Raw genomic sequence first — 57671 nt, forward strand, 5'->3', positions numbered from 1 at the left:
CCCAGACCGCTGGGCGCGGTCGCCGGGGCCGGACCTGGGTCAGCCCGGCGGGCAATCTCCACGCCTCGCTGCTGATCCGCCAGACGGGTCCGCTGGCACGGTCGGCCGAACTGGGCTTTGCCGCCGCCGCCGCCCTGGCTGGAGCGCTGGCCGATCTGGTTCCTACCGCCGATTTTCGCTGCAAATGGCCGAATGACGTGATGGTCGCAGGCGGCCCCGACGCTCCCAACGCTAAAATCTGCGGGATGCTGCTCGACAGCGCGAGCGATGGCTGGCTGGTGCTGGGGCTGGGCGTCAACGTCGCCGCCGCGCCGCCGCCCGAGCAGGTGATGCAGCCCGCGACGGCGCTGGCCGATCTCGGTTGGAGCGGTGGACCGGAGGCAGTGCTGACCGAATTCTGCCGCCGCTTCGGGCCGCTGTTGGCGGCTTGGCGCGCCGAGGGGTTCGCCCCGGTGCGCCGGGCCTGGCTGGAACGGGCATTGGGGTTAGGCGAAACGGCGGTGGTCCGCTTGGAAACCGAGACCCTGACCGGGCGGTTCGACGCCCTTGACGACGACGGCGCCCTGGTGCTGGACCAAGGTCCAGCCGGACGACGCCGCATTCTGGCGGGAGACGTGTTCTTCCCCGCTTCGTGATCCCAGGAGACTGTTATCATGTTGTTGGCCATCGATTCGGGCAACACCAACATCGTTTTCGCGGTGTTCGACGGCGACCGTCTGCGCGGCGAGTGGCGCACTTCGACCAATACCGAGCGCACCGCCGACGAGTTGGGCGTCTGGCTGACCCAATTGCTGACGATCGAAGGATTACGACGCCAGGATATCGGCGCGACGATCATCGCCAGCGTCGTCCCGGCGATGGTGTTCCATCTGAAGACCCTGTGCCGCCGCTACTTCAATTGCGAGCCGCTGGTGGTCGGTGACGAAGGGGTTGATCTCGGTCTGTCGATCCTGCTCGACCGCCCCGAAGAAGTCGGAGCCGATCGTCTGGTCAACGCCGTCGCCGCCCATCGCCGCTATGAGGGGCCGCTGATCGTGATCGATTTCGGCACTGCCACCACCTTCGATGTGATTGATGCGGTCGGTAATTATTGTGGTGGCGCGATCGCGCCCGGGATCAACCTGTCGCTGGAAGCGCTGCACATGGCTGCGGCCAAGCTGCCGCGCGTCGCAATCGGACGGCCGCGCCATGTAATCGGCAAGGCGACGGTGCCTGCGATGCAATCTGGAATTTTTTGGGGCTATGTCAGCCTGATTGAGGGATTGGTGCGGAGAATTAAGGACGAGTTTGGAACCGAGATGATGGTGGTGGCCACCGGCGGGCTGGCCCCGCTGTTCGCCGACGCCACCCCGGTGATCGGGGCGCTGGACGCCGATCTGACCCTGCGGGGATTGTTGGAAATTCATCGCCGCAATGCCACGCCGGTTGCCCGATGACCTATTTCCCCGAGGGCAACGAGCTGTATTACCTGCCGCTGGGTGGCGCGGGCGAAATCGGGATGAACCTGTCGCTGTACGGCTATGACGGGCAGTGGCTGATGGTCGATCTCGGCGTCACCTTCGGCGACGATTCGATGCCGATGGTCGATGTGGTGATGCCCGATCCAGCCTGGATCGAGGAGCGGCGCGATCATCTGGTCGGGCTGGTGCTGACCCACGGCCACGAGGATCACCTGGGGGCGGTTCAGTATCTGTGGCCGCGCCTGCGCTGTCCGGTCTATGCCACCCCGTTCGCGGCGGCGATCCTGAAGGGCAAGCTGCACGAGGTCGGCTTGCAGGACATCGTGCCGATCCATGTGATTCCGCCGGGCGGACGCTTTACCGCCGGACCGTTCGCGGTCGAGATGATCCCGGTCACCCACTCGATCCCCGAGGCGCAATCGCTGGCGATCCGCACCCCGGCGGGGACGGTGGTCCATACCGGCGACTGGAAGTTCGACCCCGATCCCCAGGTCGGCCCGCCGACCGATTTCGACGCGCTGCGCCGGGTTGGACGCGAGGGGGTTCTGGCCCTGGTCGGCGATTCGACCAACGTCTTTACCAAGGGCCATTCCGGCTCGGAATCCGAGGTGCGCGGCAGCCTGATCGAACTGTTCGGCCGCTATGACGGGCGGATTGCGGTGTCGTGCTTTGCCACCAACGTCGCCCGGTTGGAAAGCATCGCGATTGCCGCCGCCGCCAACGACCGCCACGTCGCACTGGTCGGGCGTTCGCTGTGGCGGATCGAACGGGCCGCGCGCGAGACCGGCCACCTGACCGATCTGCCGCCGTTCCTGACCGAGCACGACGCCGGATACCTGCCCAAGGACAAGGTGCTCTATCTCTGCACCGGCAGTCAGGGTGAGCCGCGTGCCGCGCTGGCCCGGATTGCCGCCGGGGACCATCCCCACGTCGTGCTGGGCAAGGGCGACGTCGCGATCTTCTCGTCGCGGATCATCCCCGGCAATGAAAAGGGCATCTTCCGGCTTCAAAACGACCTGATCCGCCTCGGCGTCGAGGTGGTGACCGACAAGGAAGCCTTTGTCCACGTCTCGGGCCATCCCGGCCGCGAGGAGGTCGAGGAGATGTACCGGCTGGTGCGTCCGCGCATCGCCGTCCCGGTCCATGGCGAAGCCCGCCACCAGCAGGAGCACGCCCGCCTCGCCACCGAGATGGGAGCGGAACAGACGGTCGAACTGTCCGACGGCGCGCTGGTCCGGCTGGCTCCCGGCCCGGCCGAGGTGATCGACCACATCCCCACCGGCCGTCTGTGCCTGGACGGGCCGCGTCTGGTCTCGCTCGATTCGGAAATCCTGCGCAACCGCCGCCGGATGGTGTTCAACGGATCGGCGGTAGTGACGGTGGTGATCGACAAGACCGGGCGTCTGTTGGGCGATCCCCAACTGACCGCACTCGGCCTGCTCGACGCCGCTCACGAGGCCGAGGAACACGCCGCCGTGATCGAGGCGGTGATCTCCGCGATCGAGGCTTTGCCGATCAAGGCCCGCCGCGACGACGCGGTGGTGCGCGAAACGGCACGGCTGGGGGTGCGGCGCTCGTTGCGCGACAGCCACGGCAAAAAGCCGATCACCGAGGTCCATCTGGTCCGGGTGTAGGGGTAGCACCAAGCGGCGGTGAGTGAAACTCATCGCCGCGCAGGTCTAGAGCCTTTTCCATTCAAATGGAATCGGCTCTAGGATTTTGCCTAAGGCCGCAGCCCCTCCGGTGCTGGCGTGGCTCAAGCGCCGCTCGGGCTTGTCGCGCATTCCACTCTGACATCGTTTGAGTGGAATGCACTCTAGGCCCGAAGGGCCGCGCGCCCCGTGGCGCGTAGGCAAGGGGTGCGGAGGCACCGCGCCCGCCGCCTGAGGGCAGATGATCAATCAGGGCAATCGCAATTTGCGATGGCCTGAAGCGGCGGGTCTTGATGATCTTTCGGACCCGCCGCCCGCGTGCTAAACAGGCAGGCGCGCAAGACGTGACGGTGCCCCGACCTTGGCGGAGACTTCTTTCGATGATTCGTGCCGGATATGCCCTGCCCCGCCGCTGGGCCGCCGCTTTGCTGGCCCTCTCCGCCCTGGCCGGATTGTCCGCCTGCGCCGAGGTCACTCGCTTCGAGCGCAGCGACGGCGCCACCCTCTATTACATCAATTGCCGGGACGGGCTGAATTGGTTTGAAAGCTGCCGGAGCGCCGCGATGCGGGTCTGCCCGAATGGCTATGCCAAGGCCGACGCCGAGCTGACCCTGCCGGAAAGGCAGGAGATGATGCGCAAGACCCACAAGAACGACAGCTTCTTCGTCTGCAAGTAAGCGCCTGGGGGGGCCTTAGCCCCCCGCTTCGCCGGGATCACCCCAGAGATTTCAGCCCCAACAGCAGCTTGTCGACGCCCCGGAAGGCGGCGGCAAGTTCGACATGGGCTTCACGCATCGCCCCGGCGTCGGGGCAAGGATGGCCGCCGATCCGGTTGGCCTGAAGCATCCTGAGCGCAGCGGCGAACGACTGCCCCTTGACGAAGGCGGCGACGTGATGGACCGCGCCATAATGGACCGACAGATGACCGGCCAGTTTGTCGGGCAGCAGGTACAGCGAGCCTTGCGCCGAGCGCCAGCCGCAATCGAAATCGGCCAGGGCCGCGACCGCCGAAACGAACGACACTCCGGCTTCGGCGTTGGGCGGAGACGGCACCGCCGCGAAAGCCTGACGCCGTGCCTCCAGCTCAATCGCCAGGGTCGCGGCGATGGCGCGGCGGCGGCGTGACAGATCGCGCCCCTGAAGCGTCACCGCAACCGCCATCCCGATCAGACCGGCGATCAATGCCCCCACCAGCAGCATCAGAGCCTGAAGCCATCCTGCCGGGGGCGGCAAGGACTCGACGGCAGAAACCACCGGCTCGGCCGTCGGAGCAACCGGCGAGACCGATACGGCGGGAGCGGCGGACGGGACAACCGGGGCAGGCTTGACCGCCTGCGGAGCAGGACCGGACGCCTCGAGCGCGGGAGGAGCGATCGTTACCGCCGGACGAGATGGCGCAACCGGGGCTGCACTATCCTCGGGCGGCGGAGCGGCAGCAGGAGAGGTCAGCGGCTGAGACAGCACCGGCCCGCCCCCCTCTTCCGCCAACGCGGCGAAGGACAGCAGAGAGAAGGCCAGAACGAGGACAGCCACATTGCGCATTGGGACACCATCTAGCAGACTGGAATGGACAGCCGGACCAGCACCATAGACGATGGCGGCACGGGCGGGAAGGCCGGAAGGAAAGGGTTTTCAGGACATGAGCATACGCAATTTGTCCCACCTGTTCGAGCCCTCCTCGGTAGCGGTGGTCGGGGCCTCCGACCGACCGCTTTCGGCCGGGGCAGTGGTGATGCGCAATCTGCTGACCGGCGGGTTCAAAGGCCCGATCATGCCGGTCCATCCCCGCCAGCAGGCGGTGGCCGGGGTGCTGGCCTATCCCACGGTCGAGGCTCTGCCGATCGTCCCCGATCTTGCCGTGCTGTGCACGCCGGGAGCGGGCGTGCCGGAGCAGATCGAGCATCTGGGGCGGATCGGCACCCGCGCCGCGATCGTGATCGCCACCGATGTCGATCGCGTGGCGATGCTGGCCGCCGCCCGGCAACACGGCGTCCGCGTTCTCGGCACCGGCAGTCTGGGGATTCTGGTACCCCGGATCGGGTTGATGGCCAGCTTCTCCCACCTTCAGGCCTTGCCGGGTAAGGTGGCACTGGTCTCGCAATCGGGCGAATTGTGCGGCGCGGTGCTGGATTGGGCGCGGCCGCACGGAATCGGCTTTTCCCACTTCATCAGCCTGGGCAATGGCGACGATATCGATTTTGCCGACGTGCTCGATTATCTCGCCAATGACGACCAGACCCGGGCGATCCTGCTCTATATCGAACAGATTCGCCGTCGCGGCGATCTGGTTGCCGCCGCCCGTGCCGCCGCCCGCAACAAGCCGCTGTTGCTGGTCCGGGTACCGGGACATCTGGACATCCGCCGCCCCGGCGCGTTCCTGTCCGAAGCGCTGGCCACCTCCGAGGAATGTTTCGACGCTACCGTTCGCCGTTCGGGCGCGCTGCGGGTCGGCGATGTCGATGAATTGTTCGGCGCGGTCGAGACCCTGGCGCGGGCGCGGACGGTACCGGGCCACCGGCTGGCGGTGGTATCGAACGGTGGCGGCATGGCCCGGATGGCCGAGGCCGAAATGGACGAACCCGGTGGCCCCCGGCTGGCCGATTTGTCCGAAGCGACCCGAGCCAAGCTGGCGGCGCTGCTGCCACCCGGCACTACGATCGCCAATCCGCTTGACCTTGGCCTCGACGCTGACGGCAAACGCTATGGCGAGGCGGTCCGCGCCCTGATCGAATCCGAAGAGGTCAATGCGGTGCTGGCGGTCCACGCCCCCAACGCGATGACCGAACCGGTCGCCCCCGCCCAGGCGGTGATCGAGGCGCAGAAGCGTCAGCATGGTGCGATACTGACCGCCTGGGTCGGCGAGGAAGCGGTGGCTCCGGCGCGGCGGCTGTTCGCCGAGGCCGGATTGCCGACCTATGCTACCCCCGGTCAGGCGGTGCGGGCCTTCCGCCATCTGGTCCATTACCGCCGCAATCAGACAATGCTGATGGAGACGCCGCCGTCGCAATGGGAGGGCTTTGCCGAGGCGCGGATCGCCGCCCGCCCAATCGTCGAACGCGGCCTGTCGGCGCCTGAGGGGATGTTGAGCGATTCCGAGGCGCGCGCCCTGCTCGCCGCCTATGGCATCCCGATCCAGGCGGCGGACCGCGCCGCCACCCCCGAAGAAGCCGCCGCCGCCGCCGAACGGCTGGGCTTCCCGGTGTCCCTGACCCTCGATCGCCCCGATCTGGCCCGCAAGACCGAGGCGGGCGCGATCGCGCTGGGGCTGGATTCCTCCGAAGCGGTGCGCACCGCCGCCTTGGCGATCCGCCGCCGCGTCGCGATCGACAATCCCGAGGCCGAAAGCGCCGGTTTTACCGTCCAGCGTTCGCTTTACCGCCCCGAGGCCCGGTTGCTGATCGCCGGGATCGCCTGTGATCCGTTGTTCGGGCCGGTGATCGTGTTCGGCGAGGGCGGCCGCGCCGTCGAGGTGCCGCGCGACCACACCGTAGGCCTGCCGCCGCTGAACCTGCCCCTGGCGCGCAGCATGATCGGACGGACCCGGATCGCCCGGCTGTTGAAGGCGAGCGACACCCGCCCCGCCGCCGACCGCGACGCCGTTGCCGAGGTTCTGGTCCGGCTGTCGCGGATGCTGGCCGACAATCCCGAGATCGTCGCCTGCGACATCAACCCGCTGTTCGCCGATGACGAAGGGGTGGTGGCGCTCGACGCCCGGGTCCGGGTGCGGCCGTGGGAAGACAGTGATCTCCGCCGCTTTGCCATTCTGCCCTACCCGGCCGAGTTGGAGGAAAGCGCGGTGATGCGGGACGGCACCCCGATCCAGTTGCGGCCGATCCGCCCCGAGGACGAACCGGCCCATGCCGACCTGATCGCGAAAATGACGCCGCAGGATTTGCGGATGCGCTTCTTCGGGCTGGTGCGCGAGGTGCAGCATTTCCAATTGGCCCGGATGACCCAGATCGATTACGAGCGCGAAATGGCCTTTATCGCCACCCGCGTCAATGACGAGGGACACCAGGAAACCCTGGGCGTTGTCCGCACCGTCGCCGATCCCGACAACCAGCGGGCCGAATTGGGCATCCTGGTCCGCTCGGACCTGAAGGGAACCGGGCTGGGCCACACCCTGCTCGACAAGATCATCCGCTATCAGCGGGCGCGTGGCACCGGCCAGATTTTCGCGCAGATCATGAGCGAAAACATGGCGATGCTGAAACTGTCCCGCCGCGCCGGATTCCGGCCCCACCCGTCCGGGGAGCATGAGGTGATCGAGCTGGTTCTCGACCTTCAGACCGGCCCGCCCGAGGCGAAATGAACGCGATGCCGTCCTGCTCTCATTCCGCTTCCGGTTGGAAGGGCGGCGGTGTACGCTCCGGCCCTTCCGGCTCTGGCCTTAACGCCCGGACCGGACTTCAGGGGACGTCTCGAAGGAGCTTTTTGCATGTCCGCCGCCGTCCAGGCACAGCCGCATACCCGCCTTCTTCTGTCGGGGAACGACGCCATCGCCCGGGGCGTTTGGGAAGCCGGAGCCAAGGTCGCTTCCGCTTATCCCGGCACCCCCTCGACCGAGATTCTTGAGAGTCTGGCGCTTTATCCCGATCTCTACGCCGAATGGTCGGTCAACGAGAAAGTCGCGCTGGAAGTCGCCATCGGCGGCTCAATGTCCGGGGCGCGGTCGTTCTGCGCGATGAAGCATGTCGGGCTGAACGTCGCTTCGGACGCGCTGATGACGATCACCGTCGCCGGTGTCGTCGGCGGTCTGGTGATCGCCGTTGCCGACGATGTCGGGATGAGCTCGTCGCAGAACGAGCAGGATTCCCGCTATTGGGGCCGCTTCGCCCACATGCCGATCCTGGAGCCCGCGGATTCCCAGGAAGCCTATGAGATGGTCAAGTACGCCTTCGAGCTGTCCGAGGCGTGCAACACCCCGGTCCTGCTCCGTCTGACCACCCGCGTCTGTCACGTCAAGGCGGTGGTCGAGGTCGGCGAGCGGGTCGCCCACGACATCACCGGCTTTGCCTCCGATCCGCGCCGCTGGGTGATGACTCCGGCCAATGCCAAGGGGCAGATTCCCGCCCAGATCGCCCGCGAGACCAAGTTGCTGGCCCTGGCCGAATCCTCGCCGCTGAACCGGATGGAAGATGGCAAGGACCGCCGCATCGGGTTCGTGACCTCGGGTCCGGCCTATATGCATGTGCGCGAGTGTTTCCCGGATTCGCCGGTGCTGAAGCTGGGCTTCACCTATCCGGTGCCGGTCGGACTGGTCGAAAAGATGGCGTCGGGCGTGGCCCATCTGGTGGTGGTCGAAGAGACCGAGCCGCTGATGGAAAACGATCTGAAGGCCGCCGGTCTGTCGCGCATCCACGGTAAGGATCTGCTGCCCCGTCTCGGCGAACTGACCCCCAACGTGCTGATCCCGGCGATTCATGGCCTGGTCGGCGAGCCGTTGCCCAAGGGCAGCGTCTATCCCAAGATCGATCCGTTCCCCCGTCCGCCGACGATGTGCCCGGCCTGTCCGCACATGGGCGTCTATTACTCGCTGTCCCGGCTGCGCAAGCAGGTGCAGATTTCCGGCGATATCGGCTGCTACACCCTGGGTGCCGGGCATCCGTGGAACGCACTCGACACCACCATCTCGATGGGTGCCTCGATGGGCATCGCCCTTGGCATGGACAAGGCGCGGTCCGAGGCGACCAAGGATAAGGGCGTCGTTGCGGTGATCGGCGATTCGACCTTCCTGCACATGGGAATGCCGGGCCTGCTCGACATCGTCTATAACCGTGGCAACGTCACCGCGATCATCCTCGACAACCGCACCACCGGAATGACCGGCGGCCAGAACCATCCCGGCACCGGCAAGAGCCTGACCGGCGAGGATGCGCCCCGGATCGATTTCGCCAAGCTGGTCGAGGCGCTGGGCGTCGCCCCCGAACGCATCCGCACCGTCGATCCCTATCTCCTCCCCGTCGTCTATAAGACCATCAAGGAAGAGATCGCGGTCCCGGCGCCGTCGGTGATCATCACCACCCGCCCCTGCGTGCTGTCGGAATTCTATGACCGCCTGTCGCCGCTGAAGGTGATCGACGAGACCTGTACCGGCTGCGCCAATTGCATCAAGGTCGGCTGTCCGGCGATCACGGTCAAACGCACCGAGACGCGGACCCGCGCCGACGGCACGACCCACGAACTGAAATTCACCACCATCGATACCGCGATGTGCACCGGTTGCCGGATGTGCGTCGAGTCGTGCGGGCCAAAGGCAATCGTGCCGGCTCAACCGACCGCGGTCGCGCAGTAAAAGGGCGCTTCAGGCATGAATGACGTGATCACCAATATCCTGATCTGCGGCATCGGCGGCCAGGGCGTGATGACCGCCGCCGAGATTTTGGCTCAGGCGGCGATGGCCCAGGGATTCGACTGCAAGAAATCCGAAATCGCCGGAATGGCCCAGCGTGGCGGCGTCGTCACCAGCCATGTCCGCTTTGGCCGCAAGGTGTGGTCGCCGGTCATCACCCCCGGCAGCGCCGATCTGCTGGTGGCGTTCGAGGTGGCGGAAGGCTCGCGCTGGGCCGACCATCTTCGTCCCGGCGGGACCGCGATGGTCAACACCATCCGGCTGGCGCCGCCGATCGTCTCGTCCGGGCTTTATAAATATCCGGCCGATCCGGTGGCGCAGATGCGCGCCGCCGGGGTGCCGGTGATCGAGGTCGATGCCGGAACCATCGCCCGCGATCTCGGCAATCTGCGCCTCGTCAACACGATCATGCTGGGCGCGATCGCCGACCACCTGCCCTTCCCCGCCAGCGAACTGGAGGAGCAGATCGTCGGCCGCTTCCGCGAGCGCAAGCCCGCGATGGTCGAGGTCAACCAGCGCGCGTTCGAAGCGGGGCGACAGGCGTCGCAGCGCGGCAATGCCGACGTGTCGGCGCGGGCGGTCAATTCCTGACCACCCGATTTGGCGTTCGGGAACGGTTTCTGCTAGGCTCTGGCGATTGCCCGTTCCCGACCGCGAGAATAACGCGATGCCCGCCGATCTCACTCGACTGAAAGTCCTGATCATCGACGATCAGGACTTCGTTCGCACCATCATCCGCAAGATGTTGGGCCAGATCGGTATCGTCACCGTCGTTGAAGCCCGGGATGGCACCTCGGGCCTGGACGTCGTTGACCGCGAACGCCCGGATCTGGTGATCTGTGATGTGCGGATGCGTCCGCTTGACGGGTTCGGCTTTGTCCGCGCCGTGCGGGCCCAGCCCGAGACGACGGCACTGCCGGTGATCCTGCTGACCGCCCACACCGACGACGCCACCCTGGCCCTGGCCGAGGACATCGGCGTCGATGCCTTCCTGGCCAAACCGGTATTGGCCCCCTGCCCTCAAGGACAAGATCGTCGAGGTCGTCGCCGCGCGGGGCTGACCGCCGCCAGAACATACGGTCTCGGCCGAGGGCCATGGAGCCACCTGAAACCATTGTTCCAGCCGATCTACTTGATCAAATGATGGTCGATCTCGACAGTATGGCCCGGCCCGACGTCGAACAAGACGTAGAAATCCCGATCGGGACGCGGGAACGTCAGGGTTGAGTCCGAGCCCAACCGCCCTTTGAGCAACACCTCTTCGTCAGAGGAAATCACGTCCAGCACCAGTCCGGGGGCCTTGGACCCGTCAGAAAAGCCGCCGGTACAGGTCACCCTCACGGCATCGATCATTTCGCATTTGCAGACGGGGTAATGAGCCTCGGCGGCGGTCGCGAACAGAACGCCGACGACGGTCAGCACCATGACAGGGCGGTTCATTGGCCGGAGCCTCCCAAAATCTCTCTTAACGGAACGGTGGCCTGATGCAGTGTTCCATCCCATGTCTCAACCGTCAGCCATATCTCCTCGGAACCGGATAGTTTGTCCGGCAGGATGAGGTCGGCATATTGTCGATAGGCACCGCCTTCGGCCAATGCCCCCAGAGTCCGCACAGTGCGCGGCTTGCCCACCCGCACAAACACGCCGCGGATCATATCTATGTCGCCGGGACGAAACGTCACGGCGTACTCCTTCACCCGCTCGCCCCAGATGCCCCGCTCGGGCGGTTGGTCCTCGGTAACCAGCTCCAGCCTGAACGGACCGGCGACCACTTGGCGGTGAAGTTCCGGGACACTCGGCTCCGGCTGATCGGCGAAATAGCCGGGCAGGAACGGGAGCGGCACCAGCACCACCAGGGCGCTGAGATGGAACTTGCCCCGCTGCCAAAGATTACGCATGGGTCGCCTCCCTGACGACCCGCTGCCGCCGCCATTCTGCGGTCGCCCGCAACGTGCGCTTGCTCCAGATCATCATGCCGCTAAAGACCAGCAGCGTGAGCAGCAGGCCGAAGCTGAACCACACCAGCTTGACCGGCAGACCGCCAAAATCGCCGGTGTGCAGGGCGCGCATCACGATGCGGGTCAAGGACAGCGGAGAGCGGTCGAAGCCACCGGACACCTCCATCACCTGATAGGTCAGAGGATTGACCTGAATCGTATCGGGCAGCAGCGGCGCCTGGCCACCCGATCCGTCGATTTCGGCCGGAATAAAGGCGACTTTGGGCAATACCAGTCGGCGCAGCCGCATATCCGGCACGGCGGAATACGCCGCCGCCAGGATCGCATCGGGATCGGGGCGGGGAGCGGTGGCGACCACCGGCAGATCGGCGCGCGCGATCAGCACCGGCGGCTTTCCCCGCCCAGCGGTACGCCAAGGTCCCACAACAGCACAGTGACGAGGAACCACAGGCCCGTGATCGCCATCAAAGCCAGGAACCAGATCGACCACGTCCCGCCGACGCGGTGCAAATCGCCCCACATCACCCGAGCACCTTGGCCGAACCGAATCCGGGGACGGTAAAACGACCGCCAGAAACGCTTATAGACCACCAACCCGGAGATCAGCACCCCCAGCAGGGGAATGCCGAGCAACGACACCGCGTACCAGCCGACCGGATAGACCAGCAGCCAACCGTGCAAGGCGCGGAAAAACCGTTGGAACGACGGCCCGGTCGATATCCCCTGCACCTCGCCGCGGACTGGATCGACCCAGGCGGAAACAGAGGTGCCGTCCGGAATGTCGAGGCGGAGCTCAACGGCGATATGAGAGCCGCCCCAGGACACCGAACTCACCCGCCCGTCCGGCACCGCCGCTTCGGCTGCCGCGACCAGCGCCTTGACCGGCAGGGCCGGGCCGTCAAGGCTGGCCCGCATCGCCGGATTGAACAGCCACATGATTTCGTGGCTGAACACGGCGATCGACCCGGTCAGACAGACGAAAAACAGAAACGCCCAGATCGGCATCGCCAACCAGGAATGCCACAGGAACCACAGGCGGGTCCGCGATTTAGCATCGCTCATGGAATTCCCCTGAGCCTAAAGTCTGTCATGTTGATTTTCCGCATGAAACGGCCGGGACGAGATCGCCGCCCCGGCTTGGGTCTCAGAATTTTCGCGCCAGCCGGGCGGTAACGGTCAAAGGCTCGTTCAGATAGCAACTCTTGTCATACGCGCTTTTGCTACAACTATATTCAATCTGCCTGTCGAACAGGTTCTTCACGTTCATCGAGAGCCGCCAATCCTCGACGTCATAGCGAACCATCCCTTCGTCGATGAGCTGCGGCGCGGTCGAGACATCCCCCGCCGAACTGGTGGTCCGGCCGATAAAGCGCAGGCCGCCGCCAAATCCCCAACCCGGCAAGGTTCCCCTCCTGGATTGTGTAATCGGTCCACAAGGATGCGGTATGGATCGGGGTATCGGCCTGCTGACGCCCGGCCTCACCGGCAACGGTGCTTTTGGTGACCTCGACCGGATTGTAGCTATAGGAGGCAATCGCCTTCAGCCCCTCGGCCAACCCCATGGTCAAGCCAACCTCGACCCCGCGCGAGGTCACTTCGCCGGTCTGCACATCGCAACGACTGCCGCTGCAAAAGTGGGTTTCGTCCGGGTCCGTGGTCAAAACGTTCTGTTTGACCAGATCGAACAGCGCCACGGTTGCCATAAGGTTGGTGCCCGGCGGCTCGTACTTCACCCCGATCTCGTACTGGCGTCCGGTGGTCGGTTCGAATTTCGAGCCCCCCCAGCCGCTGCCGGATTGTGGTTCGAAGGATTCGGCGTAACTGGCATAGGGCACCAGTCCGAATCCGGACTTATAGGCGACGCCTAACCGGCCGGTGAACGTGTCCTGATAGCCGCTGCCGCCGGACGTTCCTGCCAGATCCTGGCGTCCGCCGATCTGGAACACCCACTTGTCACCAAGCTCGATCTGGTCCTGGGCATACAAGCCCGGCGAGCGGATATCGCCTTTGCTGAAAGAGGTCGCGGTCGCCACCTTGTGATTGCCGTAGACCGGATTGAACAGGCTGATCCCATTATCGGTCGCCGAACCGAACAATTCATCCCGGTCCTGATACAGGTAATCGATGCCGCCCAGCAGGGTGTGCTTGGTCGAGAACAGCGACAGCTTCTTCTCAACACGGCTATCAAGCGTATAAACGTTGGCATCCTGTTTATAGGCATAATTGCCGCGGCTGATCGTCTTGCCATCAGCCTGAACGCTGCCGGGCCACGTCTGGCGGTAATCCAGTTCGAGGTTGGAATAGCGCGCGGCCACGCTGAATTTAAGCGTCTCATCGACCGCGTGTTCGGCCTGAACGGTCAGATGCTTTTGTTCCTGGTGATAGCTGTCGTAATCCGGGTCGCCCAGATAGGTCGACGGATTGGACCGTCCCGCCGCCGTGCGATAGCTCATGCGCGGCCACCAGCCCCGGCTGTCATCTTCCTGATAGACGGCGGACAGGGTGACGAAGCTGCCTTCCACCGGCTTCCAGGTCAACGAGGGGGCAAACACTTTGCGGTCGTTGCGGTCGTGATCGATCCCGTTCAGGCCGTCACTATCCTGCATCGCCGCGTTGAGGCGGTACAGCCACTGCTTGTTCGCGTCCAACGGTCCGGTGATATCGGCATCGGCACGCTTCCAGTCGAACGAGCCGTATTCGACCGACGCTTCGCCCGCCTGGGTTTCCTGCGGACGCTTGCTGACCGCATTGACGAGGCCGCCCGGTTCGTTCTGCCCGTACAGAACCGAGGCGGGGCCGCGCAGAACCTCGACGCGCTCCAGCAGAGACGAATCGATTTTCTGCCAGCTTTGACCGCTGACTTTCATCCCATCGCGATAGAAGGTGGTGGTGACGGGAAAGCCCCGCATCCTGTACCAGGAGCTTCGGGTATCGCCGGTCGCGCCATAGCTCAGATTGACGCCCGGCGTGTATTTGATGGCGTCTTCCAAGGTCTGGACATTACGCGTCCGCATCTCTTCCGCGCCAATCACGCTGATGCTTTGCGGCGTTTCCAGAATGGGGGTATCGGTTTTAGTGGCGGTGGCCGTGCGCTTGGCCACATAGCCCTGAACCGGACCATAGGCATTCTCTGCCGTCTGGGCCGTTCCCTCCACCGCGACCGGGTCCAAGATCATGGCACCGTCGGCTGATGAGCTTTCCAGCACCGCCGTCCGGCTGTCGGTCATCCGCCAGACCACGCCGGTCCCGCTCAACAAGCGGACCAAGGCCTGCTTCGCCGTCATCCGTCCGGAAACGCCGCGACTGGAACGCCCGGCCAAGGTGGCCGGATCGACTGACACCTGCCAGCCGGACTGACGGCCGAACGCCATCACCGCCGCATCAAGCGGTTGGGCGGCAATCGTGAAATCGATAGTCTCGGCTGCCTGGGCGATCTGTTGCCCGCTTTCCGTCGCCGACGCCGACGCAACGGCACCACTCAGGACCGCCAGCGCGGCCCCAGCCATCGCCACGCCCCGAAACACCCCCTGAATCACCTGAGCCACACTTGCTCCCCTCTCCTACCGTCATATGATAGTGCGACGCAATCGCATATCCAGACAGATGACGAAGCTGGGGCCGCCTTCGTTTCATCGCGGCGCACATTTTTTTCAGGAGGCAGATACGACGAGGAGGTAAGGGGTCACCTGCCGGACAACACCGCCATAAGGACCGACCAGAGCCCGCAACGCCCGTTCGGGATCAGCCAGATCGTAAAGGCCGGTGACACGACGACCGCCAAGCCCGGAATCGGTCAGCACGATAAAGCCAGAATAGTGGCGCCGGATCGAATCGACCACGGCCGACACGGTCTGGTCACCGGCCACCAGACGGCCCCGCCGCCACGCCGCGACATCGGCAGGATCAATCGGGCGACGCCGGACCTCGCCAGAGACCTGATCGATGGCGAGGCTTTGGCCGGGAACCAGCCGGAAATCCTCTCCATGAACGCCGACCAGGACCGATCCCTGGGTTACCGCCACCGTTGTCGTCTCTTTGCCTAAATCCACCCCAAAAGCGGTTCCGGTCACGGTCACCGTCACCCCATCGCCGCGAACCACGAACGGACGAGTTCGATCCGGCGTCACCTCGAAATAGGCTTCCCCTCGCCATAGCGAAACAGACCGATCCTTGGCGGAAAAATCGTGACTGATCGCGCTGTCTCCGCCCAGCACGACCCGAGAGCCGTCGGCAAGCTGCACCTGCCCGCTCTGCCCCGCGATGGTGACAAGATCCGCCCGCACCCGCATCACGAGGGAGGGAACCAGCGCCACGGCGGCAAGACAGGCCGCCAGAGCCAAAGCGGCATAACGCACCCGCCCTCTCCGTTGGGGAACAGCGGCAACGACGTCCGAGGGGATCGCCTCAGTCGCCTTCCAGGCTTGGCAGGCCAGACGCCACGCGACCTGATGACGGGGATCGGCCCCCAGCCAAGCCTGTAATGCGGCTTTCGTCCGCTCCTCTCCGGCGGCGTCATGCATCCGGAACAGCCAGTCCGAGGCCTGCTCGAACATGCAATCGGGAATGGGTCGATCGGGGCGGTTCATGCCATCTCAGTCCTGGGCATCGTGCAAACGGCGCATCATGTGGACCATGGCATCACGCACCAATCGGTGAGCGGTTGCGGCAGAGACGCCCAGGTGTTGCCCGACTTGCAGGAACGGCAACCCTTCGAATCGGTGCAGTTCAAAGGCTTTGCGGGTGCGTTCGGGCAGTTCGGACAGCGCCGCTTCGACCCGGCGCAGATGATCGCGCCCCACCGCCACATCTTCCGGCGACGGAACCAGGGGGACAAACCCACAAACAACCGCCTGAGCCTCCTCGCGTCTGGCTTCGGCCGACACGCGACGCACACAATCCAAAGCGGTGTTGCGGACGACCCGGTACAGATATGCAAGCGGTTGACGCAACGCGCCATCTTCCGGCGCGCACTTTGAAAAACGCAGGTATGAATCCTGCACCACATCTTCCGCCCGCGCCCGGCAGCCGACGATTGGGGTCGCGTAATCCACCAAAGCCGAGCGATGATTTATATAGAGGTCGAGTTTTATCTTGTCGTCGCTCACATCCGCGTCCACCCAGGCTGCCACGCAACGACAGCCCGCTTCCACACCAGGGAAGAGACCCTAACAACAATGAAATTAATTATCAACATCGCCCAAAGAGGGGTGCGGTCCTACAAGCGGCGCGCATCGGCCGTATGCCACGTCCAGGCACTGCGAACGATGTCGTCCAACCGTGGGATCGCCGGGACCCAACCGAGCACCTGGGCCGCTTTGCGTGCGTCTGCCACCAGGATGGCCGCATCCCCGGCACGTCGCCGCGCAACGGAGTGCGGCACGGGCCGTTCGGCGACCGTCGCGACGCTTTCGATGACTTGGCGAACCGAATACCCTTCGCCGTTACCCAGGTTGAACGCCTCGAACCCTTCGGCAGATTCGAGATAAGCGAGCGCCCTGACATGGGCGTCGGCCAAGTCCGCGACGTGGATGTAGTCGCGGACGCAGGTCCCGTCGGGAGTCGGGTAATCGTCGCCGAACACGGTCAGCGCCTTGGACGGGGTGGAAACGGCCTGGATGGCCAATGGAATCAGATGGGATTCCGGGTCGTGCGCCTCCCCCACTTCGCCGCCGGGATCGGCCCCCGCAGCATTGAAGTAGCGGAGTGCAACAGCGCGCAGCCCATAGGCGTGGGCATAGTCGCGCAATATCTGCTCGACCATCGCCTTAGAGGCGCCGTAAGGGTTGATCGGCGCGAAGGGAAGTGCCTCGTCGAGGGGGACGCGCGGCGGCATTCCGAAGATGGCGCAGGTGCTGGAGAACACCACACGCCCCACGTCGTGCGCCCTCATCCGATCGAGCAACGTCAGGCTGCCCAACACGTTATGCTGGTAGTAGATGTCGGGACGCCGCACGGATTCCCCAACCTGGATCAGGCCGGCGAAATGGACCACCGCCCGGGGTGCCCACTTGCGGAACACGGTGTCGAGGAAGGCCCCGTCCCTGACGTCCCCAACTTCTAACGGTCCCCAGCGAACCGCCCAATCATGCCCACCGGACATGTTGTCAACGGTAACCGGCAGGTATCCGGCGTTCGCCAAAGCCTTGCATGTGTGGCTCCCGATATAGCCCGCACCTCCGGTGACGAGAATCGTCTGCGTCATATTTTAAAAATCCTTGAAGCTCCGCCTCACACAAGGGCGGAATTTACCGAATTAACAATGAACACAAATTCAATAAACGTTCTTTCCCGCGACAGCCATTATCGTTCTAAACAATATCTCGACATCGAAGAATACCGACCAGTTCTCCATGTAATAGAGGTCACACTCTACCCGTCTCAATATCTTCTCTTCGGTGTCCGTCTCGCCCCGCCAGCCCCGGACCTGGGCCCAGCCGGTAATGCCCGGCTTGACCTTGTGCCGGGCCGCGTATTCGCACACCACTTCCTCGAACAGACGCCCAGCAGCCTTGGTGTTCGTCGCATGTGGCCGGGGACCGACCAGCGACATGTCGCCCGAGAGAACGTTAAAGAGTTGCGGCAGTTCATCGAGGCTGGTCCGCCGCAACACGGCACCGACCCGAGTGATGCGCGGATCGCGCCGGGTGGTTTGAGTGTCGCAATTAGCGTCACGGGCCTCGTGATACATCGAGCGGAATTTGTAGACCCCGATCAGAGTGTTGTTGTAGCCGTAGCGGTTCTGACGAAACAGAACAGGCCCGCGACTGTCGAGCTTGATCGCAATCGCGCACAGCACCATCAGCGGAGACGCCAGCAACAAGGCCAGCCCGCCGAAGACGAGATCCTCGATCCGCTTCAGCAACGCCCCCCAGCCGCTGATCGGCTTGGAATAGACGTCGAAAACGGGGACTCCGCCAAGGCGACCGAAGCCGCGATCGAGGAAGTGATGGCCGATCACGTCCGGAGCCAGCCGAATGTTGGCCGGAACTGACCGCACCCGGCTCAGGATGTCGAGCAGCCGGGTCTCGGCTCCCCATGGCAGTGCGATCAGAATCTCATCGACCCGGTTGCGACGGGAATAGGCGACCAGATCGTCGACGCTGCCAAGTCGGCCAGTGCCAAGGGGGAGTTCAGGCTCACGCCCACTCCGGTCATCAAACACGCCGATCAGATGGACCCACGGTTCCTTACGCCGCTCCAGCGCCTTGATCAAACGGCTGCCGGGTTCGCCCGCGCCAATGATTGCCACCGTGCGGGCGATTACCCCCCGGCTCGCCCCCACCACCAGCGCCTTGTACAACGCCACCCGGACCCCGCACATCAGCAGGATGCCCCAGGCCACGGTGTTCAGTGGCGCTTCGAACGGCCACCAGAAATCCTCGGTCAGATCGGCCGCCCACAAAGCGAGCCATTCCAGCAAGGCCACCGCGCTGCTGTTGAACAGCAGGCGGCTGATCTGTGACACCGGGTTCCCGATCTGCTTATGGCTATAGCCACCCGACGCGACCATCAAATAAAGCGTACTGGCGACGAACACCGCATCGGTCAGCTTCCAGACCTTCGCGGGCATCCCCGAATACTCGGACGCTTCCAGGTATGACAGCCGAAAGAACACCGCCATCAGCACGATATCGGCAATGGCGGTGATCACGACGATCGAAACCCCGGCAAACGACGCCCCGCGGTAGGTTGCGATGGCGGGGATTTGCTCAGAACTCGTCCGCTCCCTCACGTTCACCGGCTGTCCTCGCTGCTTAGAGGGTCTGGAAGACCTGTTTGGCGGTCTCGATCCCCGGATAGGAGGTGTTCCCCTCCAAGGCCTTTTGCAGATGAGCTTTCGCCTCGGCCTTGCGGTCGGCCCCCAGCAGGATCATCCCGATGTGATAGTGAACCTGCGGCGGCATCTGCTCGGCATTCATGATCCGATTCGCCAAAACCAGCGCCTTGCTCTGGTCCCCTTTGCGGAAGTAGACCCAAGCCAGCGTATCGAGTTGCATCGGATTGGATGCCCCCTGGAACCGCTCGGCGAGTTGGCGCGCCCGTTCCATCGCCACCGGGTCGTTGGCCTTGTAATCGGCAATCAGCTCGGCCGCATTGTTGGCGGCAAGGTCAAGCCCGGGGTTCCGCGCCAGCAGATCCTCGTAAATCGCCAGCGCTTCCTGGTGCCGCCCCTCGACGCTGTAGATATCGGCGAGCAGGATCGGCAACGGGACAGACGATGGCACCGCCGCGATCCCCCGCTTGGCGACATCAATCGCCTCCGCGACCTTTCGATCCAGCAGATAGAGGCGGGTACGGTCGAGATAGGGTTCGGCGCGGGCTGGGTTCTGGGCCAGAGCCCGATCAAGTTCGGTGGCGGCCTTGTCGCGCAAACCGCGCTGGAGATAGATTTCACCCAGAACAGTGGCGACGAACGGGCTGTCGGTGCGAAGCGTGTCGATGAAGTGCGATGCCGCCTCCAGCCGGTTCTGGCGGGAATAGGCCCCGACCAACGCGGCCAGCGCGTGTTCGGCCAACGGTGAGTCGGGATCGGCGCTCACCACGCCGGAAAACAGACGCACCGCGTCGTCGAGCCGGTCTTCAGCGGCCAGCGCCTCGCCGCGCAGATACTGTGCGGTTAAATGCTGCCCGTCGAGTGCTTCCAGGCGGTCGATCGCCGCGATGGCACCGACGAGATCCTTCTGTGACAGCTTGACCCGGGCCACGCTTTCCCAGGCGACAGCAAAGCTCGGATGGGTCTTGGTCACCTGATTGAGGAGATCAAGCGCACGGGCGGTATCGTTGTTGACGTTATAAAGCTGGGCAAGACGGACCCGTGGGGTCGGATCGAGCGGCAGCGAATCGACCAGATGGGCCTGGGTGTCGATTGCCAAATCGATCCGCCCCTGCATCAGCAAAGCTTCCGACAGCAGGCTCAGCGCCTCCTTGTCACTGGCCTGCTCACGCAGGATCGCCCGCAAATCCGACACAGCACTCTGATACTGGCCCTTGTCAAAAGCCATTCCGGCCCGCAGGAGCAAGGCCTGACGGTTGGTCGGCGCCTTTTCGAGCACGGCGGCAACCAGCCGCTCGGCCAAGGCACGGTCGCCGCGGGCAAAGCTGATCCGGGCCAGCGAGGCGCGGGCGGTCAGGCCAGGGGTCTGAAACTCGTTGCGGGCGACGATCTGCTGCAACAGATCGATCCCTCTGTCGATTGCACCATGCTTGATATAGAGATCGGCCAGCCAGAAATATAACTCGTCCTTCTTGGGGGCCTGGGCGAGATACTGGCGCACCTCCTTCTCGGCGACATCCAGGCTGCGATTGTCGCTGAGAAAGACGACCAGCCGCTGTTTCAGCGGCCAATCACCGTCGGGATCGGTAATCCCGCTGCGGAGCGTTCCCTCTGCCGCATCGATCTGGCCCTTCTTCAAATAGAGATCGACGAGTTCAAGCCGATAGCGGACTTCTCCGGGGCGCAACTGGAACAGGGCGCGATAGGCTTCCTCGACTTTGGCAAATTGGTCGAGCCGCAGGAACAGGGCGATTTTCAACTGTTGCAGAGAGGGTTCGCCCGGATGCTTGGCAATCCCCTCCTCCAGCACCGCTCCCGCCTTGGCCCCATCGCCCAGGGCGGTGTAAAGGCCGGTCAGAACCGAGATCGCGGTGATGTTGCCGGCATCCTTGGCCAAGGCAAGGCGGGCCTCGGCCTCGCACCCCGCGTAATCCTTATATCGAAGCAGGAGAGCGGCCCGCAACGCATGGGCTTCGACATTGTCCGGGTCCTTGGCCAGGACGTCGTTGATCCGAGTTTCTGCTTCGCCATATTGCTCGGCGGCAAGAAAGTACTGCGCCAGCTTGAGGCGAGCCGGGCCAAACGCGGCATCCTGGCTTTCGGCGGCGGAGAAAGCGGCAAAGGCATTGCGCAGATCGCCCTGGGCCTCGTCGACCAACCCCAGCCGATAGCGCACATCGGGATCGCTCGGCTTGATCCGCGCCGCGTTCTTGAACTCGATCCGCGCCTTGTCGAACTCACCACGGGCAAGAAGATCACTGCCGCGCCGCAAATATTTCGCCTCGCGATCACCGGCATCGTCACACGCCGCCAGAGGAACGCAGAGCAGCAAGAGGGCGGCGGCTATCTGCGTCGCTCGGTTCTTCGTCATGGTTGAGGAATCCATCGATACGAGGTTACGAGGAAAAGGGACCGGCCAAAACGGCGGGGACGCGCCGACTAACAGGACTCGCCGGATTGGGAAGAAGCGCTGTCACCAGACAAGACGGCCGGTCCCGAGACCGTATCGACGATGTCCTGCATCAATTGGACGGCAGACTGCTCGACGGTGACGGCGCGGCGAATCGCCTGCGAAACCTTGGAGAGCAGTTCGACATCGGTCGCAGCACTCGTCTTGCAGCGATTGGGCTGGGCCAGACGATCCGTCAGCGACAATAAAATATTGGCGAGGTCACCAAGCTGGGGAGACGCCGTGGCAGGAATCCGGGCGCGAAACCCGCTGGCGGTCTTGGCGAGAAGATCAATCTGGGACCCGAACGCATCACCGTGACCTTGGCCCCGGAAGGTGGCATGCGCCACGCCAGACAACCGTTCCAAGGTGCGGGCATGAGCCTCGACCTGACGGTCTTCCAATTCAAAACACGCCACGTCGACCAGCCGTTGCACCGACGAATCGTCCATCCCCCGAGTGACCTTGCACAACAGGGTGTTGGGAACCTGGATCAGGCCAGAAGGATCGGCAGCATCGCGGTCGGCTGATCGTCGGCTTGGCCCGACAAAATCATGGCTGGTGGCAAACATTTTCCGGGATCGCGTGAAGCGCTCGATACTTCCGAAGAGCCGGTCCTGCGACACCGGCTTACGCAGCAGATCGTCGATACCGGCATCAATCAGTTGTCCCACCGTGTCCCGCGTGGCATCGGCGATCGTCGCAATCACGATCACGAAGGGATTTCGCCCCTCATGATGGCGTCGGATACGGCTGGTCACGCCGAGCAAAGCATCACCGGCGGTATCAACATCGTAGAGCAACAAGTCGATCAGACTATCGTCAAGATAACGCATCATCGTCGAAACATTGTCGCAGGATCGGACGTTGCCGATCCCAAATGCCCGGAGAGCCTCTTTGAGAGAGTTGGTCTGGTACGGGTCATCGCACACCACCAACCGCACATTCTCATAGGCTTTCCCCATCGGTGCTCCCTCCGCCGATAACATTCGGTCAAACACACATTCTTTTCATTGCGCGACTTAGCAAAATTCAGACCAACCCTCTCCTTCCGCGACTTTCCGCCAGCCCTGACGGACCACCCCACCCACAGGTGTAAAGAACCCTGACGAAGAAGCATGTTTTCGAACGAAATCACGCGCATTTTGTCAGAGTTGTTTACACCTCTCTCTCCTCCGGAACCGGAGAAGCGCAGGAAACCCGCATTGAGGGCGGCTGGCATCAAACTTGCTTTTAATGGGGCGAGAAGGGCCAGAGTTCCGCCGCAAGCGGACTCGATAGCCCCCATAACATCACGGTACGGAGGGGCTTATGAGAAACTCGTTTACGCGCTTGAGGCTCTCTGCCATCGCACTGGTTGCGGCGATGGCGTTTGCCTGGAGCGGGGCCGCGCAGGCGGTCACGGTCAACTTCGCCGAAAGCATTATCGGAGTAGGTGATGGCTACCAATCATCCTTCGACGGAACCCTATATAGCTCCAAGATAGGCAATTCTCCGACGAACTACGGGCTGAGCAGCAGCTCAAACACCCTTTCGGTTGGCTCGAATGTGGTGTTTACGCCCGTTGACGGAGCCTCGCCCTATAGCCTGGGGGTGGATAACGGGTTTAGCGGGGTCTACACGTTCACGCTTCCGTTTAACGCCAAAACCAGCGTCTCGATCCAATTCAATACGAACCGGCTCGACGAACTCCGAATCACCGGCATTACCCTGAAGTCGGGGACCACCGAATACGACCTGCACAACGTCGCAGGCACGAAGGATCTTACCCTCGCCACCGCCAATTTGTTGGGCAGCGGGACGTACAGCCTGTACTACACCGTCGCTACCGGCACAGGGTTTAATAAAAGCTCGTCCTTCTCCGGTACGGTGTCGGCGGTGCCGCTGCCGGGCGCGGCCCTGCTGTTCGGCTCGTCGCTGCTTGGCCTCGGCGTCTTCGGCCGACGCCGTCAGCGGCAACGCAATCGCGAGGCCGCCCGCGTCGGTGGCCTCGGAGCCCTTGCCGTTGTCCTGGTGATGGGATTTTCGGGTACAGCGAAGGCAGCAAGCTATAGCGACGTTCTCGAACTGAACAGCGGCAATCCGCTTTCGGCCTCCACCACCGAGTTGGTGTACACCGGCACGGTCGGACCGAAATCCAGCGCGATGACAGGTCGCTATATTTCCGACGTTTTCACCGTCAATAAAAAGGGGGCGGTAACGGCGAACAAAACCGACAGCAGCAACATCACAACCTTCAATCTGAAGTTTCAGCTGTCTCAGGCATCAAATCTCGTCGTCACTCTGACCGACAACATTTCAGGAACTCTCCTGAATGGATTGAAGTATGACACGATCACCCTGAATGGGCTTACGGGGAAGATCCTTGCTCTCCCCAATCCGAACAATTCGATCGTCGTCAGCTTCTCTAATCTGCTCGCCAACACTCTTTATAATCTGGCGGTGACCGCGGGCAACAACACCACGATCCGCACCGTGCAGGTCAGCGCGGCGGTGTCGCCGGTCCCGATTCCTGGTGCCGTTGTCTTGTTCGGCTCGGCCCTGCTTGGACTGGGCGCCTATGGACGGTTCAATCGCGCCAGAAAGGCCGATTGAGTTGCCATCGAAAGATTGGCGGACACGAAAGGCGTCTGGCGCAGACAGGCGCCTTTCGCTTTTGTATTTCTTATTTATATCAATTTTTAGATGCAGGTAACAAGCAGCGCTTTTTAACCACAGGGCGATATTGTCTGTTCGAAAATTCTGTTTTTATACTATACTTACGGGCGATCCAAAAGGATGATGGTCCGGGAACTGGCTACCCTATCGACGTAATCTGCACGCACGGCTCGGTTTGCGCATATGAGGGGGAACGATGATCGTGACGGGAAAACAACATATTCGGCTCAAAAACAGCACGGTGCTGATCGCTGATCCGATCCCCTTTTTCCGGATGGGCCTGCTGGCGATGCTCCGCCGCTTCGCCCCTACACCGCACGTGCGCGAGGCAGATTCCATGAGCGCCACGAGGCAAGCGCTGCGGCAGGATTCGTTCGATCTCGTCCTGCTTGATCTCAGTTTCGCACAGACCGAATCAGCCCGGTTGCGCGACGACCTTGATGCCGCCGGACACCCCCCGCTCATCACATTCTGCGACGCCCCCAGCCCGGCACTGAAGAGTGTTGCGCAGTCCGTGGGCGCGGCGGCGATCTTCTCTCGCACCGAACAGACGCAGACCGTCCGGATGGCCGTGGAAAACGTGCTTGGCCCGTCCAACACGGCTCCCTCCCTTGCGATGCGCGACCAGAGCTTGGACAGCGACGCCACGACCGGCTTGACCGAGCGCCAGCGCGAAGTCCACCAACTGATGCTGATGGGGCTTCCCAACAAAGAAATCGCCCGACGCCTTGGCCTATCCCCCAATACGGTCAAGGTACACATGACAATCATATTCAAAAAATTGGGAATCGCATCTCGTTACCAGGCTCTTGCGCCCCACAGCTTGCTGTGAATAGATCAAATATCAAAACGCATTTCATGCGCATCAATTTACGACCGCATGAGTATCTTCATTAAATTCAATTTTTAGCTTTATTATTTTAAGCTAAAACAACCCAAAACCTCACATTCACTAGATGAATTTATACAAAGACTAATCCATCATGGCTATATTCGTAATTTAAGACGAATTGTACCTTTTCCAGCAGGCTTCGGCGGAGGGAGCAGACACCCTCCCTGGGAGTTATGTTCATTGCCGCAAAATTCAGGAATCCATTGGGGGCGAGGTTTGCGGGACGGTCCAAAAGACGACCTGAGACAAGCTGGCAAGAAATGCCCGATTACATTAAAAAAAGCTGATTTTCACATGCGGTCCGCTTTAAGCTCATTGGGGCCGCAGCCGGTTTTTTATTTCCGGCACGTACATTGATTTCCGGCGCGGCGGAGCGCCACTTTTCCATACAGACTTCACGCCGACAGCGGAGACCCCCTGTCGGCACGATGCTCCCCCCAACGATACGGTCACGCTTTGGGCGATATCTCCGCCCCACCCGTGACGTGAAAGGGGGGGATGGGCGATGGACCTGAGCATTACGATCGGACTTCCGGTCGATAAGATCGAGCTGTTTGGCAACGCCCTCTGCGCGGCACTCTATTTATGCATTGTCGCCGCCGCCGCGCTCAGCGTCTCGATGGGACGCGGTCGCTTTTTTCTCGCCTTCGGCTGCGCCTGCACAGCGATCTCGGCCTGTGGCGTGACCGCACGTCTCGATTTTGCCCTCGCCCTCCCGCTCGAAACCGCACGAACCTGGGCGTTTCTCCTGTTCTGCGCCTGCCAGCTCCCGATCGACCGATTGGTGCCGTCGCGCCGTCTCTGGCGCATTCCCTCGGGACTGAGAATCCCGCTTGCCATCGTTCCAGGCGTGATGGCCGGGGGGCTGATGCTGACCGCAGGCACAACGACTGCTTTGATTCTGTTTAATCTTTGGCAGATCACCGTTGATATCCTGATCCTGCTGATGCTGGAAAATCTGCTCCGGAATATCGAGCAGACACCGACACGCGGTCTGCGTCTGGTGGTTCTGGGGATAGGCGGGCTGACGATTTTTGACCTGATGATCTGCGTTTCAGGTCTCACCACCGGGGGCATTCCGTCCCTGTTCGTTGTCGCCAGAAGCTACATCCTGTTCGCGCTCGGTTTGCCGCTCGCTTTTGCCACCTTGTTGGTGCGCGGATGGGGCAGCAACTTTCAGATGTCCCGCTACGCCGTATTCCATTCCACCGCCCTGGTTGGCGGCGGCTTCTATCTGGTCAGCACCTCGGTGGCTGGTGAGGTGCTGCGCAATCGGACCGGCGATTGGGGACTGACTCTCGAGATCACCTTCATCACCACCGCAACAATCTTGCTGATGATTCTGATTCAGTCGGCATCGTTTCGCGCCCGGATGATGGTGTTCATTTCCAAGCATTTTTTCCGGCTGAAATACGATTACCGTGAAGTCTGGCTGGCCTTCATCCGCAAGATGGCCGGGCCGCACCAGAACCAAACGCTACACGAACGGACGTTGCGGGCGGTTGCGGAATCGGTCGATTGCCGGTCCGGAGTGTTGTGGACGTTCCAGGATGCGATCGATGCGTTTACGCCGGTCGTGCATTGGAACATTGATGGGGACCTTCCTGTCATTCCCTCCGACGACCCGTTGATGAACTTCATGGTCCGCACCGGATGGATCATCGACATCAACGAATGCCTGACCTATCCGGAAATTTACGACGGACTATCCCTTCCCCTCTGGTTTTCCAGCCAGCGCGACCAGTGGATTATCGTCCCGCTGATCCATCATGAAGTACTGGAAGGCATGATCGTCGCAGGCCACCCGACCACCGCGCCATCAGCGCTGGGGTGGGAGGATTTCGATCTGCTGAAGACCGTCGGCGCTCAAGCCGCCGGTTATCTGGCCGAAGAGCGCGCCTCCCGCGCCCTCAATGATGCGCGTCGCCTTGCCGAGTTCAATCGCCGGTTCGCTTTTGTCGTTCATGATATTAAAAACGTCGTGAGCCAGATGTCGTTGATGTTGGAAAACGCCCACACCTTCGGCCATGACCCGGAGTTTCAGCGGGATATGCTGCTGACCACGGCCAGTTCGGTCGATCGGCTGCGCGGAATGCTGGCTCAACTTGGGCAGGAAGGGGCACGCCGAGCCGAACTCATATTACAGCCGACCTTCCTCGGCTCGTTCGCCGCCCAGGTGTTTGAGCGCTGGCGCAAATCCTTCCCCCGCCTCCAGTTGATTGATGCTTCGGAGCCGGTGCTGGTGGATGCTTGCCGCGACAAGCTGGCCTCGGTGATGGATCACCTCGTTCAAAACGCAATTGATGCCGTCGGGCCGGACGGCTCGGTATCGATCGTCATCCGTCCCGGCCACAGCGATGGAATCATCGAAATCATCGATGACGGCCCGGGGATGAGCCAGGACTTTGTGCGCGACCACCTGTTCCGCCCATTCGAAACCAGAAAACCAAACGGCTCTGGCATTGGCGCGTTTCAGGCATTGCGGATGATGCAAGACATGGGGGGCGCCTTGACGTCGAAAGCCATCCCGGAGCCGGGACAACCATGAGACTTCGCCTGAAGTGCTGCGAGGTTCCCGCTTCGCCCAATCAAGAGGACAGGAATGGCCGAAGACTCTCTGCGCAGGCCTAGGATTCTCATCGTCGAGGACGATCCCGGATTGCGCACCCAGTTGCGCTGGACACTGTCGGACTACGACCTGTTGCCGGCCGAGGATCGCGAGTCGGCGATGACCTTGTTCCGACGCGAGGAACCGCCGCTGGTGATTCTTGACCTCGGTCTGCCGCCTGATCGTGACAACGCCAGCGAAGGCCTAGCCACCTTGCGCGAAATCCGCGCCCTGCGCCCAATCACCAAGGTGATTGTCGCCACCGGGAACCAGGAGCGCGAGAACGCTCTCGAGGCGATCAGTATTGGTGCCTATGATTTCTACTCAAAGCCGGTCGATCCCGACGTGATCAAGGTGATTATCGAACGGGCCTGGAACAGCTATCAGCTTGAGGAGGAGATCACCCACCTGCGCGACGGGTTGCAGGGGGGCAAGGATTTCGACGGTCTGGTCACCGCCTCGCCGGAGATGTTGAAGGTCGTCAATCTGGCACAGCGTGTCGCCCGCTCCGACGTCGGCGTCCTGATTACTGGCGAAAGCGGGACCGGCAAGGACATCCTGGCCCGCGCGATTCACGCCTGGAGCCCGCGTAAAGACAACCCGTTCGTCGCGCTTAATTGTGCCGCGATCCCCGAGACTTTGCTGGAAAGCGAACTGTTCGGCCATGAGAAAGGGGCGTTCACCGGCGCGGTTGCCCGGGTGCATGGCAAGATCGAACTGGCCGATGGCGGCACCTTGTTCCTGGATGAAATCGGCGACATGCCTTTGCCGCTTCAGGCCAAGTTGCTGCGCTTCCTCCAAGAAAAAGTAGTCGAACGGATCGGTGGGCGCAAATTGCTTTCCGTCAACGTCCGAATTCTCGCCGCGACCAACAAGGACCTCGTCGCAATGATGCGCGAGGGCGGCTTCCGCGAGGATCTCTATTACCGGCTGAACGAGATGGGGCTCATCGTTCCGCCATTGCGGGAGCGGCCGGGCGATGCGGTGCTGATCGCCATTCATCTGCTCAAGAAACTAAGTTCCGCTTTCGAGTCACCGCCCAAGGGCTTCACCCGTGACGCCCTTGCCCGCATCGCCTCTTATTCCTGGCCAGGCAACGTCCGCGAACTGGAGAACCGGATCAAGCGCGGCATCGTGCTCGCCGATCAAGGCTACATCACTCCCGAAGACCTCGACTTGCCGGAAGAGGGCGAGACGCGGGATGTGCTTCCCACCCTGCGTCAAGTGCGCGAGGAGGCAGAGCGCCGCATGTTGAGCCGAACCCTGGCGTTGACCGACAACAACATCCAAGAGGCATCGAAAATCCTCGGTGTCAGTCGGCCAACTCTCTACGCCCTGATGAAGGCACTCCGGATCGGCCGATACCACGCCCCCAAGGCGGAGGTCCCCGATTGATCCTGGGCCCCAGAGGTGCCGCCCGCCTCACCTCAAGGTGACGCCGCGCACGCGGGACTCGCGTTTCGATAAGGACGTGTCGGGAAGGGGAATCCGATGACGACCGTGCGGTATGGAAGGTATCTCGCATGATCTTGGTGTTTCATGCCTACAGCCGGGGAAACCACGGCGACGGCCTGCTGGTCGACTTGACCCTCGACCTCATCCGGCAGGCGATCCCCGCGGAATCGGAGATCGTGGTGGTCGCGATGGACCCCGAATCCTTCGCCGATCTCCCCCACGTCGTCAGGGGGCCGGGAGGCGAAAAAGGGACCCTGGCCAAGGTGTTGGGCGCGTCAAGCGTCGCAGCGACCCTGGCGTTGAACGCGGCGTTCGGCCGGCGCGTCTCCGTGCCCGGCCTTCGGGAACTGGTCGACCGGGCGAATTTGATCGTCGGCGTCGGCGGCGGCTACATGCGCGCCGGCTCGCTCCAAGAGGGCGTCAAGGCGGCGATCGCTCACGCAGCCTTGGCAAAGGTCGCCAGCGCGGCCCCCTGCAAATCCGTGTACCTCCCGCAGAGCGTGGGGCCGTTACGGGGGAAGCTGGGACAGTTGATCCGCGAAAGCCTGAGCGGGGTGGACACGATCTTCCTGCGCGACGACCGCTCGGTGAGCGAACTTGCCCTGAGCACACGGTCCCAGCGGGTTCCCGATCTGGCGGTCATGAAACTTCTAGAAAGCGGCCTAACGAACGACATTCGCCCGCGTTACGACAACGTCTACCTGATCGCGCGCGACCTGAACAAACCGGCTCCGGTGCTGAACACCTATTACCAGCGCCTGAATGATCTGCGGGCGCTGATGCCGGATGCCATACCCGTTCTGCAATCCACCGCACGCGGCAACAACGACTTGGCGTTCTACCGGAAAATGAAATGGGGAGACAGCTTCCAATCCGTATCCGATGCGATAGAGCAAAGGGGAAAAGGTGTCGTCGTCTCGGTTCGACTGCACGGCGCGTTGCAATCCATGATCTCAGGGTGCCCATCCATTCATCTGTCTTATGAGAGGAAGGGCTTCGGAGCATATGAAGATCTTGGCGTGCCCGACTTTGTCTATAACGCGCTTTCCTTCGACCCGGGCGTGATTGCCGACCAGACCAGGGGGCTGTGCCAAAATTCCGACCCGTTCTGGGCCGCGGTGGCGGGCTCGGCCGACTCCGTCCGGGTAGCGCGTGAGACCGTAAAAGCGACGCTGGCGCACACTTACGAACGATAGCGGGGACAGAATGCGTTGTATCGCCATCATGGACGGGCGCTTTTCCTATCGGAACGGCGCCCCGGCCTCCTATCACATGCATTACGAGAATTTTTCCCGTCACTACACCAGCATATTCGAGCACTTCACCGTTGTCGGCAGAGTCTTCCCCGACGGTGACGGAACGGCTCTTCCGGTCGTCGGCGAAAAGGTTGATTTCATCGCGATCCCCTCCTACCACGGGCCGGGTCAGTTCTTGAAAGTAGCGCCGAAGATTGCCCGTCTATTGTGGCGGATTTCGAAGGAAGATGCCGCCTTCATCCTTCGGGTGCCCGGCACGCTTCCCTTGATATTCGCGATTATCGCGACAGTGCGCGGCATCCCCTATTCGGTCGAATGCGTCGCCGACCCCGCGCAACAACTGGGCGAGGGCTCGGTCCGCCACCCCCTGCGCCGCTGGTTTCGGCGGATGTTCATCGCGGGGACTCGCTGGCAATGCCGGTCGGCTGCGGCCTCGACATACGTAACGCGCGAAGCCCTCCAGACGGCATACCCACCGAAGCCGGGTCGCCCGACGTTCAGCTTTACGGACCTGGTCATCGATGAAGACTCGCTGGTCAAGCAAGAGCGTGCTCCGGACTCGTTCGACACCACCACCCCGACCATCGTCAACGTCGGCATGATGATCCAACTCTACAAAGGCCAGGATGTTTTGCTGTCGGCGCTGAGGCGGTGCCACGATTTGGGGCTGAAGGCGAAGCTCCGCCTGATCGGCGACGGCCCCTATCGGGACGACCTGGAACACATGGCGCGCGACCTGGGGCTCGTCGACCATGTGACGTTCGTCGGTAAGCTTCAAGGCGGCGCACCGGTTCGTAACGAGATCGACCGCGCCGACCTGTTTGCCCTGCCCTCCCGTCAGGAAGGGCTGCCGCGCGCGCTGCTCGAAGCGATGGCCCGCGCGGCCCCCTGCATCGCATCAGACGTGGGCGGCATACCGGAATTGCTGTCTCGGCGCTATCTGGTCCCCTCCGGCGACGTCGAGGGGCTGGCGCAAGCCATCGTCACGCTGGCCTCGAACGCCGATCGGCTGGCGGTTGCCTCCAGAGAGAACCTGGAGGCGGTTCAGGAATATCGGTTCGACTTACTCAATCAGAAGCGCCAGGCCTATTACCGGGCGGTTCTGGCTGCCGGGATGGAGCAGAGATGAGCACGCGCAAGACGGTTCTGCATGTCACCGAAGCGTTGGGCGGCGGCGTAACCACCGCAATCCTTGAATACGCCCGCAACGCGCCCCAGGTCGAGCACCACCTGCTGGCAACCCCGCGCGAATCGGTGAAGGTCGTCATCAACGAGGATCTGCCGTTCCGCCAGATTCTCCCCATGCCAAGGGGGCTTGTGCCGTCGATCCGCGCCATCCGCACGGTATTCAACCGTCTTCGCCCCGACTGGATCCATCTTCATTCGTCCTTTGCCGGAGCCTATGGCCGATTGGCCGGCCTGCCTCCCTCGCGGCTGATCTACACCCCCCATTGCTTCGCGTTCGAGCGTCAGGATGTCGCTTGGTGGAAGCGGGCGTCCTTCTTCGCGGTGGAAAACCTGCTCAGCCTCAACGGGCGGACCATCGCCGGAGTCAGCGAGCGGGAGGTCGATCTGGGGCGGAAGATGCTTGGGACCAAGGCGGCGGTCTACCTGCCCAACTTCGCCGACGTTCCCGGAGACCTAGTTCGGAAGGAACCGCCCGCCGAGGCTCCGACCCGGCTGAAAGTCGCGATGGTGGGACGATTGCAGCCTCAAAAAGACCCGCAGTTCTTTCTCGCCGTGTGGGAAGAGGTGCGCCGCCAAACGGATCGTTGCGAATTCTGGTGGCTGGGGGGGGCGAGCCCGAGGTCGAGGCACAGATGAGCGCCGCCGGAGTTCATGTGACCGGGTGGATCGACCACGCGGACCTGATCGCCGCCCTGGCCGGGATGGACGTCTACATGCACACCGCCGGTTGGGAGGGCAACCCGATTTCGTTGCTTGAAGCCACAGCGCTGAACCTTCCCATCGTCGCCCGCGCCATTCCCGCCCTTCGCTCCCTGGGCATCAGCGACCTTTGCGACACGCCGCACGACCTTGCCGTGCGGGTCCTAAGCCTGCTTCAGCCGGGTGCGTTGTCCGATGCCTTCCGCAACACCGCCACCCTCAGCGCGACGTTCACCCGTCAGGCGCAGGCGGAGGCCCTCGCCCGATTGTATGCCGAGTGAGTGATCCCGGACCAAGGAAGCCCCATATGGTTCGCCGCCTCCAGAATATCGTGAAGGGATTCGGGGGCGACGCGTTTCTGGCGCTCGTTTCGACGGCGTCGGATTCCTTTTACCAATGGGTGATGCTGATCGCGATATCGAAGTTCTGCGGCATCGATGTCCTGGGGCATTACTTGTTTGCGACGGCGCTGTTCATCCCGATGTTCCGGGGCTTCAGCTTTTCTCAACGTGAGATTAGCGCCGGAAATTTCACGATCGAACCGAACGTTATAGAGAGCTTCCAGATACGAATCTGGTCATCTGCCATCGCTTTTATCTTGTCCATCATCATCTTGTGCAGCGTCGAGAGAAGTTCTTTCATCCTAATCATTCTGTGGACATTTATTAAATATGTAGATTCAATATTTGACCTTGTCGCCGGAATCTATCAGCGGAACAAGAACTACAAGCGCATGGCCCTGTCGAGCATCATGCGCAACGCCATCCTGCCGCTCGGCACCGCAGGACTTATGCTGGGCGGCGTCGACCCGATCTGGGCGTTCACGGCGCACGGGGCGCTGATTTCCCTCATCTTGTTGTTCCTGGACCTCCCCAAAATGCGCGCATACGCGGCGGCGCAATGCGATCCCGCAGCCCCCGTTCGGACCGGTGCGGCGCTTCGATTGCCATCACGGAACCAAATCAAGATTCTATGGGAATTGGCTGGTCCTTTGACCGCTGCCTTATTCATCGCAACGTTAAATATTGCCGCAGCCCGTCTTTCCGGGCGAATTCTATTTCAACCCGAGCAAGTGGGGCTGATCGGCGGCTTCATGCAACTCGGCAACATCTTCATGCCGCTCATCACCGGCATCACCCAGGCCGCCCTTCCCCGTTTGGGGCGCGCTTACGCGGCCAAAGACGTGGTTCAGTTCGGCAAGATCAGTTTCGCCTTGTTCCTCTTGGCCGAAGCGTGCGCCGCCGTGATCTTATTTCTCGCGCTGTTGCCGGCGCGCGACGAGGCCCTGCGCCTCTTTTTTAATCCAGCCTTCGCCGCGGCAGCGGACCTGCTGTTCCCCGTGGCGATCGGCGCGTTCGTCGCCTATTTCAACGCCGCGATGGGGCCGGTCAAGATGGCGCAACTGCAATACAAGAATGAGTTCGTCCAGAATATCGTGACGTTGATTGTGCTGATGACCGCAACCCTGACCCTGGGTGCTTGGTACGGAACCGCCGGGTTGCTGTGGGGAGTCGTCCTGTCGCAAACCTTCAGGTCCATCTGGCTGTACATCACGATCAGAAGCGGCATGACGTCATTCAAGGCTTAGAGATCGTACGGAGGGGGTCATGTCTTTTTTCCGCGACATCAAGATGGACGCTGCGGCGAACTCGCACGGGGTACTCTACCTTCTATTCACCCATCCCGGGTTCCAGATGCTGTTTTTTATCGACTGGAACGGTCCTTGCGCCGCCTCGGCGCTCCCGGTCGCGTCCTTGGGCGCATGTTTCGTTGCCTTTCGGTGGTGTTGACCGCGTGCCACGTAAGCCCCCTGGCGAAGATCGCTCCGGGCATCGCGGTTCCCCACGCGACGGGGATCATCATCGGGGACGGAGTGGAAATCGAGACAGGGGTCAGAATCTACCAGCAAGTAACGCTGGGGCTCGCCAAACTTGGTGTTGATAAATTTCCCAAGGTTGGTTCTGGGACAATTCTGTATGCGGGATCAAAAATTTTGGGCGGAATCACCATCGGAAAAAACGTTTTGGTCGGTGCCAATTCCGTCGTCTTGATCGACGTACCGGATAACGCGGTGGTGACGGGATTGCCCGCACGCATCGTCAGTAAAGGATAGCCCGGATGGTTGGAATTGACAGCCCAGCGAGGCCGACGCGCTCGGGCCGCCTCGGATTCGTCGTGAACGGGTTCATCCTCGTCCTGACCTTAAGCCCCTTTCTGATCGGTGATGCCGGCGGGCAAATCGCCAAGCCGATCGCGTTCCTTTTCCTGACCTGCTCCGCTGGCCTCTACCTGATTATCAAAAGCCCCTCCCTCTACCTCCGCTACGCTCTTTGGCTCTGGTTTCTGGTTCCATTCATCCGGCGCGTTTTTGATCTCAGTTCCGGCTATTCCGAGATGAACATCTACGGCCTGGCGCCGGTGATCGTGTCACTCTTGCCCTTTATCGCCCTCGCCCGGCTCAGGGGAAGCTTTCCCGTCTGGAATCCCCTGCTTCCCAGCCTCATCGCGGTAACGTATGGCTGGGTGATCGGGGTGGTCGCCGTTGGACCAGCCCCGGCGACGTTCGCCTTGACCCAATGGGTGGCCCCCCTTGGCCTCGCCTTGCACATCGCCGGGTGCTGGCAGGAGTACGACCAGATCCGGAAGGAGATCGTTCGCGTCTTCCTGTGGGCGCTCGTGATTCTTGGGATATACGGCATGGTGCAATATGCCCTGCTGCCCCCTTGGGATTTGTATTGGATGACCCACGCGCCGATCAACTCGATCGGGCAGCCCCACCCCTTCAAGGTCCGCGTCTTCAGCACGATGAACTCCCCGATGGTGCTCGCACCGATCGTGCTGGCGGGAATATTGCTGATCTTCAACACTGCCGGTCGAATCGGATGGATTTCCGTTGGGTTTGGCTTGGCCACCCTCCTGTTATCTTTGGTCCGGTCGAGTTGGGGGGCCCTGGTCGTCGGCTTTGCGGTCCTGTGGATGCTGGTGTTCCGGTATCAACCGGCGCGCGCACTCCGCATGGGGGTGGTCGGTGGCATCCTGATCGCCTTGCTGTCGACGGTGATCGTGGCCACCCCTTTGTTCGACAAGATTCAGCAACGCTTCGATACCCTCGATTCGTACGAGCACGACGTCTCCTTCCACGCGCGGGAACGCCTGTACGCCCAGCTTAGCGAGGAAGTCATGTTCGAGGTGGTGGGTCGAGGGCTGGGAGCGGTCGGGATCAGCCAGGCGCTTTCAGGATCGAGCAACGCCAACACGACCTTCGACAGCGGTGCCCTGGAATTGCCCTTGGTGCTTGGAATATTCGGCTCCTTCCTCTACATCACCCCCTTCATACTCATCCTGGTTTCGGCGGTACGCTCCCAACATCTTGGCCGCGACCCGACCTGTCAGTCGGCAATCGCCGTGATGGCCGTCTATTTCGTGCAGATGATCTTCGCGAACCGCCTCGCCGGTCCGGCCTCGTTCGCCTTCTTTGTGATGGTGGGGCTGCTGCTGGCGGCAAAACGCCACTTCTGGCAGCAGGAAAATAAGCTCAGGCAAAATCCCAGAGCCGATTCGATTTGAATGGAAAAGGCTGTAGGGCCTTTAGCACCCGGTCAACGTCCTGCCACACGGCGAAAAGGACGCATGACCGGGCAGGACGGACTCTGAGATCAGACTTTTTCGATCAGGTTCCTGTTTTTCGACATGACGCCATAATCGGAAATCTTGTTGCCCTTCGCCCGGTTGCCCCGCATGACGTTCCCCCAGGCATCGAAGTTGGGGGGGAAGTCGTCGATGTATTGCCAGTCTCTCCCACCGTCGCTGACCACCCCGGCCTTGTGCACCGGCGCGTTGGCTCCGCACACGCCCGAACCCACGGCCTTGTAGAGCGCGTGGTTAGAGGCTCGTTCATCGCCGTCGCTAACCGTGGTCCCGGTCTGCCACGCCTGCGGGGTCAGGTCGAAGCTCATCTCATTCGAGCCGATCCACAGCCAATCGAAACGGCCATCGCTGGCGGTGCTGGAGGTGTGGGTGATGGGCCGGGTACCGGCCGGGACAGGCTGTGATGCCAACCGCCCCATCGCGCGGTAGACGTTCTTACCATCCGTCGAGTAGCGTCGGTCCAAAGCGAGTTCCAGCCCACCCTTCCACAATCGGTACTGATGGCGTTCGAGCTTTAAGCCGTAAAGCTGTGTCGGATTGGCTTGGTCGTCGGTGCAGGTGTTGTTCTCGATGACATTGCGGCGGCCGAACCCGCCAAAATTGGGGGTGACGGCGATTCCACAAAAAGACCGCGGGGTCAGCAGGCTTAGGTTGGCCTGACCATTCGAGGTGCAGATATTATCAGAGCAGTAATTTCTCTCACCAAACAAGCATATGCCGTGATAAGCGTTCTTCACGCAATTATTTTTCGTTATTTTATTATTATAACCAGTCACCGATATCCCGTTGTCACCACTACCCTCGGCAGAGTTACCAACTATGTTGTTTCCATAGCAATCGAACGTCACTCCGCACAGCTCAAGGCCATTTTTCTTCGTTTTGTTATTCTCGATAAGATTCCCATGAGCCTTGTCATTCAACCAAATGGCAAAGCCCCGGTTATTGCCGAAGGTGATTCCGCTCAACGTGTTCGAGTGAGCCTTGATTCCATTGAGGGCGATTGACGTTCCGTCGCTGTCCCACTGCTCCCCTCCGACAATTCGGCAGTTCGCAGCCTGTAGGTCGACATTCAGCGTCTTACCGCGACGGATGACGCAATTGATCACCTGGACGCCGTCATCGAAGATCCGCAAGACCGTGGAGGTTCGCGTCTTGCTCGGGAAATGCCCGTCGAGTTCCAAACCTTCGACCAGCGAGTTGGAACGCAGGTTCAGACAGACGTCGACATCGCCCTCGAAGACAATCAAGGGCCGCTTCGTGCCACCGACCCCGCGAATCTGGATGCCGGGTGAAACCTGCAAGCCTTTGGTCACGCGGTAGTTGAGCGCCGGAAGAGGCACCAGGACGGTTCCGTTGGTCCTTTCCGCCTCTTTCAGTGCGGACAGGAACGCGCTGGAATCGTCGGACACACCGTCCCCCCGCGCGCCGAAATTGGAAACGGAGAATTCGGGGCCAGCCCCTGCCGCAGCACGGGCCGGGGCCAAGCCACCCCACTCGATGCCGACGAGCCCCAGAAACAACGGCATAGCTTTCAATGCGTCGCGTCTATTCATCGCGCCATCCTCGCTAAAACCACAATTCTAGATTGCGACTTCAAATAGAGTTTGGGTTGCATATTTCTGATTTGGGAGAGCATCGCACTACAGACGATCATATTGGGACTGTTGTTGTTCCAGGTCCAGCACCATTCTACCTAGAGATCAAGTCCCACCAAAAATTGACTTTCCCGGAACGAGTGACGACCGCGCCGTGACAAACAGCACAAAAACCTCTCACACGGCAGGTCTAAGATCCAAACCGACAGGGCTCACGCTTCAGACAACGTCTTTACCAGCACATCCCGCCCCCCCTCCTCGGGCAAGGACTGGAACGGGCTGAGCCCCCCCTGTCCACGGTCAACGGCGGCATCAACCACCGTGTCAAACCCGACCCGATTCAGATCCTCGGAAAAGGCATAGAGCAGGGAGACATCGCACAACAGATTGATGAGACGGGGAATCCCGCGCGAGAAGTAATGAACCGCCGCACAAGCGAGATCCTCGAACAGATCGGGAGCGCCCCCCACGACCGACAGACGATGGCGGATATATTGCGCCGTCTCCGCGGCCCCCAGCGGATCGAGATTGCAATGAAGCGCGATGCGCTGAACGAACTGACGCAGATCGGGACGCTTCAGCGTATCGAGTAATTCGGGCTGGCCGACCAGCACGATCTGCAACATCAGATCCTTCTCGTTATTGACGTTCGACAGCATCCGCAAATCTTCCAGCATCGCCGGAGTCAGGTTCTGCGCCTCGTCGATGATCAGCATCGTCCGCTTGCCTTCGGCATAGCGGGCGATCAGGAAGTCAATGAACAGATGGTAAAGTTCGGCAGACTCTTTCCCCCGGTGATCGATCTCGAACGCCAAGGCCACCCAGCCCATCAACTGGCCGAGGGTAGAGCTGGAATTACTGATCACTCCCACGGCCGTCTCCGGCCCGGCCTGGCGGATAAAGCGGCGGATCACTGTCGTTTTCCCGGTGCCGACCTCTCCGCTGATAACGATGAACCCGGCCTGGGTCGCCAGCGCGTATTCCAGCAGATTGACGGCAAGGCGATGCCGCTTGCTCGGAAACAGGAACTCAGAATCCGGGAGCAGAGAGAAGGGCTTACCGCTCAGACCGAAATGGCTCTCATACATCCTGCTGCCTTTCTCCGGGTCGATGGGACGAAGCCCACTCAGGCCCGGTTGAACTGTCGTTCGTTCGACCCGTTGAGTACGGTCCCAATCACATTGCTGTCGCCCAGGGAATGCAGGCAATTCTTCAGATCGTCGGTTCGGGTCACCCCGTCCCGCGCTACCAGCAGGACGCCATCGACATTGGGCAGGAAGGTAATGACGTCGTCTTGGGCCAGCAGCGGCGGCATGTCGTAGATCACGATGCGGTCGGCGTAGCGGGTCTTCAACTCGTTGGCCAAGGCGATCATTTTCGGCGTACCGAGGAGTTCAGACGAATTCTCTATCGGCTCGCGAATCGGCAGAACGACCAGCCGATCGACCGGCAATTTGACCATGCAATCGGGAACCGGCGTATCGTTCTGAATGTAATCGCCCAGACCGACCTTGGGTTCGAAGCCAAGGAAATTGTGGACCATCGGTTTGCGCAGATCGAGATCGACCAGCAGCACCGTCTGCTTGACGTCAAGGGCAAGGCTCATCGCCAGATTGACGGCAATGGTGGTCTTGCCGTCGCCATAGGTCGGGCTGGTGATCGCGATCGTGCGCAGATTGGAGCGGTTCATCGCCTGCAACAATTTGGTGCGCAGCAGACGGAAAATGTCGGCCTCGCCACTGCGGGATTGCCGGGCAACGATCCGGTTTTTCTCCAACACATCGTCCGAGAGCTGCACATCGGCCGCCCGCTTCGGTCGGATTTCGACGGCAGGAGCGGGCACAGATGCCACAGGCTCCCGCACCGCGACGGCAGCACTGTCCTGCAAGGCCGCTTCTCGCAGCGATCTCGCCTTCTGGAGCGCTTTTTCGAGTCTATCCATCATCAAGCTCCGGTCGGCAGAGAGTTAGAAAAGGCCCAGGCGGTTGGCGATCACGCTCGACAGAACGTCCAGCGGCATCACCGCCCGATCGATCACGACAAGAACCACCAACACCACCACGCTGGCAGCAATCACCGCTCGCTTTTGCAAGCGTCGGCGATCATTGCGCTCTTCCTGGGTGGAGATCAGCGGCACCGCGACCAGGGGAGGCACCCCGACCAGACTGGCGAGATGATAGGTGCCGTGAATCGAGCGGCTCATCGCCTCGGCGGCCGCGACGGCACCGAAGCCCCCGACCACAGACAGGATTATGCCCGCAGCAAGGAGCAATGGACGCGGTGGATTCGTGCGCGTCGGCAGTTCGGCAGATTCGATCACGACCAGACGCTCGGCTTTGCGGCCCTGCTCCATCTGCTCGTTCATGTCGGCCGCCTGCTTCTTCTCCTTCATCTCCCGATAGCGCAGTTGTGAGTTATCGTAATCACGCGCCAACGCGGCATATTCCTGCTCGACCATCGGCGTTTCGGCAACCAGACGCTCATAATGCTCGCGCTGCTTGCGCAGAGCATCGCGTTGCGCCGAAAGCGCCTGAAACTGGCTGTCTGCAGCCTGCAACTGCGACACCAGCATCAGATAAGCCGGGTTGTCGGCGTCTTTCTTCACCGTCCCCTGTTTACCCGCCACCCGGTCTGCCGACGCCGCCTGCCGTTCCAGAGCCCGCAACTGAGAGCGAAGCGAGGTAACGTCAGGATGATTCGTACCGTAGGTCCGCTCGGCGGCGGCAAGGTTGGCGCGCATGTCGGCGATTTGCGCCGACAGAGTGTCCCCATCGGCGGCCACACCGGATTCGGCGCGCAACGCATCGATTTGTCGTCCCAGCTTGACCACATCGGGATGGCTTGCCCCGTACTGTCCCAACAATGTCGAGTAACGCGACTGCAACGCCTTCAACTGGATCGCCGGGGTGGTCAAAACCTGACCGTCGGCGATCACCCGGGAATAGGGATCGACCGAGGCAAGCTGAGACCGCAATGCCCCACGCGATTGTTCCAGCGCGTTGAGCTGCCGATCAATGTCTTGGAGACTGACTCCGGTGGTCGCCGCCATCTGCTGGTTGAAAGCCAGTGCCTCTGGCCGAGAGTGCGGATGTTGGCGCCGGAATTCGGCAACCTTACCCTCTTGTTCCGCCATCGAGCGCTCCAGCACATCGATCTGCGTCGCAAGAAAAGCTGCGGTTTCACGCGCCTTGGTGCGCCGCTGCTTCAGATCCTCATCGAGGAAACGCGACACCAGTTCATCAGTAACCTGCTGGGTAATCAGTGCGTCGGAGTACTTGAACGAAATCGTAAAGGCGATTGCCGCCAATTGCCCCGCCGACATCCGCGACGCCGAGGCCGGATTCGACAGTTCGGTGCTGACCAAATCAAGCTTGATCTTCTTCCTCATTTTCTCGACCACTTCAGTGATCGGGGAGATTTCTCGCTCGTTCTGGTAGAGATTGAATTTAGTGATAATTTCGACCAGGGTCGATGTCGCGGTCACCTTCTGTTGAATCTGCTGAATGCGCTGGTCAGCCAACGCTTCCATGAAGCTCACCGCGTTCGCACCCATCGGGGCGGTCACGCCTTCGGGGATATCGGGGGCCTGAATCTGGATCGTCGCTGAGGTCCGATAGGTCGACCACATCGCCGAGAAAATCACCGCGCCCAAAAGGAGGACGCCGAATGTGACGAGGAACTCGACCTTCCGCCGCATTAAGATCGAGATATAATCGTGAAGATTATAATTTTCCATCAATCACACCCCGAAAATGATCGAATAAAATTTCGACCTACAGGCCAAGCTCGAAAGAAGACGAGTTACAAATCAAGTTAACCATAAAAGACTGAGACTCAGATATATCACCCGCCACTTCTTTTTGCTGGCGATAGCGATAAGAAAGACCGACATCAATTTTATCAAAAATGCGATACAACAATTTCGGCGATGCCGTCAGGTAAACCTTCTCATTACTCCCGCCCTGACTTCCAGATAACTCGGTAACCTTGTAAGTGGTGTCGAGTTTCAAGTTCACCCGCGGCGACAGGGTATGAGTCAGCGACAAAGACACGCCGGTTGCTTGGTTCATCGTCCCATCGCCCGACGGCGATGGCTGGCGGTTGAGGGCCAAGGTGATCTGGTCCTGCTGGTCGCGATAGGTCAGGGTCGAATCGAACACCAGATCGCTCGACGAACGCTCACTCTGCCCCACCGCCCCAGATGCTTCGACCGATGAGGTCATCTGCTGAATACCGACCAGAGCGCTAATCGTCAGGGTTTCGGAGAGCTTGCGCTCCCATCCGGCCATCGGCGCGACGGTATCGACCGTCGAGGATGGCCCGGTTCGGGTCTGGAACCGCGACATCCGCACCGTGGCAAGGCCGGAATTGCGCTCATCGAAGGCATGGGCAAGGCGGGGGGAGAGCCCCAACACCTCGTAATTGGTGTAACGCTTGGTGTCGCCATAGGTCGATCGAACGTAAGTCCCGCCCACATTCACCATATCCTGCGGGGTCAACGCCACCCCAACCTCCGGCCCCAGCGAAACCGTGGTATGGCGAATTCCGGCGATGTTGATGCCACTGCCCCCTAACTCGCTGGTACGGGTGGTGTCATAATCGAGAGAGGCGTTCATCGACGCCGTCCACAACGTGCCAACCCACCGCGACCTCAGAGCACCGAATAAATCTTCGGAATCAAAACCTTTGAGGTCGTAGCGGTTAACGTCGCCCCGAAGGTCCAGTTGGTTGGTGACCCCGGGCAGATCGGCGTTGATCAGCAGCTCCGGCGACGTCACCGACCCCATCGCGGCCTCATGCTCCCGCGCCGACAAAAGGGGATTGTTGTCGTACTCAAGCGTTTGCGAGAGTTTGCCCTGGACCCGAAGAGGGTCGGCCAGAGCATCGCAAAACGGGATCAGGACAAGAACACCAGCAACAATTAGATGAGGAAGAGGCCGATACTTACGCCCACATCCTGAACGTACAAGGGGGGGCGTCCGGTCCATGTCCTAGAAGAGGCTGGCGGTGGGAACCACCACCACATCGCCCGGTGCCAGAACGATATCCTGATCAAGCGATTCGCCGCGGACCACATCGTCATAGGGGAAGGGAATCGCCACTTGGCGATCACCATCGCGCCGAATCACGATAATCCGGCTTTCAGAGGCATACGGGGTCAGACCGCCGGCCTGACTGAGCGCCTGCATCACCGTCACCCGCCGCCCGACGATCTGCTCGCCCGGCTTGGCCACTTGGCCGATCACATTGACGACATTCCCGAGCGCTGCCTTGACCGACACCGTGACGTATGGGTCGCGGATCATTGATTCGAGCCGGGCCTTCACCTCATCCCGGATTTGCAGCGCGGTGCAACCACGAGCGTTGATGTCGCCGACCAGGGGAAAGGAGATCTTGCCATCCGGAAGAACCAGCACTTCGCGGTCAAGACCATCTTCCTTCCACACCGTGATCTGAAGGACGTCGCCGGGATTAACGGTGTAGTCGGTCTCGGCCGCCTGAGCCGCACCAATCATGCACGCGGCGGCCACGAAAACCGAGGCGAGGAGAGAGCCCCCGGAATGACCCTTACGACGCCGAGCAACGGCATGTTTCCGAAGCATTCTCATCAGCCCTCTTCAGACGACCAAGCGCCGCACAGACCTCGACAACGAGAAAAGCAACCCAAAGGGGTGACGACGCCACCCTCCAGGCAAACCTTCCACGCGATTAACTCCCAATTTTTTATCATATCTGGCAATGCCGACGAAAGGCACCACACCTAATCAAGGTGGATTATTGCCCTGTCAAAATCCCATGATATTCTTTGAGGATTATCCACAAAGTGCCAGATGGAAGTCTTTGATGGTGACCGCATCAACGCTTCATACATCTGGATAGCCACTTTATGCGGAACCTGGAGCTCGGTGCTGCACTATCGTAGCCCGATTGAGCAGAGTAGGTTTGCTCAAAAATGATTTTCAGACGAGTTCTACTCACAGGGACTGCGATCACTGCTTTGTTATTCGTCTTTTTTGCCGCGGCGAGCAGCCATGCGGAGACGGACTATTTGTGCCTGAAGCGCTGCGTAGAGGCGGGAACAGCATCTTCTCCGTGTATGGCCCAATGCACCTATCAGCGGGCACCGGCGCCGACACAGGCCCCCTTGTCTTCCCGTCAATTTTCGGCACCCAGGCCAACACCTTCGAACGTCATCCTCCCAAGCAAGGACAGCCCCGAGAACGGAACCGCCAACAGCCCCACGGCCAGACTGGGCAGGGCAAGCGGAACGACCGTCCAGTGCATCAGTTCCTGTGTCCAGAGCGGTTATCAGCGCGATCTCTGTCGTCTGCGTTGCCCGGAATGAAACGCTGATGGCCCGCGACCATCAACCGCCCTCTCCGACTGCCTGGCCCGGATTCGCGGCGGTTTCCGTCGCCACAATCCTTACCGTCGTCGCCTTCCTGCGCCCTGCCAGAGATTTGATCCAATCCTGGAGCGCCGCGGAATATAGCTACGCCTATATCGTCCCGGCCATCGCCGCACTGATGCTCTGGCATATCCTCGCCGAGCATCGTCCCCGCCCAATCCCGGCCTGGACCGGCAGCGCGGTCGTTTTGGGCGGCATTATCCTGCTCGTCGTCGGCGAATTGTCGACGCTACGGCAGATTGCCCATTACGGGCTTCTCGCGACCCTCACCGGGATCGGTCTCACCTTCCTCGGGCATCGTGCGATGCGCCTTGCCCTTCCGGCCTTCGTCTACCTGCTGTTCGCCATCCCCCTGCCGCCACAACTGCACAACAGCATGTCGCTTGACATGCAATTGTGGTCTTCGACCCTGGGCGTATGGCTTCTCGACGGGCTTGGCCGATCGGTCTTTCAGGACGGCAACGTTATCGACCTTGGCGGCTTTAAGCTCCAGGTCGTCGACGCTTGCAGCGGGTTGCGTTACCTGTTTCCCCTGCTCAGTTTCTCCTATCTGGTCGCCTACACCTTATCCGACCGAATGTGGAAGAAGGCGGTGATCCTTCTGTCTGCGCTCCCGATTACGATCGGCATGAATGCCCTGCGCATCGCCATCATCGGACTCACCGTCGATCTGTGGGGGATCGAGATGGCCCAAGGGGTGCTGCACGATTTCGAGGGATGGACGATCTTTGCCGGGTGTACGGCGATTCTTCTCGCCGAAGCCTGGGTGTTGTCGCGGATCGCCGGGCGCGGGACGTTCCGCCTCGACCTGTTTACCCGGCCCGAGGGGAAGCTCCTCGATGGCCCGGTGCGGCTAAACGGACCCGGATATGTCGCCCTCTGCGTCTTGAGCGCGGCGGCGGCATTGTCCGTCTCCGGCCTGCTTGTTGACCGCAAGAGCCCAGAGCTTCCTGTCGTATGGCTGGGACAGCTTCCGGTAAACATCGGGGAATGGAGAGGACGCACCGACAGCCTTGACCCGGCCACGTTGAAATCTCTCTCTCTAGACGATTATTGGCTCGCCGATTACTCAGCCTCAGACTCCGAGCCACCGATCAGTCTCTACATTGCGTATTATCGCCAGCAGACGATGGGATCGGCGATCCATTCCCCTTCGACCTGTATTCCCGGTGGCGGGTGGCGTGTCGAATCGACCGAACGCAGGGCAGTCCATGTCGGAGCTCAGACCATTCCGATCGCCCGGTTGGTGATCCGGCGCGGTGAGGCCCGTCAGTTGGTCTATTACTGGTTCGATGAGCGGGGAAAAATCGTGACATCTCAGTTAGGGGCGAAGTGGTCTCTTCTGGTCGATTCCATCCTTCTCAATCGGACGGACGGCTCTCTGATCCGTATCCTCACCGCGATTGGCCCTCAAGAAACCATGGATCAGGCTGAAGCCCGCCTCGCGGCCTTCCTATCGACAGCATACCCACCGATCGACATGGCTCTTCACCCGTGACCTTTTCGTCGTTTGCCTTCGGCCTGTGCGGCTTGATCCTGCTCACGTCAGCCTGCGACACACCGCATCGCACCTGGACCACGATCCAGGTGACGACCGATCCACCGGGGGCGCATTGCGAGTTGATCCGGGGAAACCTCAATCTCCACGGCTTCGACACCCCCGGCAAGGTCCGGCTTGATGGCAGTCGACAGAGCACGGTGTTTGTCTGTGCCAAGGACGGCTTCAAAGACTCGATCTTTGTCCTGCGCCCGATCACGCACAGTTTCTCGATGAAAAATCTGGTCCTGCCAATGGGAGGCGTGATCAGCGCGACATCGGGCAAGGACAATACCTACGACGAGACCGTATCGATCACGTTGGAGAGGTCCGATGAAAGCCGCTAAGCTGGCCGGGATCATCGCCGTCCTGCTTCTGGCCGGATGTCAGGTTCCGGTGGTCGGGACGGTCGATCCGCTGGTCTCTTACGCGATCCAGAGCGATCAGGACGATCTGACCGATCAGGCCGAGGAATTCGGAGCCAGGATCAACCGCCAGATCCGCGAGATTCCTGCGTTCGCCACTCTTTACAGCGCGACAACGATCGACCGCGACCTGACCCGCGACACCCGCCCGGTCTGCTATGTCGTCGTGTCGGGGACGGTGGCGGACAAAGCCGTTTTGGTCCGGTTCAAGGACATGGCCACCACCACCCTGAACGAAGAGTGCCGGGTGGTGGTCAATTCGTCGCTGGTCGCAACACCGGATCGCAAACGCTATCGATCGCAATGAGGCGAACAGCCGCCTTGAGACAGAGGACGGGAACCGATCCGGTCCCCGCCCCCTCCGCAATCAGCCTTTGCGCGCCCGCATCCGGCCCAGCGCGCCCAGCCCAAACAGCGCCGCTCCCATCAGCGGCAAGGTCGCGGGCAGCGGCACGGCCGAAACCCGGGCGATTTCAAACCCACCGCTTCCGGCAGCGGTCGAGAACACCGCCTGCTTGATCACGACATCGGACAGAATGCCGATCAGGGGACCAGCCGAGGAGGTGTTGACGAGGTTGGCGTTGGAAAGGGTGTGCTTCCCGTTGCCATCACTCCAGGACAGCGAGGACCCGCCGCTCGCCGTGACCGTGCCGAGCAGGCTTTGATTGTTACCGTACAAGGTGACGGTGTTCGTCGCGGAGGGCGAGCCCCAGACGAACTGAATCCCCTTGCTGTTCAGGCTGAAGGTGATCGAAGACGCTTTCCCAGCCTTATCCGTACCGCCCGACCCGCCGATGCTGAGCCAGGTTCCGCCCGACCCATAGGGGTTCCACCCGCTTGAGCTCTGCGCGTTGGCATTGGTGTAGGTGGGAACGAGGATCTTGCCGTTGTTGGTGGTCCCGCCCTGCACGGTCTGGGTGTTGTCGGCTCCCACCACCGTCACCCCGTTGAACAGGATGTTGGACGCCGCCGAGACGGTGCCGTAATCGGTGACGGACAGGATCGCCGCATCAGCCGCAGAGAACGCGGCCGATGCCAGCCCGCAGAGAGCAGCGGCGGCAATCGCGGTACGTTGGGGAATACGCAAGATGGAAACTCCCGATCGAATCGTCGTTGATGTCCACTTACGCAATCGGCATGCCGACAGACGAAACCGCTGAAAGTACGACATTTTTCCGTCACACTTCCGTCGGCGGTGTAAAGCTTCGTGACAGTTGGGGCGATGCCCTCCCCCGCTTCTTTACCCGGGCTTCATCGACTAAAGTGCGGCGCTGTCCGCAGTGACAATCCGCGCCGGGGGGAAGGTAACGGTGGCGACGGTGCCCCGCCCGGATTCGCTGTCAAGACGCAAGCTCCCGCCATGGGCCTCGACCAGCGCCTTGGTCAGCGGCAGCCCCAAGCCGCTGCCTTCATATTTGCGCGACAGGCGGGCATCGGCCTGAACGAACGGCTCCATCACCCGTTCCAGTTCTTCCGGACTCATCCCGATCCCGGAATCCGTCACCGCGATGACAAAGCCGTCGCTGTCGGCCCGCGCGGAAATGATGACGTTGCCGGCATCTTCGGTAAATTTGACGGCGTTGGACAACAGGTTCAGCACGATCTGACGCATCCGCCGCTCGTCGGCCAGCAACAGCGGCAGACGCTCGGGCAAATCAATGACGATCGAAAGACCGGCATTCGCCGCCCGCCGCGCCAGCATCCGCACCGAACCGCGCACGATGCCACTGACATCGACCAGCGTCTCGGCCAGATCGGTCATTCCGGCCTCGGCCTTCGAGAGGTCCAGAATATCGTTGATCAGTTCGAGCAGGTGCATCCCGCTATCGTGGATGTCATCGAGATACGGGCGATAGCTGGCCGGTTCCAGCGGGCCGAAAATCTCGTGCTTCATCATTTCGGAAAAGCCGATGATCGCGTTCAGCGGCGTGCGCAATTCGTGGCTGATATTGGCGAGGAAGGTGTTTTTGGCCCGATTGCCGCGCTCGGCCGCTTCCTTGGCCTCGCGCAGGGTCTGCTCGGTCCGCTTGCGGTCGGTGACATCGGTGAAGCTGAGGATCAGACCGCCGCCCGGCATCGGCGACGAGCGAACCTCCATCACCGTCCCCTGCTCGCCGACATGCTCGAACACCAGATCGGGTCGCTGACGGATGGTGTCGATCAGATCGTTGGTCAGACGCACCACCTCTTCCGTATCGCCCGGCTTGTCGAGCACCGTCAGCAGCGACAGAAACAACGAGATGTCGATACTGCCCGGCACGATCACGGCGGGGGGCAACGTCAACATCCGCCGCGCCGCTTCGTTCAACGCAATCAGGGTGTCGTCCGAGGCGAACACCACGACGCCCTGGGCCATGTTGTCGATGATCGCCTGCAAGCGGGTGGCCTGGGCGCGGAAGCGGGCTTCGCCATCGATCAGCGCGGTCTCGAACCGTTTGCGCTGGGTGATGTCGCGCAGCACGCCGATGAAGGTCACCATGTCGCCCTGGCGCATTTCGGTAACGCTGATATCGAGCGGGAAGATCGAACCGTCGCGGCGCATCCCCCGCACCTCGCGCCCGGCCCCGATGATTCGGCGCACTCCGGTCCGCATATAGGTGGCGACATGGTTCTGATGGGTGGCGTTAAACGGCGGCGGCATCAGCATCGACAGGCCGCGCCCAACCACCTCGTCGGCATTGAAGCCGAAAATCCGTTCGGCGGCGGAATTGAACGACAGCACGGTTCCGGATTCGTCGATCGCGATGATGCCGTCGCCGACCGTGTCCATCACGCCCTTCAGCCAGGCGACCGTGCTTTCAAGCGAATCCTGAACCTGACGGCGCTGGGTGACGTCACGCAGAACCCGCAATTGGCCGCCATCGAGCAGCGGATAGGTAAAGACGCTAACCCAATGGCCGTCAGCAACCTCGTCCTCGATACCGCTGGCGCCGGTCTGCCAACTCTCCTGCTTATTGCGAATCCATTCTTCGTCGCGACAGAGCCCGCGCCCCATCACCGCCATCAGATCGGCAAAGCGGATGCCGGGCTGAATTTGATCGGCGATAGGCCGGAAAAAAGTGCGGTAAGCGTCGTTGCAGAGGACAAGGCGCGAGCGCCGATCGAACAGGGCCACGCCATCGGCGCGGCCCTCGACGGTGGCGGCCATCTTTGCAACCAGCCGTCGGGTGGCGTCGCGTCGCCGCATCGCCACCCCGGCCAGGCAAACACCGGCACCTGCCGCCAAGCCCCCCAACGCCGCTGCGATCGTCGTCACAAGCGCGAAGTCCATCACACCAGTCCTAGGGGAAGCTATTCGGGCCGTGCCGCCCGCTTACTCGTCGTAAGAGGCCAAAGAGGTAAAGGGAACTCCCAGTTCCTTCAGACGCTGGCGTCCAGGCAGGAAGCCCAGTTCGATGATGCTGGCGGCGCCGGTCACCTCGGCTCCGATCTTGCGCAACAATTCGATACCCGCCGTCATCGTCCCGCCGGTGGCAAGCAGATCGTCAAGAACGACCACCCGCTGCCCTTCGGAGATCGCGTCCTGCTGGATCTCGATCGAATCCGTCCCATATTCCAGATCGTAATCGTGCCGGATCGTCTTCCCCGGCAGCTTACCCTTTTTGCGCAGCATCACAAAGCCACAGCCCAGCTTCAGAGCCAGCGGCGCGGCAACCAGAAAGCCACGCGATTCGATCCCGGCCAGCACGTCGGGCTGATAGCGTCGCACATCGCGAGCCAAGCGACCCATCGCGACCTGCCAGGCATCGGCATGAGCCAGCAGGGTAGAGATATCGTAAAACAGGATGCCCGGCTTTGGGAAATCGGGGACACCGCGAATGTGGTCCTTGATGTTCATGTCCGCGCTCGGAAGTGAGGTATGGGGCGGCCATCGTAACGGCAGCCCATCGTTGGGTCAAAAGCAAACCGGGGCATCGCCCGCCAGCGTCCGGCGCAGGGCTTGAGAGACGGCATCGAACGGAATCGCCTCCATCGCCGTGCCCCCGAAATCCTGGGCACGCACCACGGTCGGGCGAGCGGTGGCGGGGGCAAATTTCTCCGCCGGAGTCGGTCCGAACAGCGACAGCAGCGGGATATCGGCCGCCGCCAACATATGGCCGGTGCCACTATCATTGGCCACCGCCGCCGCCAGTCGTCGCCCCAGGGCAATCGTCAGCATCGGAGTCGGGTGGGCGACCTCCTGCAACGGCAAGCGCGCCGAGGGAAGTGCGGCGCGGACCGTTGCCGCCCACTCCTCGGCCTCGGCGGGCCCCAGCAGGATCACCGGAACCAGCCCCTCCCCCGCCATTTCGGCGGCAAGGGCCAGATAGCGGTCGAGCGGCCAGCATTTATAACGCCCTCCCGCCCCGGGGGCGAAGCCGACATAGCGTGGCCCCAGCGGCAACAGCCGGTCGGCCTCGGCCTCGATCGCGGGATCGAGCGGCAGCGGTGCGGCCAGCCCAGGCGGGCGGCCCGAGGCCAGTTCGACCAGCCCGGCCAGTTGCGCCGCCATCGACGACGGCTTGGCTTTCCCCGCCGGGCGGGCGTCGGACAACAGATATCCGGCGGCGGCGGAGATGAAGCGGCGATGACGCACCCGCTTCAGAATCAGGGTGGTCAGCAGGCGGCGCTGGGTATCGAGGATCAGGTCGAACGTGCGACCCGCCAGCGGCCGGCGCAGCAATTCGAGCGGACGGCTGCCGATCCCGGCATCGTCAATCACCTCGTCGATCAGCCCGGCCACCAGCGGCGCCAGGATACCGGCATAGACGGTCGGCCCCTTGCCCGCGACCCAGGTGATCCGGGCGGTGGGAAAGGCGGCGCGCAGGGCACGGACGAACGGCAGCTTGATCAGGCCGTCGCCGACCGCGTCGGTGCCGACATAGACCAGAATCGAGGCGATCATCCCCGGATCAGGGCACGGTTGCCTTGAACCGTCACCCGCCCCTCGGCCAGCAGCCGCAGCGCCAGAGGATAGACCACGTGCTCCTGTTCAAGCACCCGGGCAGCCAGACTGGCTTCGTCGTCGTCGTCAAGGACCGGCACCGCCGACTGGGCCAGAATCGGCCCGTCATCAAGATCGGGCGTCACCAGATGGACGGTACAGCCATGCAGCTTGACCCCGGCCTCCAGGGCCTGGCGATGGGTATGCAGCCCCTTGAACGAGGGCAGCAGCGACGGATGGATGTTCAGCATCGCGCCCTGCCACCCGGCGACGAACCCGGACGACAGCAGCCGCATGAACCCGGCCAGACAGACGATCTCGATCCCGGCGGCGCGCAGAACGAGGTCCATCGCGGCATCGAACGCCTCGCGGCTCGGATAGTCGCGATGGGGAATCACCGTGGTCGCCACCCCGGCCTTTTCCGCCCGCTCCAACGCCAGGACGCCGGGGACGTTCGAAATCACCAGGACGATTTCCGCCGGAAAGGTCGGATCGGCACAGGCATCAAGCAGGGCCTGAAGATTGCTGCCCCGCCCCGAGACCAAAACACCGACTTTCTTGCGCTGGGCCACTGCCGGACCCGCGCTCATCGCTGGTCCAGGGGATAGCTGACCAGACCGTCGGCCAATTTCGGCTCGAACCAAGTCGATTTCGGCGGCATCACCTGACCGGCATCGGCCACCGCGATCAGATCGGCCATCGCGGTCGGGAACAAAGCAAAAGCTGCCGCCATCTCGCCGCTATCGACCCGGCGTTCGAGTTCGCCGAGACCGCGCCGTCCGCCGACGAAATCGATCCGCTTGTCCTTGCGCAGATCGTGAATGCCCAGCACGGGGGCCAGCAGGCGGTCGGACAACAGGCTGACGTCGAGCCGCGCCACCGGATCATCGGGCAGCGCCGCCTTGGGGGTCAGCCGGTACCATTGCCCGGCCAGATAGAGGCCGAACTGGCGCGCCGCCTCGGGACGGGCCTGCCCCTCGGTCGCCTCGACCTCGAACGCATCGGCGATCGCGGCCAGGAAGCCGTCCGGGTCCAGCCCATTGAGATCGGTCACCACCCGGTTGTAATCGAGAATCCGCATCTCGGCGATCGGGAAGCTGACCACCAGGAAGGATTGCGCCGCATCGCTGTCGGGGCGGGCGGCGGCGACCCGGGCGGCGGCGGCGGAGCGGTGATGTCCGTCGGCGATATAGACCGCCCGCATCGTCTGGAACGCCCGCGTCACCGCTGCGATCCGGGCCGGATCACTCATCACCCACACGGTATGCTCGACCCCGTCCGGAGTGGTCGCCTCGGCATCCGGCGTCTGGCGGACCGTCGCGGCAATCGCGGCGGCGACGGCGGGATGATCGGGATGGGCCAGCAACACCGGCCCGGTCTGGGCCTCACACGCCTCGATCTGGCGGACGCGGTCGTCCTCTTTGTCGGGGCGGGTGAATTCATGACGGCGGATCCGGTTGGCGCGGTAATCCTCGACCGAACCGCCCCCGACGATCCCGGTCTGGACATGGTCGCCCATCCGCAGACGATAGACGTAATAACGCGGGCCGGGATCGCGGATCAGCGTGCCGGACTCGATCATCGCCCGCAGATTGGCCCCGGCGCGCTCATAAACCGCCGGATCGTGCGGATCGGTGCCGGGCGGCAGGTCGATTTCGGCCTTCGAGACATGAAGGAAGCTGCGGCTGCGGCCCTCGGCCAGCGCGCGCGCTTCGTCCGAGGACAGAACGTCATAAGGCGGGGCGGCGGTCTCGGCGGCAAAGGCGGCGGCGGGACGCAAACCGGGGAATGGGCGAAGCAGCGGAACGGACACGGGCGCGGGCCTTTCGGAAGCGGCGGGCGATCTCTTTCCCCGGTCTTAGCCCGAATCGCCCCGTCTGTCACCAGCAGGCGCAGACGCTTATTGCGACGATAGCGACGAAGCGGGCTAGCGAAATGATTCTGCATGGATTATAGTGATGATGTCGGGAAACCGACTATGACGCTAAACGCTTTGCGGAATAGACGTTGCGGACCCGGGGGCGGTACCCGGCGCCTCCACCATTTCGACCCGGCCGGATCGGTCGGGCCCTTCGGGGGCGAAATAGGATCGACGCGCGCAGTAAAGGCAAAGTTTGCGTTCGGCATGATACCACCGTCATCGGGTCAATCCTAACAAGTGCCAACGACAACGTTGCTCTTGCCGCTGCGGCTTAACCCGTAAGCGCGGTTCGGGGGGACACCGGGCAACAGAAGTCCCCCCACTTCATTTCTATACCGGATGCCGACCTGCCGGCCGGTCTCCGACGTGACCGATAGGACTGGAACGGATGGGTTTGGAAGAACTGCGCTACGACAAGATGGTGGAAGAAGCGTTGCGGGGTGTCGTGCGCGAGTCGCTGGCCTTCGCCGCCGAACACGGTCTGCCCGGCGATCACCACTTCTACATAACCTTCCGCACCCACCTTCCCGGCGTTGCCGTCCCCGACTACGCCCGCGCCCGCCACCCCGATGAAATGACGATCGTCCTCCAGCACCAATATTGGGACCTGGATGTTGACGAAACCGGCTTTGCCGTCACCCTCTCCTTCTCCGGCAAATCCGAGCGTCTGGTGATCCCGTTCAGCGCGATCACCGGCTTCGCCGACCCGTCGGCCAAGTTCGGCCTGCAATTCCAGGGCATTCCCGGTCAGGGCGACGACGAGGACGAGGAGTTCGAAGACGAAGAATCCGACGCCGCCAAGCCCGCCTCCGACGCTGGAGCTGCTCCGGCCGCCGCCGCCTCGCCCGCCGTGGGCGACGACAGCGATGGCAAAGTCGTCACACTCGACCGCTTCCGCAAGAAATAAGCCGTCCAAGACCGCCTTTCCCCGTTTTGATGGATATCGGCCCGCCGCCTGACGGCGGGGGCCGTGACTCTTGACGTTGCGGTTAAAAAGGTGTTTTGACCGTGGCATGCGCGCCACCCGCCCCGTTCGGGGCGGTGACACCCCACCCTTCGCACAGCCGAGGCCGCCGATCATGTCCGATTTCTCTTTCCACGAGATTTTCCCGCTGGGGGCCGACGACACCCCCTATCGCCCGCTTGGCACCGACGGGATCGGAACCGCGACTTTGAACGGTCAGTCGATCCTGACCGTCGAGCCCGCCGCGATTACCCGGCTGATCAAAGCGGCGATCCGCGACACCTCGCATTTGCTGCGCCCGGCCCATCTCGGCCAGTTGCGCACGATCCTTGATGACCCCGAAGCGTCGGACAATGACCGCTTCGTCGCCTACGATCTGCTAAAGAACGCCTGTATCGCCGCGGGCGGCGTGCTGCCGATGTGCCAGGATACCGGCACCGCGATCGTGATGGGCAAGAAGGGCCAGCAGGTCTGGACCGGCGGCAATGACGAAGCAGCGATCTCGCAGGGCGTTCAGGAAGCCTATACCGAACTGAACCTGCGCTATTCGCAGACCGCGCCGCTGTCGATGTATGACGAAGTCAATACCGGCACCAACCTGCCCGCTCAGATCGACCTCTACGCCACCGAGGGCGCGGCCTATAAGTTCATGGTGATGGCGAAGGGCGGCGGCTCGGCCAACAAGACCTTCCTCTATCAGCAGACCAAGGCGCTGCTGAACCCGACCTCGCTGCTGAAATTCCTCGATGCCCAGATCCGTACCCTGGGCACCTCGGCCTGCCCGCCCTACCACCTCGCCATCGTCATCGGCGGCCTGTCCGCCGAGATGACGTTGAAGACGGTCAAGCTCGCCTCGGCCAAATATCTCGATTCGCTGCCGTCGCGCGGCACCCGCTACGGCTCCGCCTTCCGCGACCGCGAGCTGGAGCAAGTGGTGTTGCAGATGACCCGCGACATGGGCATTGGTGCCCAGTTCGGCGGCAAGTATTTCTGTCACGACGTCCGGGTGATCCGCCTGCCCCGCCATGGCGCCTCCTGTCCGGTCGCAATCGGGGTGTCGTGCTCGGCCGACCGCCAGATTCTCGGCAAGATCACCAAGGACGGCGTCTTCCTCGAGGCGATGGAGGCCGATCCCGCCCGCTTCCTGCCCGATATCGACGAATCGACCCTGGGCGGCGAGGTGGTCAAAATCGACCTGACCCGGCCGATGGACGAAATCCGCCGCACCCTGTCGCAATACCCGGTCCGCACCCGCGTTTCGCTGACCGGGCCGATGGTGGTCGCCCGCGACATCGCCCATGCCAAGCTGAAGGAACGGCTCGATCGCGGCGAAAGCCTGCCCGACTATTTCAAGCAGATGGGCGTCTATTACGCCGGACCGGCCAAGACTCCGGCCAATTACGCTTCGGGCTCGTTCGGCCCGACCACGGCGGGACGGATGGATTCCTATGTCGATCAGTTCCAGGCCGCAGGCGGCTCGATGGTGATGATCGCCAAAGGCAACCGCTCGAAAGCCGTCACCGACGCCTGCAAGGCCCATGGTGGCTTCTATCTCGGCTCGGTCGGCGGTGCTGCCGCCCGTCTCGCCCGCGATTGCATCAAGAAGGTCGAGGTGCTCGAATATCCCGAACTGGGCATGGAAGCGATCTGGCGGATCGACGTTGTCGATTTCCCCGCCTTCATCGTCGTCGATGACAAGGGCAACGATTTCTTCGCCGAGTTCGCTCACTGACCTCGGGGAAAGGTGTGGGCGCTGCCCACACCCGCCAGGGGCGAAAGCCCCTGGACCCCGATCCTTGAGCGCGCGGGCACTGTCCGCGCTTTTGAGTCCGCCTCCCTCCAAACCGCAATATCGAAACCGCCAACAGATGCGGGTCCAGGGACCGCTGGTCCCTGGCGGGTATGGGCGGAGCCCATAAATCTCCCCTAAGTCGACTCCCCCCCGCACAGCCGGGCCACTGGCGCGAAGGAGCGGCGGTGGTGGGGCGTCGGACCCTGCCGGTTGAGAGCGTCGAGATGGGCGGCGGTACCGTATCCGGCGTTCCGCTCCCAACCAAAGCCGGGATACTCAAGCGCCAGTGCGGCCATCAAGGCGTCGCGGTGAACCTTGGCCACCACCGAGGCGGCGGCAATCGAGAGAGAGCGCCCGTCGCCACCGACCACCGGATGAGCCTGACAGGGCAGCTTGGGACAATGCGGCCCATCGATCAGGGCATGATCGATCGGAGCGTCAAGACGAAGCGCCAGGGCGTCGAAGGCGCGGCGCATCGCCAGGAAGGTTGCCTGGAGGATATTGAGGTGGTCGATCTCGGCGACCTCGGCCCGGCCGAGTCCGATCAAGGCGGTCTCGTGCAGCCGGGCAGCCAGCGCCTCGCGCCGTTTCGCGGTCAGCCGCTTGGAATCGTCCAACCCGTCATAGCAGAGCGTTGGATCAAGACGGACCGCCGCCGCGATCACCGGACCGGCCAGCGGGCCGCGCCCCACCTCGTCGATACCGACGACACAACCACCCAGCGCGGTTTCAAGAGCGAAATCGGGCATTAAGGTCTTTCGTCACATCCACACGGGATGCAGGCCGCGCGGAACCGATCCTGGTCCCACGCAGCCTGCCCACCGTTACTCTTCGGTCGGGGTTCCGTCGAGATCGCCGGGTGCTGCGACCATCGCTTCGGAGATCAGCCCGGCATTCTGGCGGATCGCCCCTTCGATTTCGGCAGCGACGTCGGGATGATCGCGCAGCCACGTCTTGGCGTTCTCGCGCCCCTGCCCGATCCGGGTGGAATTGTACGAGAACCACGCGCCGGATTTTTCGACGACCCCGGCCTTGACGCCCAGATCGACCAGTTCGCCCATCTTCGAGACGCCTTCGCCATACATGATGTCGAAATCGACCACCTTGAACGGCGGAGCCAGCTTGTTCTTGACCACCTTGACGCGGGTCTGGTTGCCGACCACCTCGTCCCGATCCTTGATCGCGCCGACGCGGCGGATTTCAAGCCGGACCGAGGCATAGAATTTCAGCGCATTACCGCCGGTGGTGGTTTCGGGATTGCCGAACATCACACCGATCTTCATCCGGATCTGGTTGATGAAGATGACGATCGTCTTCGATTTCGACACTGACCCGGTCAGCTTGCGGAGCGCCTGGCTCATCAAGCGGGCATGAAGACCGACATGGGAATCCCCCATCTCGCCTTCCAATTCGGCGCGGGGCACCAGCGCCGCGACCGAATCGACCACCAGCACGTCGACCGCGCCGGAGCGAACCAGCGTATCGGCGATTTCCAGCGCCTGTTCACCGGCGTCGGGTTGGCTGATCAGCAATTCGTCGAGCACGACACCCAGCTTGCGGGCATAGCCGGGATCGAGCGCATGTTCGGCGTCGATGAAGGCGCAGGCGCCACCTTTCTTTTGCGCCTCGGCGATGATGTGAAGGGCCAGGGTGGTCTTACCCGAGCTTTCCGGCCCATAAATTTCGATGATGCGACCGCGCGGCACGCCGCCGATCCCGAGCGCCACGTCCAGCCCGAGCGAGCCGGTGGAGACCACTTCGGTGTCAACCACCTGATCTTTTTGGCCCAATCTCATGATCGAACCCTTGCCGAAGGCCCGTTCGATCTGGCTGACAGCAGCTTCAAGCGCCTTTTGTCTGTCCATCGTATCCTTGTCCACGAGACGCAACGCAGCCTGCGACATGGCCGTCCTCCTCCTGTATCCCGAACCGGGCCTTCGTGCAACGTCGATCATTGTACTCCATGCGTTCTTCGGCACAACAGCAAATGTTCACGTATTGTATCATTACCGCCGATTGACGCAGGCAGAGAAGGCTGCGATCATTGAGTGTTTT

Annotated in this window: 51 protein-coding genes and 1 other RNA gene; 25 read left to right on the forward strand and 27 right to left on the reverse strand. The window is 62.1% G+C overall.

Annotation, left to right across the window (positions count from 1 at the left end):
* The 4 genes from K678_RS05280 to K678_RS05295 all read left to right on the forward strand — a co-directional run.
* The coding region (locus K678_RS05280; RefSeq protein WP_021131424.1) for a biotin--[acetyl-CoA-carboxylase] ligase at positions 1-635 on the forward strand (635 nt) is incomplete at its 5' end.
* An 18-nt stretch (positions 636-653) separates the two neighbouring features.
* Positions 654-1436, forward strand: coding sequence for a type III pantothenate kinase (locus tag K678_RS05285; RefSeq protein WP_021131425.1), 783 nt, complete (start codon positions 654-656; stop codon positions 1434-1436).
* Entirely contained in the window at positions 1433-3094 is a 1662-nt protein-coding gene (locus tag K678_RS05290; protein WP_021131426.1) for a ribonuclease J, read from the forward strand. The genes K678_RS05285 and K678_RS05290 overlap by 4 nt, the downstream gene beginning before the upstream one ends.
* Before the next feature lie 398 nt (positions 3095-3492).
* Entirely contained in the window at positions 3493-3789 is a 297-nt protein-coding gene (locus K678_RS05295; protein ID WP_021131427.1) for a hypothetical protein, read from the forward strand.
* 37 nt (positions 3790-3826) lie between these two features.
* On the opposite strand, the gene K678_RS05300 is transcribed toward K678_RS05295, so the two are convergent.
* The gene (locus tag K678_RS05300) at positions 3827-4654 is read right to left on the reverse strand and encodes a hypothetical protein (protein ID WP_021131428.1); all 828 of its coding nucleotides are present in this window, start codon (positions 4652-4654) and stop codon (positions 3827-3829) included.
* Between the two features lie 97 nt (positions 4655-4751).
* On the opposite strand from K678_RS05300, the gene K678_RS05305 reads away from it, so the two are divergent.
* The 4 genes from K678_RS05305 to K678_RS05320 all read left to right on the forward strand — a co-directional run bounded on the left by K678_RS05305 (position 4752) and on the right by K678_RS05320 (position 10608).
* The gene (locus K678_RS05305) at positions 4752-7424 is read left to right on the forward strand and encodes a bifunctional acetate--CoA ligase family protein/GNAT family N-acetyltransferase (RefSeq protein ID WP_021131429.1); all 2673 of its coding nucleotides are present in this window, start codon (positions 4752-4754) and stop codon (positions 7422-7424) included.
* Positions 7425-7550: 126 nt separating this feature from the next.
* The gene (locus tag K678_RS05310; protein ID WP_021131430.1) at positions 7551-9407 is read left to right on the forward strand and encodes a thiamine pyrophosphate-dependent enzyme; all 1857 of its coding nucleotides are present in this window, start codon (positions 7551-7553) and stop codon (positions 9405-9407) included.
* A 15-nt stretch (positions 9408-9422) separates the two neighbouring features.
* Positions 9423-10055 (forward strand): indolepyruvate oxidoreductase subunit beta, encoded by a 633-nt coding sequence (locus K678_RS05315; RefSeq protein WP_021131431.1) that lies wholly within the window; start codon positions 9423-9425, stop codon positions 10053-10055.
* 46 nt (positions 10056-10101) lie between these two features.
* Complete coding sequence (locus K678_RS05320) at positions 10102-10608, forward strand: response regulator (RefSeq protein WP_231376210.1); 507 nt, start codon at positions 10102-10104, stop codon at positions 10606-10608.
* On the opposite strand, the gene K678_RS05325 is transcribed toward K678_RS05320, so the two are convergent.
* From K678_RS05325 to K678_RS05370, 11 genes are all read right to left on the reverse strand, one after another.
* The gene (locus K678_RS05325) at positions 10593-10904 is read right to left on the reverse strand and encodes a hypothetical protein (protein ID WP_039852116.1); all 312 of its coding nucleotides are present in this window, start codon (positions 10902-10904) and stop codon (positions 10593-10595) included. The two genes, K678_RS05320 and K678_RS05325, sit on opposite strands and share 16 nt — an antisense overlap.
* Entirely contained in the window at positions 10901-11362 is a 462-nt protein-coding gene (locus K678_RS05330) for a hypothetical protein (protein WP_021131434.1), read from the reverse strand. Before K678_RS05330 ends, K678_RS05325 begins: the two co-directional genes overlap by 4 nt.
* Positions 11355-11807 (reverse strand): PepSY-associated TM helix domain-containing protein, encoded by a 453-nt coding sequence (locus tag K678_RS19695; RefSeq protein WP_269210500.1) that lies wholly within the window; start codon positions 11805-11807, stop codon positions 11355-11357. The genes K678_RS05330 and K678_RS19695 overlap by 8 nt, the downstream gene beginning before the upstream one ends.
* Positions 11801-12484 carry a PepSY-associated TM helix domain-containing protein gene (locus tag K678_RS19700; protein ID WP_269210501.1) on the reverse strand — a complete coding sequence of 228 codons (684 nt, stop codon included), beginning with the start codon at positions 12482-12484 and terminating at the stop codon, positions 11801-11803. Before K678_RS19700 ends, K678_RS19695 begins: the two co-directional genes overlap by 7 nt.
* A gap of 227 nt (positions 12485-12711) precedes the next feature.
* Positions 12712-14967 (reverse strand): TonB-dependent siderophore receptor, encoded by a 2256-nt coding sequence (locus tag K678_RS05340; RefSeq protein ID WP_231376211.1) that lies wholly within the window; start codon positions 14965-14967, stop codon positions 12712-12714.
* A gap of 105 nt (positions 14968-15072) precedes the next feature.
* Complete coding sequence (locus tag K678_RS05345; protein ID WP_021131435.1) at positions 15073-16008, reverse strand: FecR family protein; 936 nt, start codon at positions 16006-16008, stop codon at positions 15073-15075.
* A gap of 6 nt (positions 16009-16014) precedes the next feature.
* A complete protein-coding gene (locus K678_RS05350) occupies positions 16015-16527 on the reverse strand; it encodes a sigma-70 family RNA polymerase sigma factor (RefSeq protein ID WP_039852138.1) in 513 nt (170 codons plus the stop codon).
* Between the two features lie 110 nt (positions 16528-16637).
* The gene (gene galE, locus K678_RS05355) at positions 16638-17624 is read right to left on the reverse strand and encodes a UDP-glucose 4-epimerase GalE (RefSeq protein WP_021131437.1); all 987 of its coding nucleotides are present in this window, start codon (positions 17622-17624) and stop codon (positions 16638-16640) included.
* A 69-nt stretch (positions 17625-17693) separates the two neighbouring features.
* Positions 17694-19154 carry an undecaprenyl-phosphate glucose phosphotransferase gene (locus K678_RS05360; protein WP_021131438.1) on the reverse strand — a complete coding sequence of 487 codons (1461 nt, stop codon included), beginning with the start codon at positions 19152-19154 and terminating at the stop codon, positions 17694-17696.
* A gap of 22 nt (positions 19155-19176) precedes the next feature.
* Positions 19177-21567, reverse strand: a complete 2391-nt coding sequence (locus K678_RS05365) for a tetratricopeptide repeat protein (protein ID WP_021131439.1) — start codon at positions 21565-21567, stop codon at positions 19177-19179.
* 68 nt (positions 21568-21635) lie between these two features.
* On the reverse strand, positions 21636-22610 hold the full coding sequence (locus K678_RS05370) for a response regulator (protein ID WP_021131440.1): 975 nt from the start codon (positions 22608-22610) through the stop codon (positions 21636-21638).
* 346 nt (positions 22611-22956) lie between these two features.
* On the opposite strand from K678_RS05370, the gene K678_RS05375 reads away from it, so the two are divergent.
* The 11 genes from K678_RS05375 to K678_RS05425 all read left to right on the forward strand — a co-directional run bounded on the left by K678_RS05375 (position 22957) and on the right by K678_RS05425 (position 35968).
* Positions 22957-24240, forward strand: coding sequence for a hypothetical protein (locus K678_RS05375; protein WP_155804465.1), 1284 nt, complete (start codon positions 22957-22959; stop codon positions 24238-24240).
* A 259-nt stretch (positions 24241-24499) separates the two neighbouring features.
* Complete coding sequence (locus K678_RS05380) at positions 24500-25135, forward strand: response regulator transcription factor (protein WP_021131442.1); 636 nt, start codon at positions 24500-24502, stop codon at positions 25133-25135.
* Positions 25136-25700: 565 nt separating this feature from the next.
* A complete protein-coding gene (gene prsK, locus K678_RS05385) occupies positions 25701-27743 on the forward strand; it encodes an XrtA/PEP-CTERM system histidine kinase PrsK (protein WP_021131443.1) in 2043 nt (680 codons plus the stop codon).
* Between the two features lie 54 nt (positions 27744-27797).
* Positions 27798-29198 (forward strand): PEP-CTERM-box response regulator transcription factor, encoded by a 1401-nt coding sequence (prsR, locus tag K678_RS05390; protein WP_021131444.1) that lies wholly within the window; start codon positions 27798-27800, stop codon positions 29196-29198.
* Positions 29199-29326: 128 nt separating this feature from the next.
* A complete protein-coding gene (locus K678_RS05395) occupies positions 29327-30454 on the forward strand; it encodes a polysaccharide pyruvyl transferase family protein (RefSeq protein ID WP_021131445.1) in 1128 nt (375 codons plus the stop codon).
* 10 nt (positions 30455-30464) lie between these two features.
* Positions 30465-31643, forward strand: a complete 1179-nt coding sequence (locus K678_RS05400; RefSeq protein WP_021131446.1) for a glycosyltransferase family 4 protein — start codon at positions 30465-30467, stop codon at positions 31641-31643.
* A complete protein-coding gene (locus K678_RS05405) occupies positions 31640-32338 on the forward strand; it encodes a glycosyltransferase (protein WP_039852120.1) in 699 nt (232 codons plus the stop codon). Before K678_RS05400 ends, K678_RS05405 begins: the two co-directional genes overlap by 4 nt.
* The gene (locus K678_RS18970; protein WP_231376212.1) at positions 32335-32682 is read left to right on the forward strand and encodes a glycosyltransferase; all 348 of its coding nucleotides are present in this window, start codon (positions 32335-32337) and stop codon (positions 32680-32682) included. Before K678_RS05405 ends, K678_RS18970 begins: the two co-directional genes overlap by 4 nt.
* Positions 32683-32708: 26 nt before the next feature.
* Positions 32709-33989, forward strand: coding sequence for a polysaccharide biosynthesis protein (locus K678_RS05415; protein WP_021131447.1), 1281 nt, complete (start codon positions 32709-32711; stop codon positions 33987-33989).
* Between the two features lie 135 nt (positions 33990-34124).
* Entirely contained in the window at positions 34125-34514 is a 390-nt protein-coding gene (locus K678_RS05420) for a serine O-acetyltransferase (RefSeq protein ID WP_155804467.1), read from the forward strand.
* Between the two features lie 62 nt (positions 34515-34576).
* Positions 34577-35968, forward strand: a complete 1392-nt coding sequence (locus K678_RS05425) for a hypothetical protein (RefSeq protein WP_196802541.1) — start codon at positions 34577-34579, stop codon at positions 35966-35968.
* A gap of 89 nt (positions 35969-36057) precedes the next feature.
* Here the strand turns inward: K678_RS05425 and K678_RS05430 are convergent, their stop codons facing one another.
* From K678_RS05430 to K678_RS19705, 7 genes are all read right to left on the reverse strand, one after another.
* Positions 36058-37602 (reverse strand): glycosyl hydrolase family 28-related protein, encoded by a 1545-nt coding sequence (locus K678_RS05430; RefSeq protein ID WP_021131451.1) that lies wholly within the window; start codon positions 37600-37602, stop codon positions 36058-36060.
* Positions 37603-37856: 254 nt separating this feature from the next.
* Complete coding sequence (locus tag K678_RS05435) at positions 37857-38732, reverse strand: ExeA family protein (RefSeq protein ID WP_021131452.1); 876 nt, start codon at positions 38730-38732, stop codon at positions 37857-37859.
* A 38-nt stretch (positions 38733-38770) separates the two neighbouring features.
* Positions 38771-39589 carry a CpsD/CapB family tyrosine-protein kinase gene (locus K678_RS05440; protein ID WP_081673170.1) on the reverse strand — a complete coding sequence of 273 codons (819 nt, stop codon included), beginning with the start codon at positions 39587-39589 and terminating at the stop codon, positions 38771-38773.
* A 21-nt stretch (positions 39590-39610) separates the two neighbouring features.
* Entirely contained in the window at positions 39611-41380 is a 1770-nt protein-coding gene (locus K678_RS05445; RefSeq protein ID WP_021131454.1) for a GumC family protein, read from the reverse strand.
* Positions 41381-41417: 37 nt separating this feature from the next.
* Positions 41418-42632, reverse strand: a complete 1215-nt coding sequence (locus K678_RS05450) for a porin family protein (protein ID WP_155804468.1) — start codon at positions 42630-42632, stop codon at positions 41418-41420.
* A 3-nt stretch (positions 42633-42635) separates the two neighbouring features.
* Entirely contained in the window at positions 42636-43253 is a 618-nt protein-coding gene (locus K678_RS05455; RefSeq protein WP_081673171.1) for a polysaccharide biosynthesis/export family protein, read from the reverse strand.
* Between the two features lie 547 nt (positions 43254-43800).
* Positions 43801-43929: a hypothetical protein gene (locus K678_RS19705; RefSeq protein ID WP_269210502.1), complete on the reverse strand. Its 129-nt coding sequence runs from the start codon at positions 43927-43929 to the stop codon at positions 43801-43803.
* A gap of 68 nt (positions 43930-43997) precedes the next feature.
* Between K678_RS19705 and xrtD the strand changes: the two genes are divergently transcribed.
* The 3 genes from xrtD to K678_RS05470 are packed head-to-tail and all read left to right on the forward strand — an operon-like array spanning position 43998 to position 46322.
* The gene (xrtD, locus tag K678_RS05460; RefSeq protein ID WP_021131457.1) at positions 43998-45551 is read left to right on the forward strand and encodes a VPLPA-CTERM-specific exosortase XrtD; all 1554 of its coding nucleotides are present in this window, start codon (positions 43998-44000) and stop codon (positions 45549-45551) included.
* Entirely contained in the window at positions 45548-45937 is a 390-nt protein-coding gene (locus tag K678_RS05465) for a hypothetical protein (protein ID WP_021131458.1), read from the forward strand. The genes xrtD and K678_RS05465 overlap by 4 nt, the downstream gene beginning before the upstream one ends.
* Positions 45924-46322 (forward strand): hypothetical protein, encoded by a 399-nt coding sequence (locus K678_RS05470; protein ID WP_021131459.1) that lies wholly within the window; start codon positions 45924-45926, stop codon positions 46320-46322. Before K678_RS05465 ends, K678_RS05470 begins: the two co-directional genes overlap by 14 nt.
* Before the next feature lie 60 nt (positions 46323-46382).
* On the opposite strand, the gene K678_RS05475 is transcribed toward K678_RS05470, so the two are convergent.
* The 6 genes from K678_RS05475 to K678_RS05500 all read right to left on the reverse strand — a co-directional run bounded on the left by K678_RS05475 (position 46383) and on the right by K678_RS05500 (position 52752).
* Entirely contained in the window at positions 46383-47102 is a 720-nt protein-coding gene (locus tag K678_RS05475; RefSeq protein WP_021131460.1) for a PEP-CTERM domain protein, read from the reverse strand.
* A gap of 171 nt (positions 47103-47273) precedes the next feature.
* Entirely contained in the window at positions 47274-49286 is a 2013-nt protein-coding gene (locus K678_RS05480) for a sensor histidine kinase (RefSeq protein WP_021131461.1), read from the reverse strand.
* 42 nt (positions 49287-49328) lie between these two features.
* Positions 49329-49853, reverse strand: coding sequence for an adenine phosphoribosyltransferase (locus tag K678_RS05485; RefSeq protein ID WP_021131462.1), 525 nt, complete (start codon positions 49851-49853; stop codon positions 49329-49331).
* A gap of 57 nt (positions 49854-49910) precedes the next feature.
* Positions 49911-50900, reverse strand: a complete 990-nt coding sequence (locus K678_RS05490; protein WP_021131463.1) for a glycosyltransferase family 9 protein — start codon at positions 50898-50900, stop codon at positions 49911-49913.
* A complete protein-coding gene (purN, locus tag K678_RS05495) occupies positions 50897-51529 on the reverse strand; it encodes a phosphoribosylglycinamide formyltransferase (RefSeq protein ID WP_039852131.1) in 633 nt (210 codons plus the stop codon). Before purN ends, K678_RS05490 begins: the two co-directional genes overlap by 4 nt.
* Entirely contained in the window at positions 51526-52752 is a 1227-nt protein-coding gene (locus tag K678_RS05500; protein ID WP_021131465.1) for a DUF1015 domain-containing protein, read from the reverse strand. The genes purN and K678_RS05500 overlap by 4 nt, the downstream gene beginning before the upstream one ends.
* Positions 52753-52863: 111 nt before the next feature.
* Here K678_RS05500 and ssrA point away from each other — a divergent pair.
* The 3 genes from ssrA to K678_RS05510 all read left to right on the forward strand — a co-directional run bounded on the left by ssrA (position 52864) and on the right by K678_RS05510 (position 55556).
* Positions 52864-53184: a transfer-messenger RNA gene (gene ssrA, locus K678_RS18125) on the forward strand.
* A 64-nt stretch (positions 53185-53248) separates the two neighbouring features.
* Positions 53249-53767, forward strand: coding sequence for an SspB family protein (locus tag K678_RS05505; RefSeq protein WP_021131466.1), 519 nt, complete (start codon positions 53249-53251; stop codon positions 53765-53767).
* A 172-nt stretch (positions 53768-53939) separates the two neighbouring features.
* On the forward strand, positions 53940-55556 hold the full coding sequence (locus K678_RS05510; protein ID WP_021131467.1) for a fumarate hydratase: 1617 nt from the start codon (positions 53940-53942) through the stop codon (positions 55554-55556).
* A 194-nt stretch (positions 55557-55750) separates the two neighbouring features.
* On the opposite strand, the gene K678_RS05515 is transcribed toward K678_RS05510, so the two are convergent.
* The gene (locus K678_RS05515) at positions 55751-56365 is read right to left on the reverse strand and encodes a ribonuclease HII (protein ID WP_021131468.1); all 615 of its coding nucleotides are present in this window, start codon (positions 56363-56365) and stop codon (positions 55751-55753) included.
* Positions 56366-56440: 75 nt separating this feature from the next.
* Complete coding sequence (recA, locus tag K678_RS05520) at positions 56441-57520, reverse strand: recombinase RecA (RefSeq protein WP_021131469.1); 1080 nt, start codon at positions 57518-57520, stop codon at positions 56441-56443.
* Positions 57521-57671 lie beyond the last annotated feature (151 nt).

This window comes from Magnetospirillum fulvum MGU-K5 (assembly GCF_000442515.1).
Lineage (GTDB): Bacteria > Pseudomonadota > Alphaproteobacteria > Rhodospirillales > Magnetospirillaceae > Phaeospirillum > Phaeospirillum fulvum_B.

What these genes read in the sequence shown, in the direction of transcription:
- K678_RS05285 (WP_021131425.1), top strand. Translation starts at nt 654, where the DNA reads ATGTTGTTGGCCATCGATTCGGGCAACACCAACATCGTTTTCGCGGTG.
- K678_RS05290 (WP_021131426.1), top strand. Translation starts at nt 1,433, where the DNA reads ATGACCTATTTCCCCGAGGGCAACGAGCTGTATTACCTGCCGCTGGGT.
- K678_RS05295 (WP_021131427.1), top strand. Translation starts at nt 3,493, where the DNA reads ATGATTCGTGCCGGATATGCCCTGCCCCGCCGCTGGGCCGCCGCTTTG.
- K678_RS05300 (WP_021131428.1), bottom strand. Translation starts at nt 4,654, where the DNA reads ATGCGCAATGTGGCTGTCCTCGTTCTGGCCTTCTCTCTGCTGTCCTTC.
- K678_RS05305 (WP_021131429.1), top strand. Translation starts at nt 4,752, where the DNA reads ATGAGCATACGCAATTTGTCCCACCTGTTCGAGCCCTCCTCGGTAGCG.
- K678_RS05310 (WP_021131430.1), top strand. Translation starts at nt 7,551, where the DNA reads ATGTCCGCCGCCGTCCAGGCACAGCCGCATACCCGCCTTCTTCTGTCG.
- K678_RS05315 (WP_021131431.1), top strand. Translation starts at nt 9,423, where the DNA reads ATGAATGACGTGATCACCAATATCCTGATCTGCGGCATCGGCGGCCAG.
- K678_RS05325 (WP_039852116.1), bottom strand. Translation starts at nt 10,904, where the DNA reads ATGAACCGCCCTGTCATGGTGCTGACCGTCGTCGGCGTTCTGTTCGCG.
- K678_RS05330 (WP_021131434.1), bottom strand. Translation starts at nt 11,362, where the DNA reads ATGCGTAATCTTTGGCAGCGGGGCAAGTTCCATCTCAGCGCCCTGGTG.
- K678_RS19700 (WP_269210501.1), bottom strand. Translation starts at nt 12,484, where the DNA reads ATGAGCGATGCTAAATCGCGGACCCGCCTGTGGTTCCTGTGGCATTCC.
- K678_RS05345 (WP_021131435.1), bottom strand. Translation starts at nt 16,008, where the DNA reads ATGAACCGCCCCGATCGACCCATTCCCGATTGCATGTTCGAGCAGGCC.
- galE (WP_021131437.1), bottom strand. Translation starts at nt 17,624, where the DNA reads ATGACGCAGACGATTCTCGTCACCGGAGGTGCGGGCTATATCGGGAGC.
- K678_RS05365 (WP_021131439.1), bottom strand. Translation starts at nt 21,567, where the DNA reads ATGACGAAGAACCGAGCGACGCAGATAGCCGCCGCCCTCTTGCTGCTC.
- K678_RS05370 (WP_021131440.1), bottom strand. Translation starts at nt 22,610, where the DNA reads ATGGGGAAAGCCTATGAGAATGTGCGGTTGGTGGTGTGCGATGACCCG.
- K678_RS05375 (WP_155804465.1), top strand. Translation starts at nt 22,957, where the DNA reads ATGAGAAACTCGTTTACGCGCTTGAGGCTCTCTGCCATCGCACTGGTT.
- K678_RS05380 (WP_021131442.1), top strand. Translation starts at nt 24,500, where the DNA reads ATGATCGTGACGGGAAAACAACATATTCGGCTCAAAAACAGCACGGTG.
- prsK (WP_021131443.1), top strand. Translation starts at nt 25,701, where the DNA reads ATGGACCTGAGCATTACGATCGGACTTCCGGTCGATAAGATCGAGCTG.
- prsR (WP_021131444.1), top strand. Translation starts at nt 27,798, where the DNA reads ATGGCCGAAGACTCTCTGCGCAGGCCTAGGATTCTCATCGTCGAGGAC.
- K678_RS05395 (WP_021131445.1), top strand. Translation starts at nt 29,327, where the DNA reads ATGATCTTGGTGTTTCATGCCTACAGCCGGGGAAACCACGGCGACGGC.
- K678_RS05400 (WP_021131446.1), top strand. Translation starts at nt 30,465, where the DNA reads ATGCGTTGTATCGCCATCATGGACGGGCGCTTTTCCTATCGGAACGGC.
- K678_RS05405 (WP_039852120.1), top strand. Translation starts at nt 31,640, where the DNA reads ATGAGCACGCGCAAGACGGTTCTGCATGTCACCGAAGCGTTGGGCGGC.
- K678_RS18970 (WP_231376212.1), top strand. Translation starts at nt 32,335, where the DNA reads ATGAGCGCCGCCGGAGTTCATGTGACCGGGTGGATCGACCACGCGGAC.
- K678_RS05415 (WP_021131447.1), top strand. Translation starts at nt 32,709, where the DNA reads ATGGTTCGCCGCCTCCAGAATATCGTGAAGGGATTCGGGGGCGACGCG.
- K678_RS05430 (WP_021131451.1), bottom strand. Translation starts at nt 37,602, where the DNA reads ATGAATAGACGCGACGCATTGAAAGCTATGCCGTTGTTTCTGGGGCTC.
- K678_RS05435 (WP_021131452.1), bottom strand. Translation starts at nt 38,732, where the DNA reads ATGTATGAGAGCCATTTCGGTCTGAGCGGTAAGCCCTTCTCTCTGCTC.
- K678_RS05440 (WP_081673170.1), bottom strand. Translation starts at nt 39,589, where the DNA reads ATGATGGATAGACTCGAAAAAGCGCTCCAGAAGGCGAGATCGCTGCGA.
- K678_RS05445 (WP_021131454.1), bottom strand. Translation starts at nt 41,380, where the DNA reads ATGGAAAATTATAATCTTCACGATTATATCTCGATCTTAATGCGGCGG.
- K678_RS05450 (WP_155804468.1), bottom strand. Translation starts at nt 42,632, where the DNA reads ATGGACCGGACGCCCCCCCTTGTACGTTCAGGATGTGGGCGTAAGTAT.
- K678_RS05455 (WP_081673171.1), bottom strand. Translation starts at nt 43,253, where the DNA reads ATGAGAATGCTTCGGAAACATGCCGTTGCTCGGCGTCGTAAGGGTCAT.
- K678_RS19705 (WP_269210502.1), bottom strand. Translation starts at nt 43,929, where the DNA reads ATGCACTGGACGGTCGTTCCGCTTGCCCTGCCCAGTCTGGCCGTGGGG.
- xrtD (WP_021131457.1), top strand. Translation starts at nt 43,998, where the DNA reads ATGGCCCGCGACCATCAACCGCCCTCTCCGACTGCCTGGCCCGGATTC.
- K678_RS05470 (WP_021131459.1), top strand. Translation starts at nt 45,924, where the DNA reads ATGAAAGCCGCTAAGCTGGCCGGGATCATCGCCGTCCTGCTTCTGGCC.
- K678_RS05480 (WP_021131461.1), bottom strand. Translation starts at nt 49,286, where the DNA reads ATGGACTTCGCGCTTGTGACGACGATCGCAGCGGCGTTGGGGGGCTTG.
- K678_RS05485 (WP_021131462.1), bottom strand. Translation starts at nt 49,853, where the DNA reads ATGAACATCAAGGACCACATTCGCGGTGTCCCCGATTTCCCAAAGCCG.
- K678_RS05490 (WP_021131463.1), bottom strand. Translation starts at nt 50,900, where the DNA reads ATGATCGCCTCGATTCTGGTCTATGTCGGCACCGACGCGGTCGGCGAC.
- purN (WP_039852131.1), bottom strand. Translation starts at nt 51,529, where the DNA reads ATGAGCGCGGGTCCGGCAGTGGCCCAGCGCAAGAAAGTCGGTGTTTTG.
- K678_RS05505 (WP_021131466.1), top strand. Translation starts at nt 53,249, where the DNA reads ATGGGTTTGGAAGAACTGCGCTACGACAAGATGGTGGAAGAAGCGTTG.
- K678_RS05510 (WP_021131467.1), top strand. Translation starts at nt 53,940, where the DNA reads ATGTCCGATTTCTCTTTCCACGAGATTTTCCCGCTGGGGGCCGACGAC.
- K678_RS05515 (WP_021131468.1), bottom strand. Translation starts at nt 56,365, where the DNA reads ATGCCCGATTTCGCTCTTGAAACCGCGCTGGGTGGTTGTGTCGTCGGT.
- recA (WP_021131469.1), bottom strand. Translation starts at nt 57,520, where the DNA reads ATGTCGCAGGCTGCGTTGCGTCTCGTGGACAAGGATACGATGGACAGA.